Source organism: Leucobacter chinensis (assembly GCF_019049105.1).
In the GTDB taxonomy this organism is placed as follows: domain Bacteria; phylum Actinomycetota; class Actinomycetes; order Actinomycetales; family Microbacteriaceae; genus Leucobacter_A; species Leucobacter_A chinensis.
Genome location: NZ_JAHQZR010000012.1, coordinates 1 through 56,702, shown reverse-complemented (window position 1 = coordinate 56,702; position 56,702 = coordinate 1). Strand labels below are relative to the sequence as shown.

The 56,702-nt window shown below is 61.1% G+C and carries 52 protein-coding genes, 2 tRNA genes and 3 riboswitches (1 of these 57 running past the window's edge); of the genes, 32 read left to right on the top strand and 22 right to left on the bottom strand.

Features of this window, described 5'->3' with window-relative positions; translation table 11 throughout:
* The 12 genes from KTJ78_RS10860 to KTJ78_RS10805 form a co-directional block, all read left to right on the top strand.
* Window positions 1–580, top strand: the 3' portion of a protein-coding gene (locus tag KTJ78_RS10860) for an LCP family protein (protein ID WP_217135655.1). Its footprint begins 698 nt before the window's first position; the window shows 580 of its 1,278 coding nt (coding positions 699–1,278); its start codon lies beyond the left edge, outside the window; its stop codon occupies window positions 578–580.
* 86 nt (window positions 581–666) lie between these two features.
* Window positions 667–758 (top strand) — tRNA-Ser (locus tag KTJ78_RS10855).
* Between the two features lie 331 nt (window positions 759–1,089).
* Entirely contained in the window at window positions 1,090–1,692 is a 603-nt protein-coding gene (locus tag KTJ78_RS10850; protein WP_217135653.1) for a TetR/AcrR family transcriptional regulator, read from the top strand.
* A 353-nt stretch (window positions 1,693–2,045) separates the two neighbouring features.
* Window positions 2,046–4,124 (top strand): acetate--CoA ligase family protein, encoded by a 2,079-nt coding sequence (locus KTJ78_RS10845; protein WP_217135651.1) that lies wholly within the window; start codon window positions 2,046–2,048, stop codon window positions 4,122–4,124.
* A gap of 26 nt (window positions 4,125–4,150) precedes the next feature.
* Window positions 4,151–5,314 carry an acyl-CoA dehydrogenase family protein gene (locus tag KTJ78_RS10840; protein ID WP_254259620.1) on the top strand — a complete coding sequence of 388 codons (1,164 nt, stop codon included), beginning with the start codon at window positions 4,151–4,153 and terminating at the stop codon, window positions 5,312–5,314.
* Window positions 5,315–5,345: 31 nt separating this feature from the next.
* The gene (locus tag KTJ78_RS10835) at window positions 5,346–6,986 is read left to right on the top strand and encodes a thiamine pyrophosphate-binding protein (RefSeq protein WP_217135649.1); all 1,641 of its coding nucleotides are present in this window, start codon (window positions 5,346–5,348) and stop codon (window positions 6,984–6,986) included.
* 42 nt (window positions 6,987–7,028) lie between these two features.
* Window positions 7,029–8,009 (top strand): NAD(P)H-dependent flavin oxidoreductase, encoded by a 981-nt coding sequence (locus tag KTJ78_RS10830; RefSeq protein WP_217135646.1) that lies wholly within the window; start codon window positions 7,029–7,031, stop codon window positions 8,007–8,009.
* Between the two features lie 187 nt (window positions 8,010–8,196).
* On the top strand, window positions 8,197–9,261 hold the full coding sequence (locus KTJ78_RS10825; RefSeq protein ID WP_217135644.1) for an ABC transporter substrate-binding protein: 1,065 nt from the start codon (window positions 8,197–8,199) through the stop codon (window positions 9,259–9,261).
* 1 nt (window position 9,262) lies between these two features.
* Window positions 9,263–10,174, top strand: a complete 912-nt coding sequence (locus tag KTJ78_RS14000; protein WP_217135642.1) for an ABC transporter permease — start codon at window positions 9,263–9,265, stop codon at window positions 10,172–10,174.
* The gene (locus KTJ78_RS10815; protein WP_217135640.1) at window positions 10,171–11,001 is read left to right on the top strand and encodes an ABC transporter permease; all 831 of its coding nucleotides are present in this window, start codon (window positions 10,171–10,173) and stop codon (window positions 10,999–11,001) included. The genes KTJ78_RS14000 and KTJ78_RS10815 overlap by 4 nt, the downstream gene beginning before the upstream one ends.
* A complete protein-coding gene (locus tag KTJ78_RS10810; protein WP_217135638.1) occupies window positions 10,998–12,104 on the top strand; it encodes an ABC transporter ATP-binding protein in 1,107 nt (368 codons plus the stop codon). The genes KTJ78_RS10815 and KTJ78_RS10810 overlap by 4 nt, the downstream gene beginning before the upstream one ends.
* On the top strand, window positions 12,104–13,093 hold the full coding sequence (locus tag KTJ78_RS10805; protein ID WP_217135636.1) for a C-terminal binding protein: 990 nt from the start codon (window positions 12,104–12,106) through the stop codon (window positions 13,091–13,093). Before KTJ78_RS10810 ends, KTJ78_RS10805 begins: the two co-directional genes overlap by 1 nt.
* Before the next feature lie 173 nt (window positions 13,094–13,266).
* Here KTJ78_RS10805 and KTJ78_RS10800 read toward each other — a convergent pair whose 3' ends face one another.
* Window positions 13,267–14,742: a purine-cytosine permease family protein gene (locus KTJ78_RS10800; protein WP_217135634.1), complete on the bottom strand. Its 1,476-nt coding sequence runs from the start codon at window positions 14,740–14,742 to the stop codon at window positions 13,267–13,269.
* 2 nt (window positions 14,743–14,744) lie between these two features.
* Window positions 14,745–14,906: a hypothetical protein gene (locus KTJ78_RS10795; RefSeq protein ID WP_217135632.1), complete on the bottom strand. Its 162-nt coding sequence runs from the start codon at window positions 14,904–14,906 to the stop codon at window positions 14,745–14,747.
* A 120-nt stretch (window positions 14,907–15,026) separates the two neighbouring features.
* Between KTJ78_RS10795 and KTJ78_RS10790 the strand changes: the two genes are divergently transcribed.
* Entirely contained in the window at window positions 15,027–16,382 is a 1,356-nt protein-coding gene (locus KTJ78_RS10790; RefSeq protein ID WP_217135630.1) for a flavin monoamine oxidase family protein, read from the top strand.
* Window positions 16,383–16,545: 163 nt separating this feature from the next.
* Here the strand turns inward: KTJ78_RS10790 and KTJ78_RS10785 are convergent, their stop codons facing one another.
* From KTJ78_RS10785 to phoU, 6 genes are all read right to left on the bottom strand, one after another.
* Window positions 16,546–16,791 carry a hypothetical protein gene (locus tag KTJ78_RS10785; RefSeq protein ID WP_217135618.1) on the bottom strand — a complete coding sequence of 82 codons (246 nt, stop codon included), beginning with the start codon at window positions 16,789–16,791 and terminating at the stop codon, window positions 16,546–16,548.
* Window positions 16,792–16,922: 131 nt separating this feature from the next.
* The gene (pstB, locus tag KTJ78_RS10780; protein ID WP_217135616.1) at window positions 16,923–17,702 is read right to left on the bottom strand and encodes a phosphate ABC transporter ATP-binding protein PstB; all 780 of its coding nucleotides are present in this window, start codon (window positions 17,700–17,702) and stop codon (window positions 16,923–16,925) included.
* 75 nt (window positions 17,703–17,777) lie between these two features.
* The gene (gene pstA, locus KTJ78_RS10775; RefSeq protein WP_369808078.1) at window positions 17,778–18,638 is read right to left on the bottom strand and encodes a phosphate ABC transporter permease PstA; all 861 of its coding nucleotides are present in this window, start codon (window positions 18,636–18,638) and stop codon (window positions 17,778–17,780) included.
* Between the two features lie 70 nt (window positions 18,639–18,708).
* The gene (pstC, locus tag KTJ78_RS10770) at window positions 18,709–19,632 is read right to left on the bottom strand and encodes a phosphate ABC transporter permease subunit PstC (RefSeq protein ID WP_217135612.1); all 924 of its coding nucleotides are present in this window, start codon (window positions 19,630–19,632) and stop codon (window positions 18,709–18,711) included.
* Window positions 19,633–19,726: 94 nt separating this feature from the next.
* The gene (locus tag KTJ78_RS10765) at window positions 19,727–20,830 is read right to left on the bottom strand and encodes a phosphate ABC transporter substrate-binding protein PstS (RefSeq protein WP_217135610.1); all 1,104 of its coding nucleotides are present in this window, start codon (window positions 20,828–20,830) and stop codon (window positions 19,727–19,729) included.
* A gap of 180 nt (window positions 20,831–21,010) precedes the next feature.
* On the bottom strand, window positions 21,011–21,643 hold the full coding sequence (gene phoU / locus KTJ78_RS10760) for a phosphate signaling complex protein PhoU (protein WP_217135608.1): 633 nt from the start codon (window positions 21,641–21,643) through the stop codon (window positions 21,011–21,013).
* A gap of 135 nt (window positions 21,644–21,778) precedes the next feature.
* Between phoU and KTJ78_RS10755 the strand changes: the two genes are divergently transcribed.
* From KTJ78_RS10755 to KTJ78_RS10740, 4 genes are all read left to right on the top strand, one after another.
* Window positions 21,779–22,996 (top strand): sensor histidine kinase, encoded by a 1,218-nt coding sequence (locus KTJ78_RS10755; RefSeq protein WP_217135606.1) that lies wholly within the window; start codon window positions 21,779–21,781, stop codon window positions 22,994–22,996.
* Window positions 22,993–23,694, top strand: coding sequence for a response regulator (locus tag KTJ78_RS10750; protein ID WP_217135605.1), 702 nt, complete (start codon window positions 22,993–22,995; stop codon window positions 23,692–23,694). Before KTJ78_RS10755 ends, KTJ78_RS10750 begins: the two co-directional genes overlap by 4 nt.
* Window positions 23,695–23,779: 85 nt before the next feature.
* Complete coding sequence (locus KTJ78_RS10745) at window positions 23,780–25,063, top strand: NAD(P)/FAD-dependent oxidoreductase (RefSeq protein WP_217135603.1); 1,284 nt, start codon at window positions 23,780–23,782, stop codon at window positions 25,061–25,063.
* 129 nt (window positions 25,064–25,192) lie between these two features.
* Window positions 25,193–25,369: a hypothetical protein gene (locus tag KTJ78_RS10740; RefSeq protein ID WP_217135601.1), complete on the top strand. Its 177-nt coding sequence runs from the start codon at window positions 25,193–25,195 to the stop codon at window positions 25,367–25,369.
* A gap of 93 nt (window positions 25,370–25,462) precedes the next feature.
* Here the strand turns inward: KTJ78_RS10740 and KTJ78_RS10735 are convergent, their stop codons facing one another.
* Entirely contained in the window at window positions 25,463–26,338 is an 876-nt protein-coding gene (locus KTJ78_RS10735; RefSeq protein ID WP_217135599.1) for a Sir2 family NAD-dependent protein deacetylase, read from the bottom strand.
* A gap of 105 nt (window positions 26,339–26,443) precedes the next feature.
* Window positions 26,444–27,961 (bottom strand): alanine/glycine:cation symporter family protein, encoded by a 1,518-nt coding sequence (locus tag KTJ78_RS10730; RefSeq protein WP_217135597.1) that lies wholly within the window; start codon window positions 27,959–27,961, stop codon window positions 26,444–26,446.
* Between the two features lie 305 nt (window positions 27,962–28,266).
* Here KTJ78_RS10730 and kynA point away from each other — a divergent pair, with 305 nt between their 5' ends.
* The 6 genes from kynA to KTJ78_RS10700 all read left to right on the top strand — a co-directional run bounded on the left by kynA (window position 28,267) and on the right by KTJ78_RS10700 (window position 36,136).
* Window positions 28,267–29,124, top strand: coding sequence for a tryptophan 2,3-dioxygenase (kynA, locus tag KTJ78_RS10725; RefSeq protein ID WP_217135595.1), 858 nt, complete (start codon window positions 28,267–28,269; stop codon window positions 29,122–29,124).
* Window positions 29,125–29,127: 3 nt separating this feature from the next.
* Complete coding sequence (locus tag KTJ78_RS10720) at window positions 29,128–29,967, top strand: amidohydrolase family protein (protein WP_217135587.1); 840 nt, start codon at window positions 29,128–29,130, stop codon at window positions 29,965–29,967.
* A gap of 49 nt (window positions 29,968–30,016) precedes the next feature.
* Window positions 30,017–30,111, top strand: a riboswitch (glycine riboswitch).
* Window positions 30,112–30,211: riboswitch (glycine riboswitch) on the top strand.
* A gap of 42 nt (window positions 30,212–30,253) precedes the next feature.
* Window positions 30,254–33,100 (top strand): aminomethyl-transferring glycine dehydrogenase, encoded by a 2,847-nt coding sequence (gene gcvP / locus KTJ78_RS10715; RefSeq protein ID WP_217135585.1) that lies wholly within the window; start codon window positions 30,254–30,256, stop codon window positions 33,098–33,100.
* Between the two features lie 30 nt (window positions 33,101–33,130).
* Window positions 33,131–34,225 carry a glycine cleavage system aminomethyltransferase GcvT gene (gene gcvT / locus KTJ78_RS10710; protein ID WP_217135576.1) on the top strand — a complete coding sequence of 365 codons (1,095 nt, stop codon included), beginning with the start codon at window positions 33,131–33,133 and terminating at the stop codon, window positions 34,223–34,225.
* A 47-nt stretch (window positions 34,226–34,272) separates the two neighbouring features.
* Window positions 34,273–34,638, top strand: a complete 366-nt coding sequence (gene gcvH / locus KTJ78_RS10705) for a glycine cleavage system protein GcvH (RefSeq protein WP_217135574.1) — start codon at window positions 34,273–34,275, stop codon at window positions 34,636–34,638.
* A gap of 85 nt (window positions 34,639–34,723) precedes the next feature.
* Window positions 34,724–36,136, top strand: coding sequence for an L-serine ammonia-lyase (locus KTJ78_RS10700; RefSeq protein WP_217135572.1), 1,413 nt, complete (start codon window positions 34,724–34,726; stop codon window positions 36,134–36,136).
* Window positions 36,137–36,561: 425 nt separating this feature from the next.
* Here KTJ78_RS10700 and KTJ78_RS10695 read toward each other — a convergent pair whose 3' ends face one another.
* The 5 genes from KTJ78_RS10695 to purU form a co-directional block, all read right to left on the bottom strand.
* A complete protein-coding gene (locus KTJ78_RS10695; RefSeq protein ID WP_369808072.1) occupies window positions 36,562–36,951 on the bottom strand; it encodes an NUDIX hydrolase in 390 nt (129 codons plus the stop codon).
* A gap of 55 nt (window positions 36,952–37,006) precedes the next feature.
* Window positions 37,007–38,467, bottom strand: coding sequence for an MFS transporter (locus tag KTJ78_RS10690; RefSeq protein ID WP_217135570.1), 1,461 nt, complete (start codon window positions 38,465–38,467; stop codon window positions 37,007–37,009).
* Window positions 38,467–39,804: a M20/M25/M40 family metallo-hydrolase gene (locus KTJ78_RS10685; protein ID WP_217135568.1), complete on the bottom strand. Its 1,338-nt coding sequence runs from the start codon at window positions 39,802–39,804 to the stop codon at window positions 38,467–38,469. Before KTJ78_RS10685 ends, KTJ78_RS10690 begins: the two co-directional genes overlap by 1 nt.
* An 88-nt stretch (window positions 39,805–39,892) precedes the next feature.
* Window positions 39,893–40,270: a DUF2568 domain-containing protein gene (locus tag KTJ78_RS13815; protein ID WP_217135566.1), complete on the bottom strand. Its 378-nt coding sequence runs from the start codon at window positions 40,268–40,270 to the stop codon at window positions 39,893–39,895.
* Window positions 40,271–40,331: 61 nt separating this feature from the next.
* On the bottom strand, window positions 40,332–41,240 hold the full coding sequence (gene purU, locus KTJ78_RS10675) for a formyltetrahydrofolate deformylase (protein WP_217135564.1): 909 nt from the start codon (window positions 41,238–41,240) through the stop codon (window positions 40,332–40,334).
* A 68-nt stretch (window positions 41,241–41,308) separates the two neighbouring features.
* Window positions 41,309–41,395, top strand: a riboswitch (ZMP/ZTP riboswitch).
* A gap of 59 nt (window positions 41,396–41,454) precedes the next feature.
* Between purU and glyA the strand changes: the two genes are divergently transcribed.
* The 3 genes from glyA (at window position 41,455) to KTJ78_RS10660 (ending at window position 43,766) form a co-directional block, all read left to right on the top strand.
* Window positions 41,455–42,717: a serine hydroxymethyltransferase gene (gene glyA, locus KTJ78_RS10670; protein ID WP_217135740.1), complete on the top strand. Its 1,263-nt coding sequence runs from the start codon at window positions 41,455–41,457 to the stop codon at window positions 42,715–42,717.
* A 5-nt stretch (window positions 42,718–42,722) separates the two neighbouring features.
* Window positions 42,723–43,604: a bifunctional methylenetetrahydrofolate dehydrogenase/methenyltetrahydrofolate cyclohydrolase gene (locus KTJ78_RS10665; protein ID WP_217135562.1), complete on the top strand. Its 882-nt coding sequence runs from the start codon at window positions 42,723–42,725 to the stop codon at window positions 43,602–43,604.
* Between the two features lie 89 nt (window positions 43,605–43,693).
* A tRNA-Lys gene (locus KTJ78_RS10660) sits at window positions 43,694–43,766 on the top strand.
* 344 nt (window positions 43,767–44,110) lie between these two features.
* Here the strand turns inward: KTJ78_RS10660 and map are convergent.
* Window positions 44,111–44,884 carry a type I methionyl aminopeptidase gene (gene map, locus KTJ78_RS10655; protein ID WP_217135560.1) on the bottom strand — a complete coding sequence of 258 codons (774 nt, stop codon included), beginning with the start codon at window positions 44,882–44,884 and terminating at the stop codon, window positions 44,111–44,113.
* A 68-nt stretch (window positions 44,885–44,952) separates the two neighbouring features.
* Between map and KTJ78_RS10650 the strand changes: the two genes are divergently transcribed.
* Complete coding sequence (locus tag KTJ78_RS10650) at window positions 44,953–45,225, top strand: helix-turn-helix transcriptional regulator (RefSeq protein ID WP_217135558.1); 273 nt, start codon at window positions 44,953–44,955, stop codon at window positions 45,223–45,225.
* Between the two features lie 686 nt (window positions 45,226–45,911).
* Here the strand turns inward: KTJ78_RS10650 and yczE are convergent.
* From yczE to KTJ78_RS10635, 4 genes are all read right to left on the bottom strand, one after another.
* Window positions 45,912–46,517, bottom strand: a complete 606-nt coding sequence (gene yczE / locus KTJ78_RS14055; protein ID WP_440137392.1) for a membrane protein YczE — start codon at window positions 46,515–46,517, stop codon at window positions 45,912–45,914.
* A gap of 148 nt (window positions 46,518–46,665) precedes the next feature.
* Window positions 46,666–48,102, bottom strand: a complete 1,437-nt coding sequence (locus KTJ78_RS10645) for an NCS1 family nucleobase:cation symporter-1 (RefSeq protein WP_217135556.1) — start codon at window positions 48,100–48,102, stop codon at window positions 46,666–46,668.
* A 58-nt stretch (window positions 48,103–48,160) separates the two neighbouring features.
* Window positions 48,161–49,543 (bottom strand): dihydropyrimidinase, encoded by a 1,383-nt coding sequence (hydA, locus tag KTJ78_RS10640; RefSeq protein ID WP_217135554.1) that lies wholly within the window; start codon window positions 49,541–49,543, stop codon window positions 48,161–48,163.
* An 18-nt stretch (window positions 49,544–49,561) separates the two neighbouring features.
* Window positions 49,562–50,512, bottom strand: a complete 951-nt coding sequence (locus KTJ78_RS10635; RefSeq protein WP_217135546.1) for an N-carbamoyl-D-amino-acid hydrolase — start codon at window positions 50,510–50,512, stop codon at window positions 49,562–49,564.
* A 159-nt stretch (window positions 50,513–50,671) separates the two neighbouring features.
* Between KTJ78_RS10635 and KTJ78_RS10630 the strand changes: the two genes are divergently transcribed.
* The 5 genes from KTJ78_RS10630 to KTJ78_RS10610 all read left to right on the top strand — a co-directional run bounded on the left by KTJ78_RS10630 (window position 50,672) and on the right by KTJ78_RS10610 (window position 55,372).
* Window positions 50,672–52,249, top strand: a complete 1,578-nt coding sequence (locus KTJ78_RS10630) for a PucR family transcriptional regulator (RefSeq protein WP_217135544.1) — start codon at window positions 50,672–50,674, stop codon at window positions 52,247–52,249.
* Window positions 52,250–52,404: 155 nt separating this feature from the next.
* Window positions 52,405–52,623, top strand: coding sequence for a hypothetical protein (locus tag KTJ78_RS10625; RefSeq protein WP_217135542.1), 219 nt, complete (start codon window positions 52,405–52,407; stop codon window positions 52,621–52,623).
* A gap of 211 nt (window positions 52,624–52,834) precedes the next feature.
* Entirely contained in the window at window positions 52,835–53,809 is a 975-nt protein-coding gene (locus KTJ78_RS10620) for an ABC transporter ATP-binding protein (protein ID WP_217135540.1), read from the top strand.
* 46 nt (window positions 53,810–53,855) lie between these two features.
* Window positions 53,856–54,581 carry an ABC transporter permease gene (locus KTJ78_RS10615; protein ID WP_217135538.1) on the top strand — a complete coding sequence of 242 codons (726 nt, stop codon included), beginning with the start codon at window positions 53,856–53,858 and terminating at the stop codon, window positions 54,579–54,581.
* Window positions 54,578–55,372, top strand: coding sequence for an ABC transporter permease (locus KTJ78_RS10610; protein WP_217135536.1), 795 nt, complete (start codon window positions 54,578–54,580; stop codon window positions 55,370–55,372). Before KTJ78_RS10615 ends, KTJ78_RS10610 begins: the two co-directional genes overlap by 4 nt.
* A gap of 15 nt (window positions 55,373–55,387) precedes the next feature.
* Here the strand turns inward: KTJ78_RS10610 and KTJ78_RS10605 are convergent, their stop codons facing one another.
* A complete protein-coding gene (locus tag KTJ78_RS10605) occupies window positions 55,388–55,987 on the bottom strand; it encodes a hypothetical protein (protein WP_217135534.1) in 600 nt (199 codons plus the stop codon).
* Window positions 55,988–56,147: 160 nt separating this feature from the next.
* A partial coding sequence (locus KTJ78_RS10600) for a hypothetical protein (protein ID WP_217135532.1) occupies window positions 56,148–56,702 on the bottom strand: 555 nt, incomplete at its 5' end.

The window sequence follows — 56,702 nt, the reverse complement described above, 5'->3', positions numbered from 1 at the left end:
GCGTACCCGCCACGGCGTCGGCGACGGCAGTGACCAAAGTCGCATCAGTAACCAGCAGGTGTTTATGGCGGCGATGATGCGCAAACTTAAGAGCGCCGACACGCTTGGCGACCCGACCAAGGTTTTCCGCCTTGCGAAGGCTACGGTCGAGAACGTGAAGCTCTCAGACTCGCTGGTGCAAATTGACGTGCTGCAGTCGCTCGCGTTTGCGGTCAAAGACCTCGACCTCGAGAACATCAACTTTGTGCAATACCCGACCTTCAAGCACCAGTACGATACCAACCGACTAACACCTGACTGGGCTGCAGCCGAAGAGCTCATGGACTTCGTGCGCACCGGCCAGGCCTTTGAAGTTGGGACGCTCGGTGAGGGCGTGTACGAGGCCGGAGGCGAGAACGCCGAGCCCGGTGCCGAGGGCGAAACCTCCGACGCCGACGCGCCGGAGAGCGGCGAGGGCGAAACTTCACTCGAGGGTGAAACGACCGACCCCGCGAACGGTGGCAAAGCCAAAGTAAACGACAATATCTCAGGGCAGAACGCCGCACAGGTGACCTGCTCGCAGGGTCGCACCCAGTGGTGATCTAGCCCTAAAACTCCCTCATGGGCGAAATCGATTTCGTAAGTGCCTTGTTTTCGCCTAAGATGGAAAGCGTGCATTTTGCACAAGGAGACGTGCCGGAGCGGCCGAACGGACTTCACTGCTAATGAAGGGTCGGGGTTAAACTCGACCGGGGGTTCAAATCCCCCCGTCTCCGCCAATAACCCCCGCGTGATCCGCCCAGAGCGGATCGGCGGGGGTTTTGCGTTGGCTGCGTACGTGTACCGCGCAGGAGCGTTCCGTGTGGCTACTTTCTCCCGTCGTGTGGCCAAAAAGTGTCGATTCCCGGCAGGGTTTTTGACACTTTTTGACCACAGGGTGACGTGGGGGAATGGCTTGAGACGAGACTGCGAGGATCCGCACAAAACGCAACTGCAGAACCACACAAAATATTGGCCGTCAGCCGCAGAGCTTAACCGAAAGCGTAGCTATCATTCTTTCGAGGGCTAAGATGAGCAGAAATACCCGCTGGCACGGAAGGAACCTGGGCGATGGCGCGACCGAGTGTTGAGGCTGAACGCCGCGAGCAGATCATGGCCGCGACGAGGCGAGTGCTGGTGACGCGCGGTTTGACGTTGCTGCGGGTGTCTGACGTGGCGAAGGCCGCGAGCCTGTCGCCGGGCATCATTCATTATTACTTCGACAGTAAAGAAGAGTTGCTGCGGGCCACCTTTGACGACGCGTTTCATGCCTCGCTCGATCGACGAAAGTCGATTATTGCAAAAGACGAACCTGCCGATGTGAAGCTGCATGCGCTGTTGCGAACGTACGTTCCGCAGGACGAGCGCACCGTCGAATCGTGGCACGTGTGGCTGCAGCTCTGGACGGGTGCGTTGCAAGACCCCGACCTGCGCAACATCAACGAGAGAGCGTACGGTGAGTGGCGAGCGCTCATCGGGGCGGTCATCACGCAGGGCATCGAGACCGGCGTGTTCGAGTGCTCTGATACGGCCCTCGTCGTGAACCAACTGATTAGTATGATCGACGGACTCGCGGTGCAGGTGCTGCTCGAATCGGGCGAGATTACGCCCGACGAGATGGCGCGGCTCTGCGACGAGTACGTCGACACGCTGCTCGCGGTCGACGCGGGGTAGCGCGCGGGTTTTGCTCCCGACGCAGGGGAATGCGCATCCCGCGTGAGTTTTCGAGGGCAGCGGATCACCCGCAATACGGTGCTCGCGACTGTCCGGCACCCGCCTGCGCACCCGTGGAAGCGAAATTGTTTGCACTTTTGAGGTGAAATCAGCCGAAAACGGCCCGAAAGTGTAAACAATTTCGCTAGTCAAGGCGCTCGCGGAGGCGCGCGGCTCGGAGGGCGGCAAAAATTTCAAGGCCACGCCCTTGACAGAATGCCCCCGCGACTATTTAATTAACTGAAGAGTCAAATAAGATTCAATTCCTGGGGCAAGAAGCCCCTCAGAGCAATGATGCCGAGCCAAGGAGAACGATGAAGTTTTCTGCAACCCCCAATGCGCCTGAAGCGGTGCGTCGTGGGCTTGAGTCATTCCACGAGCCATCGTCGGTGGCGGTCGTGGGCGCCTCGAACGATGCCGCCAAATGGGGGCACTGGATTGCCCGCGGTGCACTCACCGGGGTCGACCGCCGCGGGGTGTATCTCGTCAATAAGAGCGGCAAGCAAATCGCGGGCTACGATACGTTCACCTCGTTGCAGGGGCTGCCCGAGGTTCCCGAGCTTGTCGTGGTCGTCGTACCGGGGCACCTCGTGCACTCGACCATCACCGAAGCGCTCGAGATGGGGGCGCGCTCGTTTCTTATCATTACGGCGAGGGTTCCCGATGAGGCGGCACTCGTTGAACTGATGCGCGAGCACAACGCCCGCATGATCGGCCCGAACAGCCTCGGTATTTTCTCGGGCTCATCGCAGCTGCAACTCATGTGGGGCGAAATGATGCCGGGTTCGCTCGCCGTGATCTCGCAGAGCGGGCAGCTCGGGAGCGAGATCGCCGCACTCGGGCGCAAGGCCGGAGTGGGTATTTCGCGCTTCGTGTCGCTCGGGAACCAGAGCGACGTGCACGCGGCAGATGTGATCCGCTCGCTTGCCAGCGACGAGCAGACGAGAACCCTCGCGATCTACATGGAAGATTTTTCGCGCGGTGAAGAGATTTTTGCCGCGATTCGCGAGGTGCGTGAACGGGGAACAGCCGTCGCGGTGCTCACGACCGGCAACAGTGACGCGAGCCGCGACCTCGCCCAGTCGCACACCGGAGCCATGACCTCGGCTATTGAGCTCGTTGACGCGGCTTGTCGCCAGGTCGGCGCTGTGCGAGTGAGCACACCGAGCGAGCTCGTGCGGCTTGCCGAGCTCGTCGAGAAGGGCGTCGTGTGCCGGGGTCCGCGAGTTGCGGTTGTGAGCGATAGCGGTGGCCAAGGTGGTATCGCGGCCGACGAGGCGGCCCGTCTCGGGCTTGAACTCCCGGCCCTCAGCGCCCAACTGCGTGAGCAGCTCGCCGCGGTGCTTCCCGATGGGGCATCGACGCGCAACCCCATTGATCTTGCCGGAGCAGGCGAAGCCGACATGACGCTCTATGCCACGCTGACGAACGTGCTCGCAACGAGTGGCGAGGTCGATGCGGTCGTGCTTTCGGGGTACTTCGGGAGCTACGGTTTCGATACCCCCGCATTGCACGAGGCAGAGCTCGCGGTCGCGGGGCGGATGATGCGTGATGCGAGGAGCGACGCCGCACCCGTGCTCATTCACGCGATGGAGGCCCAGTCGGTCGTGTCGCAGCAGTTGCGCGAGAACGGGGTACCCGTGACCGATCGTATCGAAGATGTGCTCTCGGCGATTGCGCTCTCGTGCACGGCTTCGCAGGATCCGCGGCCTGATGTGCGCGATCGCGACGCGAAGCGCATCACGAAGGGCGCCGATAACATTCAGGTGCGTGAAGAGCTCGCGGCCGCAGGCATTGAGTTTCCCGAAATGCGCATCGTGCGAACTCGCGATGAGGCGGCGCTCGCTGCGATCGAGTTTGGTGCGACCGTCGTGCTGAAGGCCGCGTGGCTTGCGCACAAGACCGAGCACGATGGCGTGCGACTCGGGCTCGATACCGGTGAGGCCGCTGCCGAGGCGTTTGAAGAGATGCACGAGCGGCTAGGCGACGGGCCCTACACGCTCGAGCTCCAAGATACGCGCCTCGATGTGGCCGAGTACATTGTCTCGGTGCGCCGGGACCCGGGCTTCGGCATCGTGGCGACCGTCGGGACCGGCGGCACCGCAACCGAGATTTGGGGCGACATCGCGATCGAGCTCGGCCCCGTGAGCGTTGCTGATGCACGCGGCATGATTCTCGGTCTCACGAGCGCGCCTCTGCTTGGCGAGTGGCGCGGGCGCGATGCGCTCGACGTCGATGCCCTCGCCCGTACCGTGTCGGTGCTCAGCTATACACTCGCAGCATCACCCGATGTTGCCGAGATTGAGCTCAACCCGGTGCGGGTCGGCGTGAAGGGCTCGCTCGCCGTCGACTGCCTTGCTTTGCCAACCCTAGAACCCACCGAAACTGCTTAACACGCTCCGTAATGAAAGGATCCCTCATGGATTTGATGGATGTCACTCGCTCAATCTTCACGCTCACCGACGAGCAAGAAGCCATTGTCGAGCTGTGCGATACGTTCGCAAAAGAGAAAATTCGCCCGATTGCGAAGTCGGTCGATGAGGCCGACAGCGGCTCACCGGTCGACCTGTTTCAGGAGGCGGCGAAGGTCGGCATCACCGACTTCATGATTCCCGAGCAGTTTGGCGGTGGCGGCTACACCGACCTCTTCACGCAGTGCCTCGTGCAGGAGCGCTTGTGCTGGGGCGACCTCGGTATCGGCAACTTCTTGTGCTCGAACGGGTTCTTCGCCGACCCGCTGCTCGTGCTCGGCACTGACGAGCAGAAAGAGGAGTGGCTGCGCCCGCTCACGGGAGACACGCCTCTCTACACGGCGCTCGCGACGACCGAGCCAGGCGCTGGTTCTGATGCTGCGTCGATGACGATGACCGCGACCCCCACCGAGGGCGGTTACCTACTCAAAGGCCAGAAGGTGTGGATCTCGAACGCTGGCATCGCAGACCAGTACGTCGTCTTCGCCAAGACCGACCCGTCACAGCGCTCGCGCGGGGTCAGTGCATTCTTGATGCGCAGCGATGCAGAGGGCTTTAGCTACGGCGAGCCCATGAAGAAGATGGGTCAGCGCGCGATTCAGTGCCGCGAACTCTTCTTCGACGACGTGTTCATTCCCGAGGCGAACCGTCTCGGCGAAGAGGGGCAGGGCTTCCTCGGCCTCATGAAGACCTTCGACGCCTCGCGTATCGTGCTCGCGGCGGCGGCAACCGGCATTGCCCGTGCCGCACTCGAGTACGCGACGAACTACGCTCGTGAGCGCGAGACCTTCGGCAAGCCGATCATTGAGAACCAGGCCGTCTCGTTCCGCCTCGCAGACATGGCGACGCGCATCAACGCGGCATGGTTGCAGACGCTGCAGGCCGCAACCATGTTCGACCAGGGCAAGCCCGTCGGCGAGGTTGCCGCGATGGCGAAGCTGCAGGCGTCAGAGACCGCGGCGTTCTGCACCTGGGCTGCCGTGCAGACGCTCGGCGGGTGGGGCTACTCGCGTGAGTTCCCGGTTGAGCAGTGGATGCGCGATGCGAAGCTCGAAGAGATCGAAGAGGGCACGTCAGACATCATGCGCCTCATCATCTCGCGCAACCTGTAAACACTGAGCAGTTCAATCGAAGGAGTCAACGATGACCACCCCAACCGCAGCCACCATGACGGGTGGCGAGGCGCTCGTGAGGGCACTCGCCGCCCACGGGGTCGACACGGTGTTCGGCATTCCCGGTACACACAACCTCGCGGTGTTCGCGGCGATGCCGGCCCACGGCATTCGCAATGTGACGCCGAGGCACGAGCAGGGTGCCGGTTATGCGGCCGATGGCTATTCACGTGCTTCAGGCCGCGTTGGGGTGGTCATCACAACGACGGGCCCTGCCGCGTTAAATGCGGCTGCGGCGCTCGCCCAAGCGAACTCTGACTCGGTGCCCACGCTGCTCATTGCGCCGGGCATGCCGACGGGGCATCCGAGCCACGGCAACGGGCTGTTGCACGAACTTAAAAACCAGCGGGCGGTATTTTCTGGCCTCGTCACCGAGAGCCACCGGGTTGAGTCTCTGCAAGAGATTCCCGGGGCGGTGGCTCAGGCCTTCGCTCGGATGACGGCTGGGCGGCCACGTTCTGAATACCTCGAGGTGCCGCTCGACCTGCTCGATGCTGTTGGCGAGATTACGCTCGTTGCGCCAGTGCCAGCCCCAGCGCCCATCATGCCGGCAGCGGCTGAGCTCGACAGCGCTCGAGTGCTGCTTGACGGTGCCGAACGCGTGCTGCTTGTCGTGGGCGGGGGAGCCCGCGCTGCGACCGGCGAGGTGCAGGCGCTCGCCGAGAAGCTCGGCGCTGGCGTCGCGACGACGACCAACGGCAAAGGCAACTTCGATGAGCGACACCCGCTCGCGCTCGGCGCGGGCCTGCAACATCCATCGATCGTTGCCGCCGCCGAAAGCGCCGATGCGGTTATCGCGGTCGGCACCGAGTTCGCACCCTCAGACTGGTGGATCGGCGTGCCCGACTGCGCCGCGAAACTGGTGCGCGTCGACATCGACCCGGCCGCCGTCGTCACGAACATCACCCCGAGCGTCGCGCTCGTGGGCGACGCGGCCGCGACGCTCGCCGCGCTCACCGAGGTCGTTGTAGAGCGCGACCGCTCGGGGGCTTCAGCCGCCTGGTTCGAGCGCGCTCTCGCGGGGGTGCGTGAGGAGCGCGCTGCCGAGGGAGAGACCTGGCTCGCGGCGATGCAGTCGCTCGCCGAGGCACTTCCCGACGACGCGATCATCGCTGCCGATAACGCCATGGTGGCCTACTATGGGGCGCTCGGTCAGCTGCAATTGAGCCGACCGAACGCATTCATGTTTCCCACCGGCGTCGGTACCCTTGGCTTCGGGCTTCCCGCCGGCATTGGTGCGAAGCTTGCTCAGCCTGACGCACCCGTCGTCGTTATCCAGGGTGACGGGGGCATCATGTTCACGGTGCAGGAGCTCGCAACGGCCGCTGAACTTGGTATTGCGTTGCCCGTGATTATCTCTGATAACGGAGGCTACGGCGAGATTCGCAACGAGATGGCCGATCGTGACGAGCCGATCCACTCGGTCGCGCTCGGCGGCCCCGATTTCGTGCAGCTCGGCCAATCACTCGGCTGCCACGGGGTGCGCGTCGACCGCGACGATCAGTTGGGCGAGGCGGTGCGTGAGGCGCTCGCAGCCGATCGGCCAACCGTGATCCACCTTCGTGAGGGCGGCCGCGCAGCCGCCGACATGCTCGCGTCACGAGACGCCTGACCCTCGAAAAACCTGTACAACCCCAACCCGAATGGAGGAGCCATGACGTTCCGCACCCGATTCACCGAAACCTTTGACATCGAGCACCCCATCATCTGCGGCGGCATGACCGCGGTGGGTAAGGCACCGCTCATTGCTGCCGTGGCAAATGCAGGCGCTCTGGGGTTCCTCTCGGCGCTCACACAACCGACGCCAGAAGAACTCACCCTCGAGATTGCTCGCACCCGTGAACTCACCGACAAACCCTTCGGCGTGAACCTCACGATGCTGCCCACGATCAACCCCGTGCCGTATGACGAGTACGCCGATGCGATTGTGCAGGCCGGTGTCAAGATCGTCGAGACAGCAGGCAACAACCCAGAACCTTTTTTGCCGGCGTTTAAAGCGGCGGGGGTCAAGGTCATTCACAAGGCGGTGACCGTGCGCCACGCGCTGAAGGCGCAGTCGATCGGCGTTGATGCCGTTTCGATTGACGGCTTCGAGTGCGCTGGCCACCCCGGTGAAGACGACATCGGTGGTCTCGTGCTTATTCCCGCTGCGGCTGATCAACTCACTATCCCGATCATCGCCTCGGGCGGTATTGCAGACTCACGTGGCCTCGTGGCCGCCCTGGCTCTCGGCGCCGACGCGGTGAACATGGGCACGCGGTTCGTCGCGACGCAGGAAGCCCCCGTGCACGACAACATCAAGCAGCAGATCGTTGCAAATAGTGAGAAATCGACCAACGTTGTCTTTCGCAAGTTTCGCAACTCGGCCCGAGTCGCGAAGAACGCTGTGTCTGACGAGATCATCGAGATTGAGCGTCAAGACGGCACGACCTTCGAAAACATCGCGCACCTCGCTTCGGGCGCTCGCGGCCGCGAACGCGCCCTCAGCGGTGGCGAGGTCGACGGCGGCGTATGGTGGGCGGGGCAGACGCAGGGCCTCATCGGAGATGTGCCCACGGTTGCTGAGCTCATCGACCGCATGCTCGCCGAGGGGCGTGACATTATTGCCGAGCGCCTCGCGGGGGCGCTCGCGTAAGACTCGGGGTGGCACGAGCGGTGCGAATCTCGTGTCACCCCGAGTACCCGCTGCAGGGCCCGGGCGGGGTGAACGGTTGTGTGATTGTTTGCATTTTTCAGTTGCGCATTGCTGCTTGCTTGGGCATGATAGCTAATAAGTTGATTGGTCAGCCAATCATTTACTGGAACGTCAAGGAGGACGAACCATGTCAGTACGTAGATTTCTCTCGGGCACGGCGCTCATCGCAGCCGGCGCTCTCGCGCTCACCGGCTGCAGCGGTGGCGGGGGAGGTAAGTCAGAAGATGCCCTTACCGTTACCATGTGGGGCGGCGGCGCTCAGCGGGCACACGTCTCGACCGTGTTCGAACCCTGGGCCAAAGAAGTGGGCATGACGATCCGCCAGGATCAGCCGACCGACTACGCAAAACTCGACGCGATGGTCGATGCGGGAAAACCGAGCTGGGGCGTCGTCGAGGTTGAGCCGAACTACTCGGCAACCGCTTGTGCCGAGGGCAAACTCGAGAAGCTGAGCGACGAGGTGGTCGCAGCGGCGAAGAAAGCCAACGTCTCTGACGTGCAGGTGAACGAGTGTGGCATCCCGATTCTGCAGTACACCTTCAGCATTGCCTACAACACCGAGACCTTTACCGACGCGCACCCGACAACATGGGAAGAGTTCTTTGATGTCGAGAAATTTCCGGGTAAGCGCGGCTTCTGGCGCTATGTGACCGGCGGCGCTTTCGAGGCGGCTCTGCTCGCCGATGGCGTCGCGCCCGAAGACCTGTACCCGCTCGATCTCGACCGTGCCTTTGCGAAGCTTGACACGATCAAAGACCACATCGTTTGGTACGACACCGGTGACGAGCAGGTACAGCTTGTCTCGAGTGGCGAGGCGCCGCTGGTACAGGCCTGGAACGGTCGCATCACCCAGGCCGCAGGCGAGGGACTCCCGGTTGCCAACGAGTACAACGAAAACCTCATCTCGTATGACCACGTTGTGATTCCGGCCGGCTACGCCAACGCTGACAAGGCGCAGGAGTGGATGCTCTGGTTCCTCACGAACCCCGAAGCGCAGTCGAAGCAGGCCATCGAGTCAGGGTACGGAACCGCCTCACCCGACGCGCTCGAATACCTCGACGACGAGGTGAGTAATGACCTTGCTGGGAGCGAAGCGGTCAACGGGGTCTCGGCCGCGGTGATCGACTACAACTACTGGGCCGAGCACTATGGCCCCGCAACCGAACAGTTCAACGTCTGGGTAGCCAAGTAACGTGAGCCAGCCAACACTGCAGCACGAGCCGGGCGTGGCTGCCACGCCAGAGGCTCAGCCCCGCCGGTCGATGCGATCACTCTTTCGCATCGACGGGTGGGGCGCCCTCGCGCTCCCGCTCGTGCTTTTTCTCGTTCTTGTCTTTCTCATTCCCTTGATCGCGATGCTGTGGCGTAGCTTCGTTGACCCCGAACCCGGGTTCGGCAACTACGTCGCGATCTTCTCAGAATCGCTCTACACGAGGGTTCTGCTCAACACCTTCCTTATCGCCTTTCTTGTGACGGCGGTGACGCTCGTGCTCGCGTACCCCTACGCGTACCTCATGACGCTCGCAAAGCCGTTCTGGCGCAAGGTGATGCTCGTTCTCGTGCTTATTCCGTTCTGGACGAGTGTGCTCGTGCGCAGCTTCGCGCTCGTGATTCTCTTGCGCGACACCGGCGTGCTCAACACCCTTGCGATTGACGCTGGCCTCATCGACGACCCCGTTACGATGCTGCGCACCGCAGGCGGCGTCGTCTTCGGCATGGTCCAGGTCTCACTCCCGTTCGCAGTTCTGCCCATGTATGCGGCCATGTCGGGCATCGACCGAAAGCTTGGTCTTGCGGCGCAGAACCTTGGCGCGCGCCCCTCGGGTGCCTTCTGGCGCATCTTCGTGCCGCTCAGCATGCCTGGCGTTGCCGCCGGCCTGCTGCTCACCTTTATTCAGGCGCTTGGCTACTACATCACCCCGGCGTTGCTTGGCGGCCCCGAGAACATGATGATCGGTGAGCTGATCGTGCAACAGGTCTCGGCCGTCTTGCGATACGGTTTCGCGGCTGCACTCGCGACACTGCTGCTCGCGACGACGCTTCTGCTGCTCGGCATCGCGTCAAAGTTCCTGAACCTTGAGAAAGCATTGTTGAGGCAGTCATGACCAAGATTCTCACTCGCACCGGGCTTGTCGTGCTCGCGGCGCTCATCGGCCTCTACTTACTCTCACCGATTCTCGTCATCGTGCCGATGTCATTTTCAGAGAGCTCGTTTCTCGCGTTCCCGCCGAGCGGCTTCACGCTGCAGTGGTACGAAGCGCTCATCAACGATTATTCGTGGATCGAATCTGCCCTCAACAGTCTTACCATCGCGCTGCTCTCAGCGCTTTGTTCGGTGGTACTCGGAACGCTCGCGGCCCTCGCGATCGTGCGCGGTAAGATTCCCTTTCGTGGCCCAGTCATGGCGATTCTGCTCTCGCCACTCATCGTGCCATTCGTCATTGTTGGGCTTGCCGTCTACATCACCTTTTTGGGGCTCGGCCTCACTGAAACGATGATCGGTTTCGTGCTCGTGCACACCTCGCTCGGGGTGCCATACGTCATGATCAACGTCATTGCTTCACTCTCGTCGGTTGACCGCCGGCTCGAGATGGCGGCCATGAACCTTGGCGCTGGGCCGATCGAAACGTTCTTTCGCATCACGATGCCGCTCATCTTGCCGGGCATGCTCGCGGGCGCACTCTTCGCGTTCATCACGAGCTGGGACGAGGTCGTCGTTGCGATCTTCCTGTCGGGCGCTGACCTCACGACCCTGCCAGTCAAGATGTGGTCGGGCATTCGCGTACAGATCGATCCGACCATCGCGGCCATCTCGACCATCTCACTGTTTATTATTCTCGCGGCTTTCGCAGCCTCGGGCATTGGAAAGGCCTTCGGTACGCTGCGTCGCAACATGCAGGCGAAGCGCATTCAGAAAGGAACGCTCTCATGACCGCCACTTACACGCAGCAGATTGCGACGGCAGCCGAACAGACGGGTGCCGCGATCCGCATCAAAGATGTGACCAAGCGCTACGGCGAGCACACGGTTCTCGACGAGGTGAGCCTCGATATCAACGCGGGTGAGTTCATTACCTTGCTTGGAGCCAGCGGATCGGGCAAGTCAACCCTGCTCAACATCATCGCCGGCTTCACGAAGGCCGACGGAGGCAAGATCGAGGTTGATGGCGTCGACATCACTCGAACGCCGCCGCACAAGCGTGGGCTCGGCATGGTGTTTCAGCAGTATGCTCTGTTTCCCCACATGACGGTGTTCGAGAACGTCGCTTTTGGGCTTCGGCGCCAGCGGGTCGCGAAAGAGGAGATCATTGAGCGCGTGAACTCGGTGCTCGACCTCATCCAGATGCGCCGCCTCGCCGACCGCCGGCCCGACCAGCTCTCGGGCGGTCAGCAGCAGCGCGTCGCGCTCGCACGCGGCATCGTGTTTCAGCCCCGCGTGCTGCTCATGGACGAGCCGCTCGGCGCACTCGACAAGATGCTGCGCGAAGAGCTGCAGCTCGAGATTCGCAACATTCACTATGAACTCGGCATCACGTTCATTTTCGTGACGCACGACCAGCACGAGGCGCTCACGATGTCTGACCGCATCGCGCTCCTGCGTGGCGGCAGCATCGTTCAGCTCGACGACCCGAAGACGCTCTATCAGGCGCCGACCTCGCGCTACGCGGCAGAGTTCATCGGTGAGTCGAACCTGCTCACGGGAGCCGTGCAGGGCGACATCTTTGCTCATGCTGAGGGAGGCGAACACTTTCGGGTGCCCGAGGGCGGGGGCGAGACTATTCTCATTCGGCCTGAGCACATGCGGGTCGAAACCGCTGATCGCTACGCGCCGATCGCCGGTCGCGACAGCGTCGAAGCCGTGGTGCAAGACACCGTCTTTATCGGTACCGACATGATTGTGTACGGCCAGACGGCGGGCCGCAAGCGCCTCATTGCGCGCGCTCCCGTATCGAGCGAAACGCAGGGCGTCGTATTCGGCGCCAAGGTCGTCTTCTCGTGGGATGCGGCGCACGCGCGCCTCATCAAGGAGGACTGATGGGGGCGCCAAGCATAGCTCCCGGAAGCGGGGCAGCGTCTCCTGCAGGCGCCGCCCCGCTCGCGGTTTACACCGACATCGTCGACACCGACCCGGGGCCTGGCATCGCGCTGCTCGAAGCCGCGGGGTTTCGTGTCGAGGTCGCTGGCAGCGACGACCCCGACGTGATCGCGGGCCTTGCTGCCGAGGCCGAGGCGCTGCTCATCGGCTACTCTCCGATCACCGCAGCCCTACTTGATCGGCTGCCTCGCTTGCGCATCGTCGCAACTCAGTCGGTCGGCGTCGACATGGTCGACCTTGAAGCGTGCAAGGCTCGCGGCATTACGGTTGCCAACCTCCCGGCGTCGGCGACCGAGGAGGTCGCGAGCCACGCGCTTGCCCTCTCGCTCGCGCTGGTGCGCGGCCTGCACACCTTTGACCGATCAAGCCGCTCGGGCGAGTGGAACGCTGGCATCGCCGACCTGTCACGCCCATCGACGCTCACCGTCGGTGTGCTCGGTCTCGGGCGCATTGGCCGGGCCTTCGCCTCCTTCGCTGGCTCGGTGTATGGCGAGGTGCTCGGCTACGACCCGATCGACTTCGAGGTGCCCGGGGTGCGTCGCCTGAGCCTCGACGAGGTGCTCGCGCAGAGTGACATCGTGAGCCTGCACCTCCCGCTTACCGCTGAAACGCACCACCTGCTCGACGCCTCGCGTCTCGCACAGATGCGGCCCGGCGCACGCATCGTCAACGTGTCACGCGGAGCGCTCATCGACCCCGCGGCCCTCGTCGCTGCGCTCGACCGCGGAGCCATCTCGGGCGCTGGCCTCGACGTCTTCGAAACCGAGCCGCCCGAAGCCGGTGACCCGCTCTGGCAGCACGAGCGCGTGCTCGCGACGCCCCACGCGGCCTACCTCTCGCCCCAGAGCCTGCTCGACTACGTCGTGCACCAGGCCGAGAACGTCGTGCAGTTCGCGCAAACCGGTCGTCCCGTCACGCCGTTCGGGTAGGGGAGGTGGGCCGGGGTCGGTTTTGACGGGGTGGCTGCCCTCCGCGGTTTTGGCCTCGCGTTTGCGGTTTACTTGACGAAAAGCAGGGTGTTTTCAGCGAAACACCCTGCTTTTCGTCAAGTAGACGCGTTATTGCCGGGCACCGGCCGAGAACCGTGCCCGGCACCAGCCGCCTACGGCACCCGGGTAAGCCCCGTCGAGGTCGGTACCTCGAGGCTGTAGCCACCCCAGCCGCGGGGCTGCGAGACGAGCTTTGTGAGGAGGTAGTAAGCTAGCGCGCCGACAAAGCACGATGGCATCGAGGCGGTCGTGTACGGGAACAGCGGCGAGGGCACGTAGGTGATCGGGTGCAGGAGCAGCGCGTACGTGAGGGCGCCGAGGGCGAGTGCGACGAAGGCGACAGGGTTCCAGCCGCGCACGTAGCCGTAGGCCGAGGTTGCGACGGGAGTGTAGAGCTCGCGCACCTTTACCTTGCCGCGGCGCAGCACGAAGTAGTCGACGATTCCGATGCCGGTGAGGGGTGCCACGAAGATGGCGCCCCATGAGAGGAATCGGCCGTAGTTTTCGTAGACGACCTCGGGAAAGAAGACGAGCACGGCCGCGGGCCCGAGAATGACGAGACCCATGACGGCCCAGGGAAGGCCCCTGAAGATGCGGCCTCCGCCAGAGCGAAGGGCCACCATTGATCCGTAGCCCTGCGAAAGAATCGCGGTGATGTTCGCGAAAATGATCACGCAGAGGGCAACGACGCCCGCTCCCGCGCCGAGCAGTGGAATCAGCCAGTCGGTGGGCTCGGTGATCTTGAGCGTGAGGGCGGCGAAGGTGCCGACGATTGCCGCGAACACCGAGGCGAAGAAGATACCGAGCCAGTTCGGCCAGTAGGCCGACCGTGGGCTGTCGGTGAGGCGCGCGAGGTTACCCATGTTGGGCCACCAGGCGAAGCCGCCCGCGATGCCGAGTTCGATCGCGACCATGAAGCTTGTGTGCGGGTTCTCTTCGGGGTCGAGCGGAGGAATCGCGGTGAGTTCGTCCCAGGTGATGTTGGTGAAGATGAAGATGGTGATGGCGGTGAGCACAATAATGAGCAGCGGAGCAACGATCATGCTCACCCGTTCGACCGAGATGGGGCCGCGCGAGAGGATCGCCCACGAGGCGACGACCGCGATGAGTGCGAGAACGCTGACGGCCGCACTCGTCTTACTGAGTTCGAGCCCGAAGGTGGCGTTCAGTGCATTCACGAGGCCGTGGCCGAGCATGATGGCGAGAATGGCGGCCCAGGCGGCCGCGAAGATGGTCGACATGGTGACCATGACGAGTCTGGCCCCGTGGGTGCCGAAGATCGTGCGCAGCATGACAAACTGCTCGACGCCGTACTTGGCCGAGGGAATCACCGGCGCGAGCGAGACGAGGAGCGTGCTCACGCCGTACCCGATGATGACACTCGCGATGGCCTGCTTCGCTCCGACGTAGTAGGCGACGGTCGCGCCCTGCAAGAAGGCCCAGGTGGCGATGGCCAGCCCGATGTTGACCCAGCTGAACTTCCAGAAGCCCCAGATGCGTTCTTTGGGTAGGAGGGGAAGTTCGTTGAGGGTTGCGTCTTCGGGAACCGACGCGACTTTGACGCTCGTTGTGTGAATCTTTTCTACCATGGTTACCACGCCCACCAGATGAGCAGGGCGCTCGCCGCAGCGAGCGTGCCAACGGTGATGAGAATGTCTGAGAGGGGCAGGTCTTGCTGCAGCATTCCGCCGCCGCCCTCTGATTCCATTCGAGTAAGGCGTCGCTCGAGTTCTTCTTCAAATTCGTTGTCCACATTGACTCCGTAACTTATTGACTGAGTAGTCAATTAATAGTTAACGCTAGGGTTGCCCCCGCTCAAAGTCAAGTGATCATAATATTGACTAGCCAGTCAAGATTGCCTACGATTGCTCTCATGCAGACAACGAAGTCGACAGAAGTGATCGTTATTGGTGCGGGCTACGCAGGGCTCGCGAGTGCGCTGACCTTGCACGACGCGGGAACGTCCGTGCTCGTGCTCGAAGCGAACGAGCGCGTGGGTGGGCGCATCTTCTCAGAGCCCCAGCCCGACGGCACCATCGTTGATCATGGAGGGCAGTGGATCGGGCCCACCCAGTACCGCCTGCACGCTTACGCCGACCGCTTCGGGGTAGAGCGCTTCAAGACCTACACGGGTGGCGCGAACCTCGAGCTCTGGCACGACGGAACGATTCGTGGTTTTGGGCTCGTGGGCCCAGAGGATGGCCCGGGCATTGAAGCCTACGCCGAGGCCACGGCCCGAATCGACGAGCTAGCCCGAACCGTGAACCTCGAACAGCCGGCCCTCACCCCGAACGCCGAGGCGCTCGACAGCGAGACGGCGCACTCGTACTTCGAACGTACCGTCGCTGACCCCGATGCGCGCCTGCGCCTCGCGCTCGCCGTGCAAGGGGTGTGGACGGTCGAGCCGAGAGACCTCTCGATGCTGCACCTGCTCTTCTACGTTGCGGCGGCCGGAGACTTCGAGCAGCTCATGGAGGCCGAGAACTGCGCCCAGGACAGCCGCTTCTTTGGCGGCGCCCAGGAGCCCGCTAATCGCATCGCCGCTCACCTCGGTGACGCCGTGCGGCTCGGCACCCGCGTGCTCGAGGTGCACCAAGAAGACGACCGGGTTCGTGTGGTTACCGATCAGGGTGAGTACACGGCGCAGCACGTCATCTCGACGTTGCCGCCCCAGGCTGCCTCGCGCGTGCGATTCACGCCAGAGCTTCCGCTTGCGAAGCGTCGCTTCGTTGCGAAGAGCGTGATGGGAGACGTGGCGAAGATCCACGTTGGTTACGAGACCCCATTCTGGCGCGCGAAGGGATTTTCGGGCGAGGCCGTCACCTACGGCGCACCCATGGTCGGAGTGATTTTTGATAACTCCCCAGACGACGCGGCAAGCGGGGTGCTCGTCTGCTTCGTTTACGCCGACCGGTTGCGCGAGTGGCAGACGCTCGGCGCAGAGGCCCGGCGTGAAGAGGTCATCGCGACCCTCGTGCGTATGTTCGGCGAAGAGGCCAGGGCGGCGCTTTGGTACACCGAGAAAAACTGGTCGAACGACGAGTTCGCCGGCGGCGGCTATGCCGCGACGCCAGCACCAGGAACGTGGATCGAGCACGCCGCAGCCGGCTGGCGCGCCCCCGTTGGCCGGCTGCACTGGGCTGGGACCGAGACCGCGTCGGTTTGGAACGGGTATATCGATGGCGCGATCCGCTCGGGGGAGCGGGCCGCCGCCGAAATTCTCGGGTGACGCTCATTCCTGGGGCACCGGCGGATCGGCGCGAGCGATGAAGCAAGTCGATTGCGGTGAGCGCTCTACAAAGCACGCGATAAACGAGTGAAGGGATCTCGCACCACATGGTGCGAGATCCCTTCATGGTGTGGCCGCCAGAGTGGGGCCAGCAAAAACTCTGTTACTTCGTGCGCGAGGTAAACGCGGTGATGAAACCGATGGTTACCGCGACGAGGCCGCCCACGAACAGCTCGATGGCCTGCTCAGGGTGTGAGAATGCGAGGCTGAAGACGTAGAAACCGCCGAATACCAGCACGAGTGCGAAAAGCAGCTGCACGAGCATGACGAAGCTCGCTCCACCGCCCTGAACCTCGGCGAACAGCTGCTCTTGGCCGTTGTTCTCGGCGTTCTTCTGTGACGATGCCATGTGATGCGCCAACCTTCCAGTCAAAACTACATACCGTTATCGAGTCTACATGAACTCGGCGCGGGGCGAGAATCGCGCTCGTCCCGCGCCGATGCTCGCTCCCGGTGCTGCTGGGCGCCGGGAACCGTGCGTTACCCGAAGCGGCCTGAGATGTAGTCTTCGGTGGCCTGGACCTTGGGTGAACTGAAGATCGTCGAGGTTTCGTCGACCTCGATGAGGCGGCCAGGCTGGCCGACGCCCGCGAGGTTGAAGAAGGCGGTGCGGTCAGAAACGCGGGCTGCCTGCTGCATGTTGTGGGTCACGATGACGATCGTGTAGTTTTCGCGCAACTGCGAGATGAGGTCTTCGATCGCGAGGGTTGAAATGGGGTCGAGGGCCGAGCAGGGCTCGTCCATGAGCAGCACCTGCGGCTCGACGGCAATGGCACGCGCGATGCAGAGACGCTGTTGCTGGCCGCCAGACAGGCCCGATCCGCTCAAATCGAGGCGGTCTTTGACCTCGTTCCACAGGTTGGCTCCGCGCAATGAACGCTCGACGAGATCGTCGGCGTCGCTGCGTGAGAGGCGCTTGTTCGACAGGCGCACGCCGGCGAGCACGTTCTCACGAATGGTCATGGTTGGGAAGGGGTTTGCGCGCTGAAAGACCATGCCGATCTGCTTGCGCACCTCGACCGGGTCGACGCCCGAGGCGTAGAGGTTCTGGCCGTCGAGCTCGAGCGAGCCGGTCACGGTGGCGCCGGGGGTCATCTCGTGCATGCGGTTGATTGAGCGCAAGAGGGTTGACTTGCCGCAGCCTGAGGGGCCGATGAACGCGGTGACCGACTTAGGTTCGATGTTGACCGTGACCTTTTCGACGGCGTGAAACTTGCCGTAGTAGATGTCGAGGTCAGTGATGTCGATGCGGTTTGACATGGTTGGTTCTTTCTACGTTTGGGGCCTGTGCGCGGTGCCAGGGGCAGCACGCGTGGGGCGAGTTGGGGTGACTGCCTAGCGGCCGGTCTTGACGCCGAACTTCTTGGCGATGACGCGGCCCACGATGTTGAGCAGCAGCACGATGAGAATGAGCACGAGGGCGGCGGCCCAGGCCCTGTCGAGAAATGCGTGCGCCGGGTTGCCCTGGTTCGTGTACTGCGAGTAGACGTACACGGGCAGCGACTGCATGCGTTCAGAGAAGATGTTGTAGTTCATGTTTGCCGTGTATCCCGCAGCGACGAGCAGAGGCGCAGTCTCGCCGATCACTCGGGCGATCGAGAGAAGGACGCCCGTGACAATGCCTGGCAGCGCGGTGGGCAGCACGATCTTGGTGATGACGACCCACTGCGGGGCGCCGAGCGCCGAACCAGCCTCGCGCAGGTCCTGTGAAACGAGGCGCAGCATCTCTTCACTCGAGCGCACGACGACCGGGATCATGAGCACGGTGAGGGCGATCGCGCCCGCAATGCCGAGCTTCGTGCCGGGGCCCAGCATGAGGGCGAAGAGCGCGTAGGCGAAGAGGCCCGCAACGATCGAGGGGATGCCCGTCATCACGTCGACGAGAAAAGTGATCACCTTCGCGGCCCGGCCGCGGCCGTACTCGACGAGGTAAATCGAGGTGAAGAGGCCGAGCGGCACCGAGATGACCGTCGCGGTGAGGGTGATAAGCAGCGTGCCCACGAGAGCGTGCAGCGCGCCGCCACCCTCGCCGATGACGCCGCGCATTGACTGCGTGAAGAACTCGAGATCGAAGCGTGCAGCGCCGCCTGAGATGGTCGTGATCATGACCGAGATGAGTGGCACGAGGGCGAGCAGGAAGGCGAACGAGACGAGCGCGGTCGCGAGGCCGTTCGAGAACTTGCGCCTGAACGAGATGCCCTTGCCGAGCCCGGTCGAAGCCGGCTTCGGGGCGGGCGCCTTGCCGGCGACCTGTGGCGTGAGCGTGTTAGTCAACTGAAAGCCTCCTCACGACCCAGCGAGCGGCCGCGTTGACCGCGAAGGTCACGATGAACAAGATCATGCCGGTCGCGATAAGAACGTTGATGTTGGTTTGGTAGGCCTCGGGAAAGGTGAGCGCGATGTTCGCTGCGATCGTCGAGGGGTTTTGCGAGGTGAGCAGGTTGAAGGTGACGGTGCCGGTTGCCGAGAGCACCATGGCAACGGCCATTGTTTCACCGAGTGCGCGGCCGAGGCCGAGCATCGCTGCCGAGATGATGCCTGAGCGGCCAAACGGAATGACGGCCATGCGAATGGTTTCCCACTTCGTCGCTCCGAGGCCGTAAGCAGCCTCTTCAGTGAGCTTCGGGGTTTGTAGAAAGACCTCGCGGTTGAGAGCGGTCATGATGGGAAGCACCATGACGGCGAGAACGATTGCCGCGGTAAGAATGGTGCGCCCGGTGCCGGAGACTGGGCCTTGGAAGATGGGGATCCACCCAAGGTGTTCGGTGAGCCACGCATAGACCGGTTGAATCGCGGGTGCGAGAACCCCGATGCCCCACAAGCCAAAGACGACAGAGGGCACTGCGGCGAGCAAGTCGACCACGGCGCCGAGCATGCCAGCGAGGCGGCGCGGGGCGTAGTGCGTGATGAACAGCGCGATACCGAGCGCGACGGGGGCAGCGAGCGCGAGGGCGAGAATCGAGACCCAGACCGTGCCGAAGATGAGGGGGAGCACGTAGCTCCAGAAATTTGTGGTGAGGATCGAAGCGTCCTCATTGGTGGCAGTGAATGCCGGCAGGCTATTCGCGAGGAGGAACAGCGCTACCGCAGCGAGGGTGACGAGAATCGCACCTCCCGCGGCCTTCGCCGCTCCTTGGAAGACCCGGTCGCCCATACGGCGCGGAATCTTCGGGGTGTTCACGGTTGTCATCGGTCCCTCGTGATCGTAGTGGTAGTGAGAGCGTGAGGTATTGGCGAAGCGTGTGGGGGAGCGCACCAGATCTCAGGTGCGCTCCCCCAACGGCTTACTTGATGGTGTCGATTGCCTTTTCGATCTGGGTGCGAAGCTCGCTTGAGATCGGTGCCGAGCCTGCGTTGTCGGCCGCGATCTTCTGGCCTGCCTCGCTCGCAGCGTACGAGAAGTACTCCTTCACGAGCGGTGCGACAGCCGAGTCATCGTAGGTCTCGCAGCCGATGAGGTAGCTGATGAGCACGATTGGGTATACGCCCGCTGCCTCGGTGGTGCGGTCGAGAGCGATCGCGAGGTCGGCGTCGGTGCGGCCCTCTTCGAGTGGTGATGCGTCAACAACCGCGGCTGCTGCCTCGGGTGAGTAAGCAACGTACTCGTCGCCGACCTTGATGCTGACGGTGCCGAGGTCGCCAGCACGTGACGCATCGGCGTAACCGATGGTGCCGTTGCCGCCCTCAACCGCGCTGACGAGGCCCGAAGTCTGTGCGGCTGCCTCGCCGCCGTCAACTGGCCACTCCTCGACTGAACCGTGGGTCCAGACATCGGCCGCCGCAGCACCGAGGTAATCGGTGAAGTTGCCGGTCGTGCCCGACTTATCTGAACGGTGTACCGGGGTGATTGCGAGGTCAGGAAGCTCGGTTCCCTCGTTCTGTGAGGCAATTGCCGGGTCGTTCCACTTCGTGATGTCACCCACAAAGATCTTCGCGAGCGTCTCAGCGTCGAGGTTGAGCGATTCAACACCGTCGAGGTTGAAGATCACGGCGATGGGCGAGATGTAGAGGGGCAGCTCGACGAGGCCGCTGTCGGCAGCACACGTTGCGAAGGGGCCCGCCTCGATCTCTTCGAGCTTGAAAGCGCGGTCTGAACCAGCGAACGAAGCGGCACCCTGCTGGAAGTTTTCGCGGCCGGTGCCCGAGCCAGCCGGGTCATAGTTGATCGTCACGTCAGGCTGTTCATCGAGGAAAGAGGCGATCCAAGCGGTCTGTGCCTCGCCCTGTGATGATGCGCCCGCTCCAACGAGTGACCCCGAGAGTGAGGTTTCGGGAGCCTTGGCATCGCTGTCGGTTTCGGGAGCCGACTCGTTCGCTGCGCAGCCGGTAAGCCCTACGAGCGCTGCAACGGTCAGTGCGCCGATCTGCAGTGAGGTCTTGAGTTTCACGTGTGTTTTTCCAATCGATGTTCGATGTTGGTTTCGGGTGTGTGGTGTACCACCTCACACCGTTAAAGCTAGGAGCCTCGGGTGACGAGGCAGAGGCGTGACGGTGAACGAGAGGTGAACGGTTGTTGTCATCTTGGCCGCGATGCGACTGAGGGGTTCAGTGCATGGCGTCGATGTTCGTTATTCAGATGGAATGAGTTCGATGATGCGCTGCGCGATCGACACAGCATGATCGCCAAAGCGCTCGTGGTAACGGCTCGCGAGAGTCGCGTCGACGATGCTCGCCGTGTCTTCCATGCCGTCGCTCAGCACCTTCTCGAAGACGCGTACGTGCAGGTTGTCGACCTTGTCGTCGAGCTCGTCGATCTCGGTGAGCAGTGCCGGGTGCTGTTCGCTCAACATCTGCACGAGCAGGCCCGCGATCTCGACATCGATCGCTCCCATCTCGGTGAAAATCTTTTTGAGGCCCTTCGGAATCGCGCGCTCAGGAAAGCGGTACCGAGCGAGGTTGGCGATGTGCAGCGCGAGGTCGCCCATGCGCTCAAGCGACGACGAGATGCGCAGTGCAGTGACGACGAGCTTCAGATCGCTCGCGACCGGGGCCTGCCTTGCGAGAATATCGATCGCGGTCTCGTCGAGCGCGCGGCACTTCTCGTCGATGCGCGAGCCAAGGGTGAGCACCTCTTCGGCGAGCTCGATATCAGTGTTGCGAAACGCGGTGGTCGCGTCGGTGATCGCTAACTGTACAAGTTCACCCACTTCGACGAGGGCGTCACTGAGCTCTGAGAGCTCGTGTTGAAAAACGGTGCGCATGGTGTCCTTTCGCATACACTGTGTTGAGTGGGTTCACCGACAGTGTGAAGCCCTCGCGTGAACGCGGTGCGGCGCCTCGGTGAACACTGTGTGAACAGCGAACAACAGTTCGGCAGGTGGAATACGATGGGCAACATGACACCGCACGTAGAGCTTGGAGTAGGCATTCTCCTGGGTGCCATCGTCGTGCTCTTTATCGTCTGGGCCACAAGGGTGCAGCAAACTCGCATGACCTACACGAGTGCCGACAGCGCCGAAACGTTGAAGGTCGCGAGGCGCATTCTCGAAGAGATTGACATGTTTTGCCTCATTCTCGATGAGACCGGCAACCCCGTGTACGCGAACCACGCCGCCAGAGAATACGACGGTTCGACCGACCTTGACCGGCTGCTGCGCCAACCCCGCATCCAATCGACGGTCTTTCGTGTGCTCGCGACCGGCGAGCCCTACATGCGCGACCCGAAGCGCCCCGATGCCCCAGACGCAGTGAGCCTGCGCATCGCTCCTCTCGACGACTATCACGTTGTCGTGTTTGCCGCTGATCAGGGTGAAGCGCAGCGTGTGCACGCCCTGCGACGCGACTTCATTGCAAACATGAGCCACGAGCTCAAAACCCCAATCGCGGCCATCGGTCTCCTCTCCGAAGCGATTGGCGAGGCCTCAGATGACCCGGCGATGGTGAAGAACTTTGCCGAGAAGCTCGGGGCCGAGAGCCGGCGCCTCGGCGAACTCTCGCGCGACGTGATCCGCCTCTCAGAAGCGCAGGCTTCGCTCTCGAAAGAGGCTCGCGAACGGATCGACCTGCGCGAGCTTGTCGTCGAACAAGTCGAGCATCACACCGAACTCGCGAGTGGACATGGCGTGACCGTTGCGCTCGAAGATAACACCCGAAAGCCTCAAGAAACCGTGATCTTTGGCCGCCGCTCTGCAATTGGAGTTGCCGTCGCAAACCTCATCACTAACGCGATCGCCTACTCTCCCGAGGGCGGCGAGGTACGCGTGGTAATCGGTGACCGCGATGGAGCCTTCGCGGTGAGCGTGAGCGACGATGGCCCCGGTATTGACCCGGCTTTTCAATCGCGCATTTTCGAGCGTTTCTTTCGCGTCGACGAGGGCCGAAGTCGCAAACTTGGCGGATCGGGTCTCGGGTTGAGTATCGTACGAAACACCATGCGAGCCCACGGTGGCGACGTGACCGTGAGGTCGGTGCCCGGCGAGGGCGCGACCTTCGAACTGAGTTTTCCGCTCGCGCTGTCAGCGACGATGCGGAAGAAGAAAAAGACACAGAAGAATCGCGTCGACAGGGCGCGGCAAGCCGGACAGGCTACACACATGAAGGAGAGTGACGCGTGACCGCACGCATCTTGCTCGTCGAAGACGAAGATTCGATCGCCGACCCGCTCGCGTTCTTGCTCGAACGCGAGGGTTACCGGGTGCGCATCGCTCGAGACGGTCGGGCCGCACTCGAGGAGTTCGCGAAAGACACGTATGACCTCGTGCTGCTCGATCTCATGCTGCCCTTCGTGCCGGGAACCGAGGTCTGTCGCGAGATTCGCCAGACCTCGCAGGTGCCCATCATCATGCTCACGGCAAAAGACACCGAGATCGATATCGTCGTGGGGCTCGAGCTCGGCGCCGACGACTATATTACGAAGCCATATTCGTCGCGTGAGCTGCTCGCTCGCGTTCGGGCGATGCTGCGCCGCAGCGACACGCCGCGCCCCGAGAGTAGCGAAGCGGAGCCGCTCGACGACAGTGTGATCGAGGGACAGGGCATCTCACTCGATACCGAACGGCACGAGGTGCACGTGCGCGGCGAGCGCACCCAGATGCCGCTGCGCGAGTTCGAATTACTGAGCCTGCTCATGCGCAACCAAGGCCGCGTGCTCACCCGTGGGCAGCTCATCGACAGGGTCTGGGGAAGTGACTATTTCGGTGACACAAAGACCCTCGACGTGCACATTAAACGCATTCGCGCACGCATCGAAGAAAACCCAAAACAACCGCAGATCGTGCACACGGTTCGAGGCGTCGGTTACCGATTCGGATGACTTCCTTTTTCGGCTAGGAAAACTGGATTAAAAGAGAGTACACTCGTGCTCGTTGTGCTCAAGAAAATCCAGGAGGATCATCGAAATGGCTGAAACGCCACCCAAACAGCATGTCGTCATCGTAGGCGGCGGTCTCATCGGTCTGTGCTCGGCTCACGCGCTGCTGCGCGAAGGCCACACCGTGACCATCGTTGAGAGCGACCACCCCGGTGCGGGCGCTGCGATCGGAAACGCGGGTGAGATCACCCCTCAGCAGGTAGCCCCACTCGCTTCACCCAACATGGTGAAAGATGTGGTCAAGGGAGTCTTTACCCCGACCCACTACCTCACGATCGCGCTCTCGAAGATTCCTTACCTGGCCTTCTGGGGCCTCGACTTCATCTTCGCCTCGGGCAAGAAGCGCATGGCCAGCGGTAGCGCTGCCCTCGCGCAGTTTGCCGACGGTATCTTCCCGTCGCTCGACCGCCTCACCGAGGCCGGTATCGACACGACCGGTCAGCAGCGTGACGGCTTCCTCATGACGGCGTCAGACGAAGACCTGCTCGTTGGTTCACACCGTGCCTACCAGGAGCGCGCAAAGAAGGGCTGGGGCACCGCACCCGGACCGATCATGCGCGGCAAGGAGTTGCACGAGTTCGAGCCGGCTCTCCAGCCCGGCATCACCGGCGGCTACCTGCTTCCAGCTGAGCGTTCACTCGACCCCGTCACCTTCGTGGCGAGCCTCGTCGAAGACCTCAAGAAGCAGGGCGTTGACTTCAAGGTTGGCTACAAGGGCGATCGCCTCACGGCCGATGGCCGCGGCATCATCGCGGTTGACGCTAACGGCGTCGAGCACACCTTCTCGGGCGACAAGGTCGTTATCGCGGCAGGCGCCTACACCACCCCGATTCTGCGCAAGTCAGGCGTGAAGCACAAGAAGGTTGTTTCGGGCAAGGGCTACAGCTTCTCGGTTCCGGTCGAGACCATGCCCCGTCACCTCATCCACTCGAAGGACCGCAACGCTGTCATCATCCCGATGCACGAGCGCCTGCGCGTCGTCGGCATGATGGAGTTCGACGAGAAGCCAGACCAGTTCAACAAGAGCCGCATGGAGGTTCTTGAGAAGGCTGCCCGTACCGTGATTAAGGGTGCCGACTGGGATAACAAGTACGAAGAGTGGGTTGGGCCTCGCCCGATGACCTCTGACGGTCTGCCCCTGCTCGGCGCGGTCAAGGGCCGCCCGAACACGATCGTCGCAACCGGCCACAACATGCACGGCCTCTCACTCGGCCCCATCACGGGCGAAGTGGTTGCCGATCTCGTTGCAGGCCGCACCCCGACCTCAGACGGCAAGCCGCTCGACATCGCACCGTTCGCGGTTCAGCGCTAGCACCTCCGGGTTCTGCGCACAGCGGGCGCTCCAACGTTTCGGCGTTGGGGCGCCCGCTCTGTGTTTTCAGGGGCTCTGCCTGAACGCGGCGCACTTGATGCCGCAGGGCACGAAGCGTACCCTGGAAACATGAGCGAAGCAGATAAGAAACCCCAGTATGACGATCCGCAGGGTGAGCAAGAACTTCGTGCCCAGCTCGAAGAGACGTGGCAAGACGAGTCGCCGCTCACCGCAGAAGACACCGACGTTGCCGACGAGGTTGACGGCATCGATAATACCCGGCATCGCGAGCACGACGGCCGGTAACGAAGGGCGGCTGGCCAGGGCTCTGCTCTCGATGATTGAGCGGTGAGTCCGGCCTGCGGCCTGGGCAAGAGAGGGCGTGCGCGATCCGCCGTGTTAGGAAGCCGGGAGGCCCCGGCTAGTCTCTGCGTCGAGACTCGTGCCTGGTGCGATGCCGAGAGCGTCGACGAGCGCAGTGAGCGTCTCAGTTGCGCCCGACTCGATGCGCAGGTCGGTCTTGTGGTCGACCGCGGTCGGGCCGCGGTTGATGACGATAAGGGGTACGCCGCGCTGCTCGGCAATGCGAACGAGGCGAATGCCCGTGTTGACCGCGAGCGATGAGCCGATGACGGCGAGAGCCCCGGCGCGTTCGACGAGGTCGGCTGCGGCGGCAAAGACGGGTTTCGGCACGGTCTCGCCAAAATACACGACCTCGGGGCGAAGCACCCCGGTGCAAATGGGGCAGACCGGAACCGTGAGGTGCTCGATCCCGGTCACCTGAGCGTCACCGTCGGGCGCGATCTCGGCGGCTTTTTGGGACTCTACGTACCCTGGGTTCGCCTGCTCGAACCAGTCGATGACGGCTGCACGAGAGAAGTGACCGGTGCACGAGGTGCAGCGAATGGACGCGCCGCTGCCGTGCAACTCGACGAGGTGCTTCGTGCCTGCGTCCCGATGTAACCCGTCGACGTTCTGCGTGATGACGCCCTCGGCATAGCCCCGTGCTTCAAGCGCTGCGAGTGCGAAGTGGCCGGGATTCGGCGAGACGTTCCAGCCGCGCCTCGCGTTCACGCTCGCCCCCGCCCAAAAGCGCTTGCGGTACAGCGGGTCGTTCATGAACTCGGCGATGTTCATGGGCGTACGGGGCGGGGTGCCAGCGCCGCGGTAGTCGGGAATGCCCGAGTCGGTGCTGATGCCCGCGCCGGTGAGGATCGCGACGGGACGCGAGTCTGCTATCACCTGGGCAAGTGTGGCGATCGTTGCTGGCTGCATGGCAGAAACCTTACAACTGTGGCGAGAAGAAAGACTGTGAGGGTGGTGCCGAGACAGGTGTGGGGCGACCAGCGAACTGGTCACCCCACACCTCAGCCCACGAGCTTAGCTCGGGATGACCGCGTTTCGTTTCGTGTTGAGATACGTTTCTTTGCGCGATTCAAGGGCGATCTCTTGCGTGTGCCACTCGAGGTACGCAGGATCGTTCTTGAAGTGCTCAGCGACCTGCTCTGCGGTGGCCGTGAGCTTCGGGTCGAACTTGATGTAAGCCTTCGTCTCACGGGCGATGAGGCCCGAGAGAATGAGTAGACCGATCAAGTTTGGAATGGCCATGAGACCGTTCATGACGTCTGAGAACGACCAGACAACCTCGAGCTGCGTGGTCGCGCCAACGAACACGACGGCAGAGAAGATGACGCGGAAGGGAATCGTAGCCTTACGGCCGAAGATGCGCACTGCGTTTCGTTCGCCGTAGTACGACCAGCCGAGAATCGTCGAGTACGCGAACATGATGACGCCGATGGTGACGATCCAGTGGCCCCACTCGCCCGGGAGGCCGTGCGAGAATGCCTCGCCGGTCATGAGCGCCTTCGAGATTTGCTCTCCGGTGTCAGGATCGACCATGCTCCAGGTGCCGGTTGTGATGATCACGAGGCCGGTCATGGTGACCACGATGATGGTGTCGATGAAGGTCTGCGTCATTGAGACGAGGCCCTGGCGTACGGGGTGGCTCGTCTGTGCCGAGGCCGCGGCGATTGCAGCCGACCCCATGCCTGACTCGTTCGAGAAGATACCGCGGGCAAAGCCGTACTGAATAGCAATGATGAAGACTGACCCGAGGAAGCCGCCAGTTGCGGCCGTTCCGGTGAAGGCTTCGGAGAAGATCTGGCCGAAAGCGGCAGGAACATCGCCGACATTGACGAAGAGGATGTAGAGGGCGGCGACCACGTAGAGCAGGATCATGACGGGAACGAAGCCCGCGGTTACCTTGCCGATTGACTTAATGCCGCCAACGAGTACGAGCCCGGTGAGTACAGCGAGCACGATACCAACCCAGAAGGGGTCAACGCCGAATGAGCGCTCTGCGTTCTCAGCGATCGCATTAGCCTGGGTCATGTTGCCGATACCGAAGCAGGCGAGCACCGTGAAGATGGTAAATGCCCAAGCAAGAATCTTGCCGACGGGGCCCTTGATGCCCTTCTGGAGGTAATACTGGGGGCCGCCGTTGCGCTCGCCGTGTTCATCGGCCGAGCGGTAACGCACGCCGAGAAACGCCTCTGCGTATTTTGAGGCCATGCCGAGCAGGCCGGTCACCCACATCCAGAAGAGGGCGCCTGGGCCGCCAATGCCGATTGCCCCGGCCACACCCACGATGTTGCCCACGCCAACGGTCGCAGCGAGGGCGGTTGTGAGCGCCTGGAACTGGCTAATATCGCCCTTTGCGCCGGCATCGCGGCGCTTGATGATGCCGAGGTTCAGGGCAGCGCCCAAGCGAATGAACTGGAGGCCTCCGAGCCTAATCGTGAGGTAGAGGCCGGTGAGAAAGAGGAGGGGAATCAGAACAAAGGGTCCCCAGATGACAGAGCTTGCGCTGTCAAGAAATCCCTGAATGGTATCGAGCACGGTGTGTTACCTATGGTCTTTCGCGTCGTTGCGGAACAAACATGTTGTGCGTTGTGTGAGACCAGGAAGTCCTCACTACTTCGCCAAATATATTCGGTTCTTGACGGGTGTCAACCGGCTCACGATACCTCTGAGGAGTGTGGCGAGCGGCGGGATCCGCATAAAATCAAGGCGATCGCGGTGCGAGCTCCAGCAACAAGTGTCGAAATGATATTCAAAAGTGATCTTTTGCCGCTGGCGCACTGACAATTCGCGAGTGGGTCGAGTAGATTACCGGGTGGCCCGTGAAGGCGAAAGGACCGCTTATGAGTGTCGAAAAGAATACCCGCAAGCTTGAAGAAGGCATCGTCACCGATTTGCGCGACAAGATGACGTACGGCTCGTACCTCGGGCTTGATGCGCTGCTTTCGGCGCAGCACCCAGTGAGTAACCCCGAACACCACGACGAACTCCTGTTCATCATTCAGCACCAGACCTCTGAGCTGTGGCTCAAGCTCATTCTGCACGAGCTGCGTGCCTCTCGGGAATTCTTGAAGAGCGACAATCTGCGCTCGGCGCTCAAGCCACTCGCGAGAGTGAAGCACATTCAAGAGGTGCTCATTCAGCAGTGGTCGGTGCTCGCCACGCTCACACCGTCTGAGTACGCTGAGTTTCGAGACTCGCTCGGCAACTCGTCGGGCTTTCAGTCGGTGCAGTACCGCGCGATTGAGTTTGCGCTCGGCAACAAGAACGCGAAGATGCTCAGAGTGTTCGAGGCCGAGCCAGAGAACCATGCTCTGCTCGCCGCCGAGCTTGCGGCGCCAACGCTCTATGACGAGTTCTTGCGGTACCTCAGCCGTCGCGGCTTGCCCGTGCCGAGCGAGATTCTCGAGCGCGACGTGACCGAGGCGTACGAGCACAACGATGAGCTCGTTGACGTTTTTCGCACGATCTACGAGAACCACGAAGAGCACTGGGACCTGTATGAGGCGTGCGAGGAACTCGTCGACATTGAAGACAACTTCCAGTTCTGGCGCTTCAGGCACCTGCGCGTTGTAACCCGCACGATCGGCATGAAGACAGGAACGGGCGGATCATCGGGCGTCGATTTCTTGCAGCGCGCACTGAGCCTCACCTTCTTTCCCGAGTTGTTCGCCGTTCGCACCGAGGTCGGCAAGGGGTAGCTCGTGGGCGCTGAGGGTTTTTACACCGGCGGGTTTCGCGATTGGCACGTGCACCTCGAGCTCATGCGGCCAGAGCCCTCGCCCGTGACGCGCGTGCTCGATCTCGGCTCGAACGTTGAGCGGCTGCGAGGCATTGCTGACGGCCTGAGGGGAGTCACCGTGTCGTATGCCGGCGCCTTCATTACCGCGCCTGGTGGCTACCCCTCTGACCGTTCGTGGGCAGGGGCGGGAAGCGTCATAGAGGTTGACGGGGCAGCGGCCGCACGTGAGGCCGCCCTCAGCATGCGTGAGGAAGGCGCGAGCGTGCTCAAGGTCGCGATGAATAGCATCGCTGGGCCGGCGGCGTCGAGCGAGGTCGTGCGCGCCGTCGTCGCGGCCGCGGCGGGGCTTCCGGTGGTCGCGCACGCCGAGGGTCCCGGTGAGGCGCAGCGGGCACGGGAGTGTGGCGCGACGATGCTCGCCCACACCCCGTTCACCGAGCGTCTCGATGACGCCGAGATCGCGGCGCAGGCCGAGCGAGTGGTGTGGATCTCGACGCTCGATATTCATGGCTGGGGAACCCCCGACAACGAGTTTGGCATCGCGGTCGATAACCTTCGACGCTTTCATCGCGCGGGTGGGGTGGTGCGCTACGGCACTGACATGGGCAACGGGCCGACGGTTGCGGGGTTCAATACCCGCGAGATCGCGGCTCTTGCCGAGTGTGGGCTCTCGCGCGCCGAGATTCTTGCGACGCTCACGCCGGCGGCTCCCGCGCAGGGCGGCCCGGTCGTCTTCGTGCCGGGCACCCCAGAGTGGCCCTACGTTGCCGGAGCTGTGCTCGTTGACACCGCTGCGCATTGATTGTCGCCGCGAGGTGGTACTATGAAGGCCATATGTGAATATCGGCCAATACGCCCTCGCGGGAGAGCCCACACGATTGAGTGTGGCGCCGTAGGAGCAACTCCTCCCCGAGAATCTCTCAGGCACCCGTACCGCGGGGCGTGGCAACTCTGGAAAGCGAGGTAGAGCGCGAGCTCTGCCTCCACCGACGGTGCAATGGCGCGCGAGCGCCGGAATCTCTCAGGTCTGCAACAGAGTGGGGAGGGTACCTGTAGTTGTTGTGCCCAACCCCTGTGAGGAACCCTCAATGAGCATCACCGCCGATCCAACCCACTTCGCCAACCGTCACACCGGCGTGCACGGTGCCGACGCCGAGCACCTGCTGAGCGTCGTTGGCTACGAAACCCTTGACGCCCTGGTCGACACCGCCGTTCCGCGCGATATTCGCATGGACAACGCGCTGCAGTTGCCCTCGGGTCGCACCGAGCCCGAAATTCTCTCAGACCTGCGCGGCTTCGCCTCGCAGAACGTGCTCAAGACCCAGATGATCGGGCAGGGGTTCTACGACACCCATACGCCCCCCGTCATTCTGCGCAACGTGCTCGAGAGCCCCTCGTGGTACACGGCGTACACGCCATACCAGCCTGAGATTTCACAGGGCCGCCTTGAAGCGCTGCTCAACTTCCAGACAATGGTGAGCGACCTCACGGGCCTGCCCATCGCGAATGCCTCGATGCTCGACGAGTCGTCGGCCGCGGCCGAGGCCGTGCTGCTCATGCGCCGTGCGAACAAGGCGAAGGCAACCGCGAAGACGGTGCTCGACGCCAACATCTTCCCGCAGACCCTCGAGGTGATTCGCGGCCGCGCTGAGGCGCTCGATTTCGAGATCGAGATCGTCGATCTGGCCCAGGGCCTTCCCGAGGGCGAGATCTCGGGCATCGTGCTGCAGCAGCCCGGTAACGATGGCAGTGTTGCGGATCACGCCGGCATCATCGCCGAGGCGAAAGAACGCGGCGCGATGGTCACCGTGATCGCCGACCTGCTCTCGCTCACGCTCATCACCTCGCCTGGCGAGCAGGGCGCCGACGTCGCCGTCGGCAACACCCAGCGCTTTGGCGTTCCCCTCTTCTTCGGTGGCCCGCACGCCGCCTACCTCGCGGTGCGCGACGGGCTGACTCGCTCGATGCCGGGCCGCCTCGTCGGTGTCTCATACGACTCAGCCGGTGATGTCGCTTACCGTCTCGCGCTGCAGACGCGCGAGCAGCACATTCGCCGCGAGAAGGCGACGAGTAACATTTGCACCGCGCAGGCGTTGCTCGCGATCACCGCGTCAATGTATGCCGTGTACCACGGCCCGCGGGGGCTCAAGGCCATCGCAGAGCGCACGCACGCACACGCCCGCACGATCGCCGCGTCGCTCACGGCTGCCGGCTTCGAGCTCGCCTCGACCGAGTTCTTCGACACCGTGCTCGTGAAGGCTCCGGGCAAGGCCGCAGAGTTCGTGCGTGCCGCCGAGGTTGCGGGCGTCAACCTGCGCCTCGTGAACGACGACACTGTCGGCATCTCGACCGACGAGACCACAACGCCCGAGCATCTCGACACCGTCGTGCGCGTTTTCGGCGCGAGCCCGGCAGCGGCCGTCGCCGCCGGTGACTACGGTTTCGCGGCTGGCCTCGTGCGCGAGAGCGAATACCTCACGCACCCGATCTTCAACACGGTCAACTCAGAGACGCAGATGATGCGCTACCTGCGCCGCCTCGCAGACCGCGACCTCGCGCTCGACCGCACGATGATTCCGCTCGGTTCGTGCACCATGAAGCTCAACTCGGCAGCCGAGATGGAGTCGATTTCGTGGCCAGAGTTCGCCGGGATCCACCCCTACGTTCCTGCGGAGCAGAGCGCCGGCTGGCGCGCGCTCATCGCCGATCTCGAGTCGCGCCTCATCGAGATCACGGGCTACGACGCTCTCTCGATTCAGCCGAACTCGGGAGCAACGGGTGAGTTTGCAGGGCTGCTCGCGATCCGCCGCTATCACCAGTCGAACGGTGAGACGCAGCGCGACGTGTGCGTCATCCCCGCCTCGGCGCACGGCACGAACGCGGCCTCGGCTGTGCTCGCAGGTATGCGTGTCGTCGTCGTGAAGAACACCGAGACGGGTCTCATTGACATTGCCGATCTCGACGCCAAGATCGAGAAGCACCGCGACGAGCTCGCCGCCATCATGATCACCTACCCCTCGACCTACGGGCTCTACGACGCCGACGTTCGTGAGGTGTGCGAGAAGGTGCACGCCGCTGGCGGGCAGGTGTACATCGACGGCGCTAACATGAATGCGCTCGTTGGCCTCGCGCAGCCCGGCAAGTTCGGTGGCGATGTTTCGCACCTGAACCTGCACAAGACCTTCGCGATTCCCCACGGTGGTGGCGGCCCGGGCGTTGGCCCGATCGGCGTTGCTGAGCACCTCGCGCCCTTCCTGCCCGGCGACCCGACCGGCCGCGTGAGCACACCCGGTGGCACGCCGATCGTCGCGACGCTCTTTGGCTCGGCCGGTGTTCTCCCGATCTCGTACGCCTACATCGCCATGATGGGCGGCGAGGGGCTCACCCACGCGACCAAGACCGCGATTCTCAATGCAAACTACATTTCGAAGCGCCTCGGCGACTCCTTCCCGGTGCTCTTCACGGGCAACGAGGGTCTCGTCGCGCACGAGTGCATTCTCGACCTTCGCGAGCTCACCGCCCAGTCGGGCGTGACCGCTGAAGACGTCGCGAAGCGCCTCATCGACTTCGGTTTTCACGCGCCCACCCTCGCGTTCCCGGTTGCGGGCACGCTCATGGTTGAGCCGACCGAGTCAGAGAGCATTCCCGAGATGGATCGCTTCATCGAGGCGATGATCACCATTCGTGGCGAGATCGACCAGGTCATCGCGGGCGACTTCACGGTTGATGAGTCGCCGCTGCGCCTCGCACCACACACCGCGAAGGCTGTCGTGACCTCTGAGTGGGATCGCAAGTACACGCGAGAGCAGGCCGCTTTCCCTGTCGATTCGCTTCGCGTCGACAAATACTTCGCTCCAGTTGGCCGCATCGACGGTGCGCACGGCGACCGCAACCTCATTTGCAGCTGCCCCGCGCCCGAAGCGTTTGAAAGCTAGGCCAAAGACGGCCCGAAAGGAACCAAGACTATGACATTGAAAAGCACTCCGCTGCACGCGACCCATGAGGCGCTCGGCGCACACTTCACCGACTTCGGTGGTTGGGACATGCCCCTGCGTTATGCCTCGGAGCTCGATGAACACCGCGCCGTACGTGAGGCCGCGGGCATCTTCGATCTCTCGCACATGGGCGAGATCTGGGTCGAAGGCCCCGACGCCGCTCGTTTCTTGAACACCGCCTTCGCCGGCAACTTCGCCGTGACCGCGGTTGGCCGCGCGAAGTACTCGCTCATGCTGCAAGAAGACGGCGGCATCATCGACGACCTCATCGTGTACCGCATGGGCGAGGAGCGCTACCTCGTCGTGCCGAATGCGGGCAACGCTCCCGTGGTTTCGGCTGAGCTTACGGCGCGTGCTGAAGGCTTCGACGTGACGCTCACCGACGCCTCGGCCGACACCGCGCTCGTCGCGGTGCAGGGCCCGGCCTCGGTTGCCGTGCTCACCGAGGTCATGGCCGACGTTGAGGCGATGCGTGAGATGAAGTACTACTCGGCCATCGAGGCGAACGCTGCCGGCATCGATGTACTGCTCGCACGCACCGGCTACACCGGCGAAGACGGCTTCGAGCTGTACGTCACGAACGACAAGGCCGAGGCGCTCTGGAGCGCGCTCATGGAGGCCGGCGAAGCTCACGGCATCACGCCCTGCGGTCTCGCCTCACGCGACTCGCTGCGCCTCGAAGCTGGCATGCCGCTCTACGGGAATGAGCTCAGCCGTGAGGTTGTTCCCGCGCAGGCTGGTCTTGGCCCCGTCGTCTCGTTCAAGAAGGAAGAAAACTTCGTTGGTCGCAGCGCGATCGAGAACGCCGCCGCGCCCGAGCGCGTGCTCGTCGGGCTCAAAGGCCTTGGCCGTCGTGCAGGCCGTAGCGGTTACGATGTCGTTTCTGAGGGAGAGGTTGTGGGCACCGTCACGAGCGGCCTGCCAAGCCCGACGCTCGGGTACCCGGTCGCGCTTGCGTACATCTCGCGCGACCTCGCCGAGCCCGGCACGAAGCTCGACATCGATCTGCGAGGCAAGCCGCAGCCCTTCGAGGTTGTTGCGTTGCCGTTCTATAAGCGCGCATAACCCGCACACTTCATATCCTTTTACCCAATCGTAGAGAAAGAGAAACCATGACCCAGAACCTTCCCGAAAACCTTCGCTACAGCGCTGAGCACGAGTGGATCGACGAGGCCTCACCCGCCAACATCGGCATCACACGCCACGCTGCAGACGCGCTTGGCGAGGTCGTTTACGTCGAACTGCCAGAGGTCGGCGACGAGGTGACCGCTGGCGAGGTGTGCGGCGAGATCGAATCGACGAAGTCGGTTTCAGAGCTCTTCTCGCCCGTGACCGGCAAGGTCATCGCGATCAACGAAGCCCTTGAAGACGAGCCCGGCCTCGTCAACGAAGACCCCTACGCGAACTGGCTCTTCCAGGTTGAGGTTGCGAGCGAAGGTCCGCTGCTCTCGGCTTCAGAGTACGAAGCGCAGCTCTAACGAGCACCCAGAGGCCGGGGTGTACATCGCCCCGGCCTTTTTCTTTTCAGATTCAGATTCCCTAATGACAGCGAGGTGAGGGACCATGGCAATTAGCGTGTTTGACCTTTTCAAAGTGGGCATCGGCCCATCGAGCTCGCACACGGTCGGCCCAATGCGAGCAGCGCAAACGTTCGCCCAGCATCTTGAGAGCAAAGGCGCTCTCGAAACCACCACAGCAATCGCCGTTGATTTGTACGGCTCACTTGCCGCGACCGGCGCGGGCCACGGCACCTTCACCGCCGTGATGCTCGGCCTTGAAGGCTACGCCCCCGATACCGTGCTGCCCGACGAGGTCGAAGCCGCCCTCGAACGCATGCAGCAGACCGGGGTCGTGCGGCTCGGCGACAGGGTCGCCCCAGCACCGGCACTCGTTGACTTTCGCATCGAAGACATGACGCAGAGGCCGCTCACCGTGCTGCCTTTTCACACGAACGGCATGACCTTCAAAGCCTTCGATGAGCGCGGAGAGACCCTGCTCGACGAAACCTACTTCTCGGTCGGCGGCGGCTTCATCGTGCGCGAAGGCACCGAAGACGTCGTGGCTGACCGCCTTGAAGAGGCCGTGAACGAAAAGCCCTTCCCGTTTACCACCGGGGCTGAGCTGCTCGAGCACTGCGAGCGCAACGACATGACCTTCGCGAGCGTCATGCTCGCCAACGAGCTCGTAAAGCGTGACGAGACCGAGGTGCGCGAGGGCCTCAGCCACATTTGGCGCGTCATGGAGGGCTGCAAGGACGCGGCGCTCACGCGCACCGGCGTGCTGCCCGGCGGCCTGAACGTGCGTCGCCGCGCACCCGAATGGCACCGCAAACTCTCAGAGAGCGATCCCGACCGCAACCCGATCTTCTGGCAGGAGTGGGTCAACCTTGTCGCCCTCGCCGTCAACGAAGAGAACGCAACGGGTGGCCGTGTCGTGACCGCCCCGACGAACGGCGCCGCCGGCATCATTCCCGCAGTGCTCTTTTACGCCACCCACTACACGCCGGGCGCACGAACCTGGACCGAAGAAGAGAAACAGGCCGTGATTGCAGACTTCTTGCTCGCGGCCGGAGCCGTTGGTGTGCTGTACAAGGAGCAGGCCTCGATCTCGGGGGCCGAGGTAGGCTGCCAGGGCGAGGTCGGATCAGCCTCATCGATGGCAGCAGCGGGCCTTGCCCAGGTGCTCGGCGGATCACCGCAGCAGGTCGAAAATGCGGCCGAGATCGCAATGGAACACAATCTTGGGCTCACCTGCGACCCGATCGGTGGGCTCGTGCAGATCCCGTGCATCGAACGCAACGCGATTGCCGCTTCGAAGGCAATCAACGCCGCAAAGATGGCCCTCATGGGCGACGGCGAGCACCACGTCACCCTCGATGAGGTCATCATCACGATGCGCGAGACGGGCAAGGACATGTCGTCGAAGTACAAGGAAACGGCGATGGGCGGCCTCGCGGTCAACGTTATTGAGTGTTAGGGGGCCGGGCCTGGCTGGGGCAGGGTCTGGCTGGCTCCGGGCCCAGGCTATGGCTCGGATTTGGGTCAGGAGAGCTTGACTCGCGAAATTGTTTGCACTTTTCGGTAGTTTTCGCCCGTTTCGGGCCCAAAAGTGCAAACAATTTCGTGGTGCAGGGGTTGGCTGGGCTGATACGTGGGTCTGGCAGGAATATCTGCCGGGAAACCTAGGCATACAGGTAGGCCGGGGGCGCGGCAAGCGTGCCACCACCCCAGGGTCTCAGCGAAAGGGGATGACAGACGGCGCAAAGCGCCGCCGCCCTTTTCAGGCGCCAAGGCGCCGCTCCGTGGCACCGCACGCGCATCTGCCGAGCGTGCGCCAGCCACGTGCCTACGCGGAGAGCGCGTTTGCAACGCGCCCATACCGAGAGCGCGCCAGCCGCACACCTACGCCGCGAGCGCGCCCATAACCGCCTGGCTCATGGCAGCGATCTCATCGTCACGGCGGGCAGGGTTGACCCACTCGAGGTGTTCAATCTCGGCGTCGGGGCCTGCGAAGTCAATGAGGGGGTGCGCGAAGACATGACCCTCGACCTCGAAACCCGCCTCGTTTGCGGCGGGGGCGCGGAAGGTGCCGACCTCGGTGAGGTGTTCGGGGCTGAGCGATCCACCGAGTTCTTCAGCAAACTCACGCATGGCGGCCGCAGCGAACGATTCGCCGGGTTCTGGTTTACCACCGGGCAGCATGAGTTTTGACGTGCCGCGTTTGCGCACGTGCAGGATGTTTCCGTCGGCGTTGTGCATGACGATTGCGCTCACGATGATGCGCTGGCTCACGGGTTTTTCTCCTTTGCAGAACCGCCGGGGTGGCGGGTCAGGTTGATGGGCTGGGCTAGCGGTCGGCGGGCTCGGACGGCTCAGCAGCCTCGGCCAGCAGCGCCGCCGGGTCCTGGAAGGCTGTCTTCGGGACGAAGAACAGCAGCGCGGCCGCGATGAGGGCGGTGACGCCGCAGATGATCCACACGGTGAGGTAGCCGGTGAAGGAGCCAGCGGTACCGCCCGAGGTTCCGCTGATGAGGGCGATGCCGAACATGGCAGAGGCGATTGCGCCGCCGACGGTCTTGACTGAGTTCGTGAGACCGGTGGCAACACCCGTTTGCGTTGGTGGCGCGGCTGCGGCTGCGGCCGAAGGGAGGGCCGCGACGAGGGCGCCCGAGCCGATGCCCGCGATGAACATGTTCGTCGTCACCTGCAGGTAGCTCGAGTGCAGCGGAACGAAGAGCAGGTAGCCAACGCCGACGAAGCAGGCCGCGATAATGAGGGTGTTGCGTGGGGTGATCGCCCGCGCAACCTTCGGGAATACCAGTGCGCCCACGATCATGCCGATGAGGTACATGCCGATGAGTAGTGAGGTCGCGAAGCCAGCAGTGCCGAGCCCGTAGCCGTACACGGTCGGATCGGTGCGGGCGTAGGTTGAGAGCGGGGCCTGCGCGCCGAGCACGCTCACGCCAAAGAGACCGGCGGTGAGAAACACGGGGGCGAGGCTCGGTGAGCGGAACATGCGCACGTCAATGAGCGGATCATCCTTGCGCAGTTCGACAAGAACGAAGGGCACGATAAGGAGCACGCCGAGCAGTGTCACCGCCCAAGCTGCGAGGCTATCGGGACCATTCAGACGCAGCAGGCTGAGCCCGCCGGTGAATGCGATAAGGGCGAGGCTGATGAGCACGAGGCCCTGGAAGTCGAGCACCCCACCGGTCTTGGCAGGCGATTCTTTCACGCCGAAGAACACGACAACGAAGCACGCGACAACGAGTAAGCCCGGGATGAGTAGCACCCACATGAGTGGCAACGAGTCGATGAGCATGCCACCGACGAGCGCCCCGATGATGGCGCCACCCTCGAGGGCAGCGACGAGCAGGCCCGCCGCCTTTGCTGTGAGCAGCGAAGAACCCTCGGTGCCGCGCGTGCGCGACCAGATCAGAGCGATCTCGAGGGGCAACCAAACGACATAGAAACCCTGCAGGGCCCATGCCGCGAGGAATAGCCAGAACGAATCTGTGAACGGCAAAGCAAGCGTCGCAATCGCGGTAATGGCGGTCGACCACAGCAGCATACGCTTGTGGCCAACCATGTCGCCGAGTTTTGCGAAGGCAGGCACGACGAGGGCCGACAGCATGAGCTGCGAGCCCTCGAGCCAGTTCACGTCGGCATCATTGACGCCCAGATGCCTGGCAATATCGGTGAGCATGGGGGTGTAATAGCCCTGAATCACGCCCGACGTAAACTCTACGAAGGCGAGAAACCCGACAACACCGGCGAGTGCTCCTAGCGTGATTCGTGACTTTTGCATTACAGCCCCTTGATGAGAGATCGGTGGAACACTTCGCCGCGCTCGAGCTCGGCGACCTCAACCTGCTCGTCAACCGCGTGGATCGTCGCGCGTTGCGCCGCAGTCATTTTGAGCGGCGCGAAGCGATAAACGGCGGGGGCGAAGCGGTGAAACCAGCGTGAGTCGGTTGCGGCCATAACGAGGTAAGGCACTGGCTGCGTGCCGGGGTGTGAGACGCCTATGGCTTGCTCGATCAACGCAAACTGCTCGTTATCGGTGGCCGACTCGGGCGATGGGTCGCTGCCCTCAACGAGTTCGACCGTGATGAGCGGATCGCGCACCTGCGCACGCACGCGGCGCACGGTGCCCTCGACGGTCTCGCCGAGAGCGATGCGCAGGTTGATGATCGCACTCGCTGCCGAAGGCAGAACGTTGTGGGCTGTGCCACCCGAGAGCATGGTTGGCGAGATCGTGGTGCGCACCATGGCGGCCATCTCACCGCCCGCAGCGGTGAGTACGCGTGCCGCCACCTTCGGGTGCGCCGCGAGCTGGCGAAGCGGGGCTGCGAAGCGAGCGGGGGCCTTGCGGGCGAAGGCCTCAAGCATACGAATAACGCCTTCTGGAGCGCGCGAGGCGAAGGTGCTCGGCTGCAAACGGTTGACCGCTCGGGTGACCCGGCTCACTGCGGTGAGTCCCTTCGGCGTCGAGGCGTGACCGCCCTGGCTGAACGCCGAGAGACGAACCGTCGCGATGCCCTTCTCGGCGACACCGATCATGGCTGCGTCGCCCTCAAGGAACGGCAGGGGAGGGTCAACGACAGCGCCGCCCTCGTCGATCACGAGCCAGGGGGTGACCCCGCGTTCGTGAAGAGTTTGCGAGATGACCTTGGCCGCGTTGCCGTGCACCTCTTCGTCGCCGCCGAATGAGAGGTAGATACTGCGGCGGGGCGTGAAGCCTGATGCGAGCAGATTCTCGACCGCATCGAGCACGACCACAAGAGGGCCCTTGTCGTCGAGCGCACCGCGACCGTACACCCAGCCGTCGGTGATGCGCCCCTCGAAGGGCGGGTACGTCCAGTCATCATTCTCATCGACGGGCACAACATCGTAGTGCGCCATGAGCACGGCGGGGTCGAGTGACTCGTCACTGCCCTGCCAAAAGTAGAGGAGCCCCAGGTCGGTGATTTTTTCGCGGCTCAGTTTTTCGTGCACGAGTGGGTAGAGCTCTGCAATGAGCGCCTCAAACGCTTCGAACGGTTCAAGGCCACGTGTCTCACGTTCTGCCGAGACCGTGGGCAGTTGAATCATCGCCGAGAGGCGATCTGCGATACCGGGCCTTGGGGTCAGATCTTTCTCCATGCGATAACGCTATCGCATGGAACGGGTGCGTGCGGCACCGCTGTTGATACCCTCTCAAACCGTTGGGACGAGAGACCTGCAGCGTGGGTTAGACCGTGCGGTGCGACTCTTGCGAGCCCGCGATGAAGCCGAGCACGGCGCCGATAACGCCGTAGGCTGCGGCGATGATCCACGACACTCCCATGTCAATGGCGGCTGCCACGGCAACGGCCAGGAGCAGCAACTCGATCATGCTCTGGGCGAAGCGGTCAACGCCCTTGAGAGCGGGCCTCGGTGAAAGGAACAGAGCCCAAAGGAGAACTGAGAGTACGAGCGCGCCAATGCCAAAGGCGATGCCTGGCATGGGGAGATTCCAGGCCGTAAAACCCCATACGGTAACGGCAATGACCGCGATGAGGTGCCACACCGAACGGGTGGTGAACACGATCGCGTGTAAGCGCTGAGTTTGAGGTACGGTTTCGATCACGAAATGAAGTGTATCCCTTGCATCGGAGTGGATTCTGAGAGTGGTGGCCTGTAGGCGTTGGCTAGCGGAAGATGACGGTTCGGTCGCCGTCGAGCAGCACGCGGCGTTCGGCAAACCACTGCACTGCGCGGCGAAGGGTGCGTGCCTCTTCATCCTGTCCCAGTTGCATGAGCTGCTCAGGCGAATAGCCGTGATCGACGCGGGCCACGTCCTGCTCGATGATGGGTCCCTCGTCGAGATCGGTCGTCACGTAATGGGCTGTCGCGCCCACGAGCTTTACGCCACGTTCGTGTGCCTGGCGGTACGGGTTGGCACCCTTGAAGCCGGGTAGGAATGAGTGATGAATGTTGATCGCCCGGCCCGAGAGGAACTCGCAGAGTTCGGGCGAAAGAATCTGCATGTAGCGGGCGAGCACCACGAGTTCGATGTCGTGCTCTGCGACGACCTCGCGCACGCGATTCTCGAAGGCTTGCTTCTCGGCAGCGTTGGTCACGGGCCGTGACTCGAAGGGAGCGCCGTAGAACTCGCTGATATCACGGGGTGTCTCGTGGTTTGCGAGCACGAGGGGAACCTCGATGGGAAGGGTGCCGCCGTGTTTACGGAAGAGGAGGTCGTTCACGCAGTGCGTTGCCTTCGACGCGAGAATGAGCGTGCGCACGGGGCGGCCGACGGCGTCTAGGGCCCAATCCATCGAGAAATGATCGGCGACCTTGGTGATAGCGCTACGAAAACGCTCTTCAAACGAGTCGGCTGCCTCGGTCGCCTCAACCTGCAGACGCATGAAAAACTTGCCGGTGTCATGGCTCGCAAACTGCTGGCTTTCAAGGATGTTGCCTTTGGCCTGAACGACCGCTCCGCTGATGTCGTGCACGATGCCCGGACCGTCAACGCACGAAAACGTGAGCACCCACTCGGTCGGGGTGTGCGAGTGGGCAGCGGCGGGGCGGGGGGCATCGGTTGAAGCGTTCACCCGACCTATTGTAGACACCGAGCGTAAACGGCCCGCATATAGCAGCCCGTCGCGGGCTTAGGTATGATTGTTGTGGTCGTGACTGGCGTATAGATGGATACCATCGGGGAGCGACTATACCGATGAAATAAAGGCCGCTCGCCTGGGTCAGTGAACCTCGTACTGTTGCGAGAAAACTATAAGGAGGAACCTGGTGTCAAACCAGCCCGATTTCATGAATGACGCCCTCTCGGTCGTAGACCCGGAAATTGCGAAGGTACTTGAGCAGGAGCTCGGTCGCCAGCGCGATACCCTCGAGATGATCGCGAGCGAGAACTTCGTGCCTCGCGCCGTGCTCGAGAGCCAAGGGTCTGTGCTCACGAACAAGTACGCCGAGGGTTACCCCGGTCGCCGCTACTACGGTGGTTGCGAATACGTTGACGTTGCTGAGAACCTCGCGCGCGACCGCGCAAAGGAGCTCTACGGTGCGAAGTACGCAAACGTGCAGCCCCACTCGGGTGCATCGGCTAACGCCGCAGTGCTCTCGTCAATCGCCGAGCCAGGCGACACCATTCTCGGCCTCGAACTCGCTCATGGCGGCCACCTCACGCACGGCATGCCCCTGAACTTCTCGGGCAAGCTCTACAACGTCGTCTCGTACGAGGTTGACCCCGAGACGCTGCTCATTGACATGGCCGTGGTGCGCAAGCAGGCCATCGAGCACAAGCCCAAGGTCATCATCGCAGGCTGGTCGGCATACCCCCGCCAGCTCGACTTCGCCGAGTTCCGAGCGATCGCCGACGAGGTTGGCGCGACGCTCTGGGTCGACATGGCGCACTTCGCAGGCCTCGTTGCCGCTGGCCTGCATCCGAACCCCGTGCCATACGCCGACGTTGTTTCGTCGACCGTGCACAAGACCATCGGCGGCCCCCGCTCAGGCTTTATTCTCACGAACGACCTCGATCTCTTCAAGAAGATCAACTCGAGCGTGTTCCCCGGCCAGCAGGGCGGCCCGCTCATGCACGTGATCGCAGCGAAGGCAACCGCTTTCAAGATCGCCGCTTCGCCAGAGTTCAAGAACCGTCAGGAGCGCACCCTGTCGGGCGCGAAGATCTTGGCGGATCGCCTCAGCCAGCCCGACATGAAGCAGGCCGGTGTCGACCTGCTCACCGGTGGTACCGATGTGCACCTCGTGCTCGTCGACCTGCGCAACTCAGAGATGGACGGCCAGCAGGCAGAAGACGCGCTGCACGAGGTCGGCATCACCGTGAACCGTAACTCGGTGCCCTTCGATCCGCGCCCACCAATGGTGACCAGCGGCCTGCGCATCGGCACCCCGGCCCTCGCGACCCGCGGCTTCGGCGATGCCGAGTTCACCGAGGTTGCCGACATCATCGCCGAGGCGCTCAAGCCGGGCGCTGACAAGGCGGCGCTCGCTGCCCGCGTGCAGAAGCTCGTCGAGGCATTCCCGCTCTACACCGGCCTCGAGAACTGGTAGCCCGCGTGAGCGCGAACCTGCTCAACGGAACGGCTGCAGCAGCAGCGATCAAGCACGAACTTACCGACAGGGTTGCGGCGCTCGCCGAACGCGGAGTCACCCCTGGGCTCGCCACCGTCTTGGTTGGCGAAGACCCGGGGTCTCAGTGGTACGTCGCGGGCAAGCATCGCGACTGTGCTGAGGTGGGTATCTCGTCGATCCGCAAAGATTTGCCCGAGAACGTCACGCAGGAGCAGCTTGAGGCCGTCATTGACGAGCTCAACGCTGACCCCGCGTGCACCGGGTACATCGTGCAGCTGCCACTGCCGAAGCACATCGACACCGACCGCGTGCTCGAACGCATCGACCCCGAAAAAGACGCCGACGGCCTGCACCCGACTAACCTCGGGCGGCTCGTGCTCAACGCCAACACCGAGATCACCTCGCCGCTGCCCTGCACTCCGCGCGGTGTGATCGAACTCGTTGAGCGCAACGGCATCAGCTGGGCGGGCAAGAACGTCGTCGTCGTGGGTCGCGGCATCACGGTCGGTCGTCCGATCGGCCCGCTGCTCACCCGCCGCGAGTACAACGCGACCGTGACCCTCACGCACACCGGCACCACGAACCTGCCAGAGCTCTTGCGTGCCGCCGACGTGATCGTTGCAGCCGCGGGTGCCGAGGGCATCGTGCGAGCCGAAGACGTGAAGCCCGGTGCGATCGTGCTTGATGTTGGCGTATCGCGCCGCGTTGATCCCGAAACCGGCAAGAGCCGCGTGGTCGGCGATGTCGCGCCAGAGGTCGCCGATGTTGCCGGTTGGGTCTCGCCGAACCCAGGTGGCGTTGGCCCGATGACGCGTGCGCTGCTGCTCAAGAACGTCGTCGAGATGGCCGAGCGGCAGACCGCCTAAGCGGTATTATCAGCGGATCTCTCGCCGCTCACCGCGCCGAATACACACTCGGTTTTTGCTGAGCGGCGAGAGCCTGTAAGATACTCGGTGGGCCTATAGCTCAGTAGGTAGAGCATCGGACTTTTAATCCGCGGGTCGCCGGTTCGAGCCCGGCTGGGCCCACATCAGAGAAACCCCTGGTTCTTCGGAACCGGGGGTTTCTTCGTTCTATCGCCGGTAGTCAATGTTTTATTCAGCAGGGAACTTCGTGGAGCCGAGGAAAGAATCTCGGAACGACTATCTTTGTGGCTTGGGTATGGACAAGGTCACCGGACGTTCTTCAGCGCGCGCGTTCCCGGGTGTCGAAATACTGGTCATCACAGCGCGGCTCCCGCGAGCCATCAATATTCACGGTGTCATACGGCGTGGAAGGGAAAGAAAGTAGCCCACTGGTTGTTCTTACCATGGCTGAGGTTGATAGGTATCTTTATCGTTGGTGGCATTCAGCGATCTGGCGCTCTTGCTCGTCAACGGGGAAGGGTGAGTATTTCTGCTCCATCGTCGGTGATAGCGATAGTATGTTCGCTGTGTGCTGTGCGTGCGCCTGTTGCGCTGCGAAGTGTCCAACCATCCCTGGGATCAGTTATGAGTTGGTCCGTGTCTTGCATGACCCAGGGTTCTAACGCGAGTAATAAGCCTGGGCGGAGTTTGTAGCCTCGCCCAGGGCGACCGTTGTTTGCGACGTGCGGATCCTGGTGCATGGTTGAGCCGATGCCGTGACCGCCGTATTCCATGTTGATGAGGTAGCCGGCATCGGTGAGCGACTTCCCAATCACAGAGGAAAGGTCGCCTAGCCGGGCTCCTGGACGTGCTGCTTTAATAGCAGCGGCAAGGGCCTCTTCGGTGGCGGTAATCATTGCCTCATCTTCGGGGGCGCGTTTGGTGCCGACTATGAAACTGATCGCAGCATCAGATGCGACGCCGTCCTTCTTTACGGCAAGATCGAGAGTGACAAGGTCGCCGTTTTCTAGAGCGTAATCATGGGGCATGCCGTGAAGCACTGCGTCATTGACTGCGGTGCAGAGATAATGCCCAAATGGGCCGCTCCCGAAGGACGGCGCGTAGTCGACATAGCAAGAGGTCGCCCCGGCGTCGTGGATCATCTTTTTTGCCCACTCGTCAAGTTCCAGAAGGTTTGTGCCGACCTGGCTCTGGCTTTTCAGAGTGTGCAGTGTGTTGCCAACAAGACGTCCGGTGACCCGTGCGCGTTCTATCTGGGTGGGGCTTAAGATTTCGATCATCCGATCGGTTCCTTTCTAAAAACCAATAACTATCCCGGTAATCATATAGCGGTATTACTATTGGTTGCATGGTTAGATTGCCGCTCACGGTGAAAGATATTCGACAGGGAGAACGTCTTGGAGCGTTGCTGCGTCGTGCGCGCGGAGGGCGTTCACGGCTAGATGTTGCGCTCGAAGCAGGCGTTTCACCTGAGACGTTAAGGAAAATAGAATCAGGCCGTGTCGCGACGCCATCGTTTCCCACTGTCGCAGCGATTGCCGACGTTCTGGGGCTTTCTCTCGATCGTATTTGGGCAGAAATTGAAAGTGACCGATTAGATTCAGCTTGTGCGCTGGGCTGAGGCCGTGAACGGCCACTCGTTTCCGTACTCAGGGTAGAGGATAATTTCGTGCAGTCTGCCTTCGCGGGCCCTTGCCACCAGGGAGATCACATCTTCCGGAGAGTGGGACGGGGGATACAAGAGCTGTTTGCCGTTGAAAGGGTCGGTTGTCTTTTTCCAGGTCTCATCTGGAGTCGGCAGGTGAATGAAGTCATGCTTTGACCTTCTTCTGCACCTCCAAAACCTGTTCCGCATTCTCGTAGACAACCATCGCTGCAAGACCAGCGTCAAGCGTCTCCTGCTGGGTCTAGAATCAACCCAGGCAGTTATGAGGTCATGCACCAAGATCTCGGAGGAAGATATCTCAGAAGCATAGAGATGCTTCTGTCGTTTAAGAACCTCTCGGTCCACCTTCATCTCGCATCTGTGTTTTTGGCGCCTGTCATAATCTTAGGCAATTCTGTTCTCTGATCGACAGAACGAGCTGAACTATTTTTCGGAGTGACGTCTCTACCCAACTGAAATTTATGGTGTCGGTTGATCTGGCCTGCAGTCTTCGTCTTCAAACAAGGTCGCACTGACTACAGATTAAAGTCTTCGTTATTGAACGGGCAAGAAAGAAAACTGTGACCGTTGTTTACAGATTTGCCTGCTATCGATGTGTGAATATGGTGCAAGTGGGCCGTGGCTGAACTTTTGTTGTTTATTCAGGTCGTTTCAGGGGGATTGACTGTGAACATCGCCAAAAAGATTTGAGCTAATGGGCCGATTAAAAAGGCAAACACGAGTGTGCCAAGACCGACCGCTGCGCCCAAGAGCCAGCCCACTGATACGACAACGACTTCCAGCCCAGTCCGAACCACCCACAACGGAGCCCTAGTTATTCGCTGAAGACCTGTCATGAGCCCGTCGCGTGGCCCTGAGCCAAATCTAGACCCGATGTACAGCCCCGTGGCAAGTGCAATAAGAATAAGCCCCGCGGAAAAGTAGCCGACACTAATAATCAAAGAATGAGCTGGAGGGATTAGCGTAAGGCCGAGGTCTGCAGTGGGGCCAACAAGGAATGCGTTTAAAACCGTACCTACGCCAGGCCTCTCTTTGAGAGGGAACCATAGTAAGAGAACCGCGGCACTGACAACGATATTTGCTACTCCAAAGCTCAGTGGTATGTGGCGGATGATCCCTAAGTTGAGTACATCCCATGGGGCAGCGCCGTGGTTGGCAGACACCATGAACGAGATACCGATCCCATAGGCAAACAATCCAAGCAATAACTGGACGCTACGTCGAAAGATTTTGGGTGGAAAATTCATAATTTCGTGAGCCCTAGTGGTTCGTTCGCTGACGTCACATCTTCGACACAAGCTACGATTCTTCGATCGAATGGGTATGCGGGTGCCGTGTTGTGAACATACTCGACACCCGCTTGAACCGTTGGTGCGGTGAACCTATGTGTATAGCCTAGAATCTTGAGTTAACCGCATCGGCAGAAGAGCGCACTGAACCCCTTGAAACTACAAAGTAGAATCCGCCTCCGACCAGAATTCCTACAGGCCAAGTGAACGGTGTGCTGAAGGCCAATGCAGGGACCACCGTCATCGCGACAGTTAAAGCCCCAGACACGACGATTGCAGCGACTGCCTTCAAGTTGTAGCCGCCTGTGTACCAGTACTCTCCCTGTTCACTATCGTCAAACAGTGCGGCCGTGTTCAACTTTTTACCACGAATGAGGTAGTAGTCGACCATGAGGATTCCGAAAAGGGGGCCCATAAGAGCACCCACACCACCGACGAGTTGATTGACAATCACTGGACTGGAAAAAAGGTTCCATGGCGTGATGACAATAGAGACCACAGCGATCACAATGCCTGCTGTCTTAAATGAAAACCGGCGGGGCCATACCTGCAGAATGTCATAAATCGGTGCAACAAAGTTGTAGATCACGTTGATACCAGCTGTCGCAAACGCGATTGCAATCAAAGCGACGAGCAAGGCAGTTACATTATCCAAATCATAGAGAAGCGTTACAGGATCACTGATGACTTCACCATGCACTTTTAAAGCAGCGAGGGCAATGACAATTGAAATGACACCGAATGCTGTGGCATTAACGAGAAGCCCAAGAAAGTTCCCCTTCTTGACCATCGAAGCTGTTGGTGCGTTTCGAGAGAAATCGGCGAAGTTTAGTGTGGGCCCGGCAAAGTAAGCCACCAGAATAAAAGCCGCAGCCGTAAAACCGAGAACGCCACCACTACCCTCAATTGCACGATATGTGAAGTCGATTGACCATTCCGCTCGGTTGAGCATCCACACGGCAAGAACGATCATTGCGATCCAAATGATGGGCCCGGCAAAATCAGAGAGCTTGCGAACCGTCTCTAACCCGTTCGCAAGCGCTAGCACTTGGGCCACAGAGAGGAGCAGGAAGCATGCCCACCCTAGGGCTGAGAGCCCGAGGAAGCTTACCTCTGTCCATGCTTCAGCTCCCGGTAGCAGCTTAAGGAGGAGAATCATAACTGCCTGTGAAGCAAGATACGTCTGCACCCCGTACCAGAAGACGCCCACCACTCCGCGAAGAATCGCGGGAATATTTGCGCCTCGGGTGCCGAAGCTGGCACGTGAGAAGACGGGGAACGGGACCTTTTCGCGCTGTCCGGCTACACCGCTGAGATTGCTTGCTAGGTAGATAATGAAGACCCCGATAATAAACCCAATAATTACCTGCCAAGCTGCGAGGCCAGTAGCGAATAAACCGATAGCGACGGTATATCCTGCGAGGCTGTGCCAGCCTGACATCCACCATGCAAAGAGATTCCAAGTCTTCCAAGTACCAGAAGCGGATTCGGGGGAAAGATCGGGATTATAGTTTTTTGACGTACTGTCAATTTGGTGAGACATCATTGTTTCCTGCTCCGTTATGTGAGACTTTATTGTTGGTATTGACCTGGGATCCGGCCTAATATCCTGCTCGTTGTAGATATTTTCCGTTCCCCACCTGTCCAACGAACTGGCCGTCAGCGGCGACAAGTTTTCCACGAGAGAATACTTTTTTGATCTCTCCCGGTAGACTCCAACCTTCATAGAGGGTGTAGTCGATGTTCTGAAATTGGGACCCAGCCGATATCTGTGTTACTCCCTGCGGGTCAAGCACTACGACATCAGCATCGGCGCCTACTCCGAGATGTCCCTTTTGGGGGTACAATCCGAACTGCTGAGCCGGGAAAGTTGATGTGATTTCCACGAACTTTTCAATGGTGATCTTTCTCTCGGCGACGCCTTTGCCATAAACAACCGACATGCGGTGTTCGACGCCGGGACCACCGTTAGGGATCGAGCGGAAGTCGGCGCCTACCAAGCGCTGTTTATCTTCGAAGCAAAAAGGGCAGTGGTCTGAACTGACAACACTCAGAGCGCCAGAATTGAGTCCTCGCCACAGCGCCTCTCGGTGCTCAAACGTTCTCAGAGGCGGTGTGAGTACAGCTTTGGCGGGCTCAAAGCCAGGTTCATCGTAGATTGCTCGATCTAGCGTGAGGTAATGTGTGCAGGTTTCGGCTGAGACTGGCATTCCTACTGACCTAGCTCTCGCTACAGCTTCGACTGACCCCTCAGTGGTGAGGTGCACGAAATACAGTGGTGCTTCAGCCATATCCGCGATTCGGATCGCACGTTCAACTGCTTCAATCTCTGTTTTTGGTGGACGTGCAAGCTCATGATATCCAGGTCCTGTTTTGCCTTGAGCGACGAGCTCTTCAGCAATCCGGTCGATCACATCTCCGTTTTCGGCGTGAACGCAAACTTGGCTGCCAGCTTTGCTCGCGCCTTTCAACACGTCGTACATCTGGCCGTCATTCAGCATCAAAGTGCCACGGTATGCCATGAAGATTTTGAGGCTACTGACACCTTCCTGCCGCAAGACAGGCAGCTCATCAATTGCACCGTCATATAGATCTGTGATGCACATGTGCATTCCATAGTCGATCGCTGCCTTGTGCTTAGCTTTCTCCCGGTGAACCTGTAGAGAGTCCAGGAGGGTACTGCCCGGTGTTTGCATCGCGAAATCAACGATGGTGGTGGTGCCACCCATTGCAGCGGCAATCGTGCCAGACTCAAAGTCATCGGCTGTTGTTGTACCCATCAAAGGTGAGTCAAGATGCGTGTGCACGTCGACTCCGCCTGGCAGGAGCAGCATGCCCGTGCAATCTATGCGCTGAATGTCGCCTTCTGAGAGGTGCGAGAAGTTTCCAACCGCAGTGATTTCACCATCTTTGATGAGGATGTCTGTCAGAGTCTGCCCGCTCACATCGACAACGGTTCCTCCGTGAAGCAGTGTGTAAGTCATGTCAACGATTTCTTTCTCTTAAGAATTGAAACCAGGAACAGGGAGCGGCTCGCCTCGCCCGATCCGGTCAATGATGATTGAGTAATGCTCTGGGCGTCGGTGCGCAGAGAAGTCAAAGACGCTATCTCGGAATGACTGTGCGTAGTCAAGATCTATGCTGGCAAAGACAACCTCGTCCTCGTCGCTCTGCGCACGTGCCACTATCTCGCCGCTGGGAGACGCGATTGCCGATCCGCCGATCATATACACGCCATCTTCTGTATTGCTCTTCCCAGCCGCTGCGACCCACACGGCATTTTGGTATGCGCCAGCACGTATCGACAGCAGGTGTGACTCCATTTTGGTGTGTGGTTCTTCCTGCCAGCCAGGTACATCCATAGGAGTGTTGTAACCGAGTAAGACCAGTTCGGCACCTTGAAGGCTTAACGCCCGGTATACCTCTGGCCAGCGTCGGTCATTACACAGAGCCATGCCGATCTTGAGTCCCTGCGATTCGAATACGCCAAACCCTAGGTCGCCTACTTCGAAATACTTTTTCTCGAGATGCTGGTATGCGAGCTCAGATTTGTTGTCACTATGACCGGGGAGGTGAATCTTGCGGTATTTACCGGTAATTCGCCCAGTGTCATCAACAAGTATTGATGTGTTGTAATGGTGCCCGTCACTCGTAAGCTCCGCGTACCCGAGATAGAAACCTACTCCCAACTCGGCTGCAGTTTCAAAGAGGGGCGCTGTCTCTGCACTTGGCATCTCTGTTTCAAAATAGCTGTCGATGGTTTCCTGATCGTCAAACCAGTACCGAGACATAAAGGTGGTAAGAGTGAGTTCGGGGAATACTACAAGATCAGCACCACGGGCATGAGCGCTACGCATGAGTGAAACTAGGCGCTGAACTACCTCTGCACGAGAATCTTCGGGTTGGATACCGCCAACCTGCACCACACATAGACCAAAGGTACGCTTTGACATTTGTTCTCCTAACTTGTTCGTCATTGAATAGTTTTTGAAGAACGGCCAGAAAATGCCTGCCCTTCGAGGCATCAGCCTAGTTCGCAACGGAAAACGAATGTTTATGAAAAACAAGTAAAAGCATTCTCTTTTTTGTAAAATTTAACAATAATATCTGTTATGAGTGCTATCAACGTTATGCGGCTCCCGAAGTCGTTGAGCTTAGGGGAACTGCTTGACGTGCTCCAACAGTGGCCTGGGCTCACCGTAGCGGCAGCTTCAGCGAATAAACAGATCACTTCGCTGCTTATCGATCTCACCCCTGTTCAAACCCAGAACGATCTTTGGCAACTCCACGAGAAGGCACAGTCATCTGGAGTTCAAGCTATTCTCACGGTCGATCTCAATGGGCATGCCGTTTCAGTTGCACGTGCTTTGCAACTACCGGTTCTCTCATTGCAGCCGGGGGCTTCGCAAAGCGAAATTCACACTATCCTTCACCAACTTGGAGACGTCGATTCTCGGTCTGATTCCCCTATTTTTACGGAGGAGCTTGCTCTCGAACGAGTGGCAACAATTGCTGACCGTGCCGTTGAGCTTTTAGGAGGTCACATTCTCGTAGAGGATGAGGAGTTTCGGGTTCTTGCCTATTCGCAAATTATGGGTGATATAGATGAAGCGCGAAAGCAAGCAATTCTGCACCGCCAGTTACCCTCGGTATATCAACACATTTTTAATAGCCAGGGGGTTCAAGCAAGTCTGCTGAGCGGCGTAGACGTTATCCAAACAGAGGCTGTTCCTGAACATGGCCTCGGACCGCGGCTCGTGATATCAATACGCAGGAATCAGCGTCTTGTAGGCACTATCTGGTTTGCACGAGACACTCCCTATGATTCACGAGATATCGAAGAGCTTCAGAAGACAGCTGACCAACTGAGCGTCAATATTGTCGAGGCACTTCGGGCTCGTAGAGATGAACGCATTCGCCACGATGATGCGCTCTATAACCTTCTTTACGGAGTAAGTATTCCGGAAGCTAGCAATACTCTTGAAACTAGTACCATCAATTTCCGGAGACCGGCTCACGTGATCACGATCAAGCCTATTCGTTTCGATGGGGATAGAGCCTTGTCGATAGAAACATCTGGGCTCCGTGTTCTCGCTGAGATTACTTCTCGGTCGGCGCACGCCGATGTTCTTACAGCGATGACACAAGAAGTGCTTTACCTTGTGCATTTCGGGTGTGCAGACGGAGGATCCTGTGAAGGCTTAGCTTCTCTGCTGCTCGCTCAGCAACTTGCGACATCACTCGGCAGAATCAACGTTCAAGCTGCGATAGTGGTAGGTAAGCATGCCGCAGACCACACCAGTCTCAAAGAGTCTCGGCTGAGTGCTGATCGAGTGGTGAACGTGTTGAGTACTGAGCAACGAACAACCACTCTGACTGTAGGCCAGGCGTGGGCAGAACTGACGATTGATTTTTTTCTAGGGAACGCGGTAAACGCACCGGATTTCCTTCCAACACAACTCCAAACACACATCACGAGAGATTCTGAGCAGGATAGAGAGCTCTTCAGAACCGTGAAGACTGCTTTGGACTATTGGACGAATCTTGCTTATGCGGCCGACGTTCTTGAAGTTCATCAGAACACCATTAGATATCGGCTTAAAAAATTCCAACAGGTCTACGGCATCGATCTCCAGACGCCAAAGTCAAGACTGGCGTTGTGGATGGTCTTCGAAAAATGCTATACATGAACGCGTAAGGTGTGATGTTATGAGCAGTAAGCAGCGGTCGGGTTGCGTCAGGCTCGATTATCGGATTGACAGCACGGAAGTTTTTCGCATCTACGGCGGGTACGCGAAACTACTTACCTTTTCTTAGGCTGCTCGCCTTTGCTAGGGTCACACACATGGACAAGATGATTCCTGATGTCCCGCGCAGTGGCAAGAAAGTGACTCGCAACGCTGCGATGCTCTTTCTGTGGGCAATGATCGCGTTCTTTACGACGAGCCGTATGGAGGCAGGGCCCCTGCACTTCGTCGTCATGGTGTCAGCCTTTTTGCTCCTCGCTTTCTCTGTATTTGAGGTGGTGCAGTGGGCCTGGCGAAGAAAGCCGCAACGTGATTGAGTCTTGAGGTCGCGTTGATGGCTCGACATCGTTGGGTGGTGCTGGGTGAGGCCTGGCGCGGTCTGATGCAGTTCATACAGGGGCATATCCATCCCACCTAGCGTCACACAGCGGGATGAGGAACCCAAGAATTGCTTGCCCAAAAAGCCGCCACGACCTACCCTGGAGAAGGGCTCGAAGAAGAAGCGCGGCAGGCGGTAGAAGACGACACATGGTAGTGAACGAGATACGACCCCTGCTCGAGTTTGATCGGGTCTCTCGAAGCTTCGTTACCGCGGGGCGTACGGTTACTGCGGTGAAGGAGGTTTCTTTTTCGGTGGAGCGGGGCCAGGTACTCGCACTGCTCGGGCCTAACGGAGCTGGCAAGACGACGTGCATCAAGATGGCAGCAACGTTGCTTGTGCAGAGCAGCGGAGACGTTCGCGTCGATGGTATTGACGCGGCGAACGACCCATATGAAGCTCGCAAACTCCTGGGCCTTGTGTTGGGTGGTGAACGTGGCTTTTATCTGAGGGCGTCGGCCCTCGATAATCTGAACTTCTTTGCAGAGCTCCAAGGAGTGCGCGGCGCTCGCCGCAACGTGGCGATTCGTGAAGCACTCGAACGCGTAGGGCTCGCCGATCGTGCCACAGACCGGGTCGAAACGTATTCACGCGGCATGCGGCAGAGGCTGCATATTGCTCGAGCCATTGTCGCCAAGCCGAGAGTGCTCTTGCTTGATGAGCCCTCGATCGGTCTTGACCCCGTCAGCGCACGAGAGCTTCGTGAGCTCGTGACTGACCTGCGTGATTCAGGGGTCGCCATCGTGCTGACAACGCATTACATGCATGAAGCCGAAGCGCTTGCCGACACCATCACGGTTATTGACCGAGGCGCGGTGATCGTCGAGGGAGACGCCTCAGCAGTTGCACACGCGGCAGGCATCGGGCCCATCTCATCGGCGAGACTTGCACGAGTTGATGAGAGGCTTCGCGCGCGGCTTCTGCAGCTGCCCGAGGTGATGGGGGTCACCTATGATTCACGCGGCGGTACCGCGACGATCGATGTGCGATGGGCCGATACCCCGAATCATTCTGCACTGAACGAGGTGCTTCAACACGAACACCTCATTGGTGCGGTGTTTGACCGCCGGGCAACACTCGAAGAGTCATACCTCGCACTCGTGGGGGCGAACGATGCAGCGTGACACGAGCCATGTTTCGGGGCAAGGGGGCGTTCGCGCGATACTCGCCATGACACGCTTTCACCTGAAGCAGCTCCTGCGCACCCCCTTCTTCGTGCAAACAGCGCTCTTAACCCCGGTGAGCTTTGCGCTCCTGAAGTGGCTGGGTGCCGCAGGTTCTGGTGTTCCCGTGCAACAGAGTTTGTGGGTTGATACTGTCGTCGCAGGTTTGTGGGCCAGCACAACGACCGCAGTCGGTATCATCGGGTTCCAACGGTTTCAAGGAACGCTTGAACATCTCGCTTCAAGCGTTCTCCCGCCCGGCCAGGTTTTCGGAGCGCTCACGGCCGCTGCCGCTGGACTGGGGCTTCTTGGGGTTCCGCTCGCGGTAGCGGTGCAACTGTTGGCCACGGGCAGCGTGCAAGTCAACGCGAGATTCGTCATGACGATTGTGCTCTCGGGTCTCGCCTGCGCTGCTTCAGCTGGTGTGCTCGCCTCACTCTTCGTGCTCACTCGTCGCGCCACCGCGTTCGAGCCGTTGCTACTCATGCCCATTTGGCTGCTCTCGGGCGTCGTGATACCTGCCCAGGTACTGCCAGCATCGGCACAAGTCGTGGCCTGGCTGCACCCGCTTTCGGGCGCAGTGAGGGTGACGCACGCCGAGACATCGACCGAGGCAATCGTGAGCGCCTGCGTGTCGATCGCCACTTCACTCATCTGGTTGTTGGTCGCTCGGCGCCTTTTGGTCGCCGCCACGCGGAGAGCCCGAATCGATGCAACGTTGAGCCTGTCATGACTAGTGCACGATTGATGCTGACATCGGCAAAGCTCGCTTTCCTCTCCCTCCCAGAGGCCGGCTCGTGGTTGCTCGTGATCGTACGCATCGTCTTGATCCCCATCGCGAGCGGTGTCTTTTATTTGGCGATGTCGTCGGGCGGCACCGGCGTCATGACGCCTGCCAACGGGCTCACAGCAGCCGTTGCGGTTGGTGCGCTGACAAGCTCGGTCGCGGCCGCGACGCTCGTTGCAACCGATCGCTTTGAAGGCACACTCGCGCTTCTTGTCATCGCGCCACGGGCGCAGGCACCCGTGTGGATCGGACGCCTCTTAGTCGTACTCGGCATCGGCCTCGCGACCTCGCTCGTCGCGGCAACAGTGACGCTCCTGATCACCGCGCCCGGCTTTGGCTTTGCTAACGCGGGCCCGGTTCTCGTAGGGCTGCTCGCCGCGACGGTGAGCTCAATCGGGCTGGGGCAGTGCACTGGCGCATTGAGTCTGAAACTTCAAGATGCTTTTCTCCTGCCAAACTTTGCCGAGTACCTGTTGCCGCTGCTGTGCGGGGTCGTCGCGCCGGTAACGGTGCTGCCGCTGCCGTTGCAGTGGCTTGCGCAGGCGTTTCCACTGACGCACGTCACGACAGCGATGCGCGAAACAGCGGAGTTTGGGGCAACCACAACATTCTGGAGCGCGCTGCTCGTGTCGCTGCTCGTCGGTGCCGCATGGCTCGCATTGTCGGTTGTGGTGTGGAAGTCACTTGAGCGTGCGGCGCGCCGCGATGGCAGCTTCGAGACGTTGCCGGGTGTTTGATCGGCTTGAGCGCCCCTAAGCCTTGAGTAGCTGCCGCACGACCTCTGCAGCCGCGGGGCCGTCGAGAGCGGGCATGTTGGCCCAGGATCCGCCGCCGATGATGGCCTCAACCGTGGGAACCCAAACCGTCGTGGTCGTGGCCCCGGCAACCGCCGAGCCGAGGTCGAGCGAGAAGGCGATGCCGTCGTGCTGCGTGATCCACTCGGCTTCGACGACTGAGCCGCCCTCAACGTTTTCAATCATGCTGGTGTCTGGTTTTTCACTGCCCGGCTCGACCGGCGTGAGGCTCACTGAGACCACGCGAATGTTGGCGAGATCGGTCTCGCCCTCGGCCGTCTCCCAGAGGCAATGCACGCCCCACTCATCGACACCGTTGTCATCGGCGGGAACGAGCCCCTCGATGTATCGCGAGACAACTGCCTCAACCTGGTCGCACGACGTGATGTGAGCGATCGACGCGCCGTCGGTCGGCGCGTCATTCACGGCTTCGTCGGTGACAGTTTCGTTTGCCTGGTCGCGAGGTTCGGAGTCGTCGGTCACGGTCGGGTCGCCCGAGCAGCCGGCGATGAGAAGCAGTGTGCTGGCGGTGGCGAGCAAGGTGAGAGCTGTGCGCATACCGATCATTATAAAAGGTTGGCGAAGGCTCTTGAGGCAACGAGGAAGGCCCCGAAGCAGAACCGCGTGAGGATGGGGGAATACGCGGGCTTCGGGGCCAGGAACTCAGAACCTTAGTTCTGAGCTTTGTTCCGGATATCTCCGGAACAAATCGTGTTTGCTAGTCGAGGCTTCGCTCTCGTCGTGCAAACAAGGCAGTTGCTACACCGCTGAGCAGCAAGAGAGCCGCAGCAGCCGTGACCCAGAATGGGAAGCCAGCGCCGCCCGTTGTCGCCAGGTCGTCGGTTACGGGAACCTTGGGAACCGGCTTAGGGGTGGTTGGTGCTGGAGGTGCTGGGGTGACGGTGGTGTCGCAGTCGGTGGCTTTGAGCTGGTAGCTCCAGGTTGCGGTGCCGTCGTCGTTTGCGGTCCAGCCTTCTGGCAGGGTTCCGAATACGTGACCCTTGTCGAGCGTTGCGGTGATGGTTGCGATGTGCTCGTCGTTGGTGGTGACATCGCTGTAGGTGATGCCGTTACCGTTGTCGGGTTGTGTGACGGTTTCCCAGATGGTGGTTCCCTCGGTGTCAACGGTGCATTCTGCGGGGTTGATGGTGGGGGTGTTTGGGGTGACGGTGGTGTCGCAGTCGGTGGCTTTGAGTTGGTAGCTCCAGGTTGCGGTGCCGTCGTCGTTTGCGGTCCAGCCTTCTGGCAGGGTTCCGAATACGTGACCCTTGTC

Excerpts from the sequence above, each read along its gene's own strand:
- KTJ78_RS10850 (WP_217135653.1), top strand. The coding sequence starts at position 1,090 with ATGGCGCGACCGAGTGTTGAGGCTGAACGCCGCGAGCAGATCATGGCC.
- KTJ78_RS10845 (WP_217135651.1), top strand. The coding sequence starts at position 2,046 with ATGAAGTTTTCTGCAACCCCCAATGCGCCTGAAGCGGTGCGTCGTGGG.
- KTJ78_RS10840 (WP_254259620.1), top strand. The coding sequence starts at position 4,151 with ATGGATTTGATGGATGTCACTCGCTCAATCTTCACGCTCACCGACGAG.
- KTJ78_RS10835 (WP_217135649.1), top strand. The coding sequence starts at position 5,346 with ATGACCACCCCAACCGCAGCCACCATGACGGGTGGCGAGGCGCTCGTG.
- KTJ78_RS10830 (WP_217135646.1), top strand. The coding sequence starts at position 7,029 with ATGACGTTCCGCACCCGATTCACCGAAACCTTTGACATCGAGCACCCC.
- KTJ78_RS10825 (WP_217135644.1), top strand. The coding sequence starts at position 8,197 with ATGTCAGTACGTAGATTTCTCTCGGGCACGGCGCTCATCGCAGCCGGC.
- KTJ78_RS10815 (WP_217135640.1), top strand. The coding sequence starts at position 10,171 with ATGACCAAGATTCTCACTCGCACCGGGCTTGTCGTGCTCGCGGCGCTC.
- KTJ78_RS10810 (WP_217135638.1), top strand. The coding sequence starts at position 10,998 with ATGACCGCCACTTACACGCAGCAGATTGCGACGGCAGCCGAACAGACG.
- KTJ78_RS10805 (WP_217135636.1), top strand. The coding sequence starts at position 12,104 with ATGGGGGCGCCAAGCATAGCTCCCGGAAGCGGGGCAGCGTCTCCTGCA.
- KTJ78_RS10800 (WP_217135634.1), bottom strand. The coding sequence starts at position 14,742 with ATGGTAGAAAAGATTCACACAACGAGCGTCAAAGTCGCGTCGGTTCCC.
- KTJ78_RS10790 (WP_217135630.1), top strand. The coding sequence starts at position 15,027 with ATGCAGACAACGAAGTCGACAGAAGTGATCGTTATTGGTGCGGGCTAC.
- KTJ78_RS10785 (WP_217135618.1), bottom strand. The coding sequence starts at position 16,791 with ATGGCATCGTCACAGAAGAACGCCGAGAACAACGGCCAAGAGCAGCTG.
- pstB (WP_217135616.1), bottom strand. The coding sequence starts at position 17,702 with ATGTCAAACCGCATCGACATCACTGACCTCGACATCTACTACGGCAAG.
- pstC (WP_217135612.1), bottom strand. The coding sequence starts at position 19,632 with ATGACAACCGTGAACACCCCGAAGATTCCGCGCCGTATGGGCGACCGG.
- phoU (WP_217135608.1), bottom strand. The coding sequence starts at position 21,643 with ATGCGCACCGTTTTTCAACACGAGCTCTCAGAGCTCAGTGACGCCCTC.
- KTJ78_RS10755 (WP_217135606.1), top strand. The coding sequence starts at position 21,779 with ATGACACCGCACGTAGAGCTTGGAGTAGGCATTCTCCTGGGTGCCATC.
- KTJ78_RS10745 (WP_217135603.1), top strand. The coding sequence starts at position 23,780 with ATGGCTGAAACGCCACCCAAACAGCATGTCGTCATCGTAGGCGGCGGT.
- KTJ78_RS10740 (WP_217135601.1), top strand. The coding sequence starts at position 25,193 with ATGAGCGAAGCAGATAAGAAACCCCAGTATGACGATCCGCAGGGTGAG.
- KTJ78_RS10735 (WP_217135599.1), bottom strand. The coding sequence starts at position 26,338 with ATGCAGCCAGCAACGATCGCCACACTTGCCCAGGTGATAGCAGACTCG.
- kynA (WP_217135595.1), top strand. The coding sequence starts at position 28,267 with ATGAGTGTCGAAAAGAATACCCGCAAGCTTGAAGAAGGCATCGTCACC.
- gcvP (WP_217135585.1), top strand. The coding sequence starts at position 30,254 with ATGAGCATCACCGCCGATCCAACCCACTTCGCCAACCGTCACACCGGC.
- gcvT (WP_217135576.1), top strand. The coding sequence starts at position 33,131 with ATGACATTGAAAAGCACTCCGCTGCACGCGACCCATGAGGCGCTCGGC.
- gcvH (WP_217135574.1), top strand. The coding sequence starts at position 34,273 with ATGACCCAGAACCTTCCCGAAAACCTTCGCTACAGCGCTGAGCACGAG.
- KTJ78_RS10700 (WP_217135572.1), top strand. The coding sequence starts at position 34,724 with ATGGCAATTAGCGTGTTTGACCTTTTCAAAGTGGGCATCGGCCCATCG.
- KTJ78_RS10690 (WP_217135570.1), bottom strand. The coding sequence starts at position 38,467 with ATGCAAAAGTCACGAATCACGCTAGGAGCACTCGCCGGTGTTGTCGGG.
- KTJ78_RS10685 (WP_217135568.1), bottom strand. The coding sequence starts at position 39,804 with ATGGAGAAAGATCTGACCCCAAGGCCCGGTATCGCAGATCGCCTCTCG.
- glyA (WP_217135740.1), top strand. The coding sequence starts at position 41,455 with ATGAATGACGCCCTCTCGGTCGTAGACCCGGAAATTGCGAAGGTACTT.
- map (WP_217135560.1), bottom strand. The coding sequence starts at position 44,884 with ATGATCGAAATCTTAAGCCCCACCCAGATAGAACGCGCACGGGTCACC.
- KTJ78_RS10650 (WP_217135558.1), top strand. The coding sequence starts at position 44,953 with ATGGTTAGATTGCCGCTCACGGTGAAAGATATTCGACAGGGAGAACGT.
- yczE (WP_440137392.1), bottom strand. The coding sequence starts at position 46,517 with ATGAATTTTCCACCCAAAATCTTTCGACGTAGCGTCCAGTTATTGCTT.
- KTJ78_RS10645 (WP_217135556.1), bottom strand. The coding sequence starts at position 48,102 with ATGTCTCACCAAATTGACAGTACGTCAAAAAACTATAATCCCGATCTT.
- hydA (WP_217135554.1), bottom strand. The coding sequence starts at position 49,543 with ATGACTTACACACTGCTTCACGGAGGAACCGTTGTCGATGTGAGCGGG.
- KTJ78_RS10635 (WP_217135546.1), bottom strand. The coding sequence starts at position 50,512 with ATGTCAAAGCGTACCTTTGGTCTATGTGTGGTGCAGGTTGGCGGTATC.
- KTJ78_RS10630 (WP_217135544.1), top strand. The coding sequence starts at position 50,672 with ATGAGTGCTATCAACGTTATGCGGCTCCCGAAGTCGTTGAGCTTAGGG.
- KTJ78_RS10625 (WP_217135542.1), top strand. The coding sequence starts at position 52,405 with ATGGACAAGATGATTCCTGATGTCCCGCGCAGTGGCAAGAAAGTGACT.
- KTJ78_RS10620 (WP_217135540.1), top strand. The coding sequence starts at position 52,835 with ATGGTAGTGAACGAGATACGACCCCTGCTCGAGTTTGATCGGGTCTCT.
- KTJ78_RS10615 (WP_217135538.1), top strand. The coding sequence starts at position 53,856 with ATGACACGCTTTCACCTGAAGCAGCTCCTGCGCACCCCCTTCTTCGTG.
- KTJ78_RS10610 (WP_217135536.1), top strand. The coding sequence starts at position 54,578 with ATGACTAGTGCACGATTGATGCTGACATCGGCAAAGCTCGCTTTCCTC.
- KTJ78_RS10605 (WP_217135534.1), bottom strand. The coding sequence starts at position 55,987 with ATGCGCACAGCTCTCACCTTGCTCGCCACCGCCAGCACACTGCTTCTC.